The organism is Streptomyces sp. NPDC012888 (genome assembly GCF_042900645.1).
GTDB lineage: Bacteria > Actinomycetota > Actinomycetes > Streptomycetales > Streptomycetaceae > Streptomyces.
In genome coordinates this window covers 252,793-307,049 of the sequence record NZ_JBIBBM010000004.1, presented here as the reverse complement: position 1 = coordinate 307,049, position 54,257 = coordinate 252,793, and the positions used below count along the sequence as shown (strand labels likewise).

55 protein-coding genes, 2 tRNA genes and 1 riboswitch (2 of these 58 only partly in view) are annotated in these 54,257 nt (G+C 72.1%); of the genes, 29 read left to right on the top strand and 28 right to left on the bottom strand.

Annotated elements, in window-relative coordinates; translation table 11 throughout:
* A protein-coding gene (locus ACFY61_RS08820) for an AIM24 family protein (protein ID WP_389468840.1) crosses the window boundary here: on the top strand, nt 1-65 show its 3' portion. Its footprint begins 670 nt before the window's first position; the window shows 65 of its 735 coding nt (coding positions 671-735); its start codon lies beyond the left edge, outside the window; the stop codon is at nt 63-65.
* Nucleotides 66-165: 100 nt separating this feature from the next.
* On the opposite strand, the gene ACFY61_RS08815 is transcribed toward ACFY61_RS08820, so the two are convergent.
* On the bottom strand, nt 166-690 hold the full coding sequence (locus ACFY61_RS08815) for an NUDIX hydrolase (RefSeq protein WP_389468837.1): 525 nt from the start codon (nt 688-690) through the stop codon (nt 166-168).
* Nucleotides 687-2,075, bottom strand: coding sequence for a zinc-dependent metalloprotease (locus ACFY61_RS08810; protein ID WP_389468834.1), 1,389 nt, complete (start codon nt 2,073-2,075; stop codon nt 687-689). The genes ACFY61_RS08815 and ACFY61_RS08810 overlap by 4 nt, the downstream gene beginning before the upstream one ends.
* 193 nt (nt 2,076-2,268) lie before the next feature.
* Between ACFY61_RS08810 and ACFY61_RS08805 the strand changes: the two genes are divergently transcribed.
* From ACFY61_RS08805 to ACFY61_RS08790, 4 genes are all read left to right on the top strand, one after another.
* Nucleotides 2,269-3,432 carry an NAD-dependent epimerase/dehydratase family protein gene (locus ACFY61_RS08805; RefSeq protein ID WP_389468831.1) on the top strand — a complete coding sequence of 388 codons (1,164 nt, stop codon included), beginning with the start codon at nt 2,269-2,271 and terminating at the stop codon, nt 3,430-3,432.
* A gap of 214 nt (nt 3,433-3,646) precedes the next feature.
* Entirely contained in the window at nt 3,647-4,108 is a 462-nt protein-coding gene (locus ACFY61_RS08800) for a molybdenum cofactor biosynthesis protein MoaE (RefSeq protein WP_389468830.1), read from the top strand.
* Between the two features lie 115 nt (nt 4,109-4,223).
* The gene (locus tag ACFY61_RS08795; protein ID WP_389468828.1) at nt 4,224-4,418 is read left to right on the top strand and encodes a hypothetical protein; all 195 of its coding nucleotides are present in this window, start codon (nt 4,224-4,226) and stop codon (nt 4,416-4,418) included.
* Between the two features lie 22 nt (nt 4,419-4,440).
* Entirely contained in the window at nt 4,441-5,553 is a 1,113-nt protein-coding gene (locus ACFY61_RS08790) for a PDZ domain-containing protein (protein WP_389468825.1), read from the top strand.
* A 47-nt stretch (nt 5,554-5,600) separates the two neighbouring features.
* Here ACFY61_RS08790 and ACFY61_RS08785 read toward each other — a convergent pair whose 3' ends face one another.
* A complete protein-coding gene (locus ACFY61_RS08785; protein WP_389468822.1) occupies nt 5,601-6,170 on the bottom strand; it encodes a PPA1309 family protein in 570 nt (189 codons plus the stop codon).
* A 126-nt stretch (nt 6,171-6,296) separates the two neighbouring features.
* Here ACFY61_RS08785 and ACFY61_RS08780 point away from each other — a divergent pair, with 126 nt between their 5' ends.
* The 4 genes from ACFY61_RS08780 to ACFY61_RS08765 all read left to right on the top strand — a co-directional run bounded on the left by ACFY61_RS08780 (nt 6,297) and on the right by ACFY61_RS08765 (nt 11,478).
* Nucleotides 6,297-9,188 (top strand): UPF0182 family protein, encoded by a 2,892-nt coding sequence (locus tag ACFY61_RS08780; protein ID WP_389469302.1) that lies wholly within the window; start codon nt 6,297-6,299, stop codon nt 9,186-9,188.
* Nucleotides 9,189-9,248: 60 nt separating this feature from the next.
* A tRNA-Met gene (locus ACFY61_RS08775) sits at nt 9,249-9,322 on the top strand.
* A gap of 180 nt (nt 9,323-9,502) precedes the next feature.
* Nucleotides 9,503-11,299, top strand: a complete 1,797-nt coding sequence (locus ACFY61_RS08770; RefSeq protein WP_389468819.1) for a tetratricopeptide repeat protein — start codon at nt 9,503-9,505, stop codon at nt 11,297-11,299.
* 105 nt (nt 11,300-11,404) lie between these two features.
* Nucleotides 11,405-11,478: transfer RNA gene (locus ACFY61_RS08765), tRNA-Met, on the top strand.
* A gap of 235 nt (nt 11,479-11,713) precedes the next feature.
* Here the strand turns inward: ACFY61_RS08765 and ACFY61_RS08760 are convergent.
* Entirely contained in the window at nt 11,714-12,130 is a 417-nt protein-coding gene (locus ACFY61_RS08760; RefSeq protein WP_389468816.1) for a Fur family transcriptional regulator, read from the bottom strand.
* A gap of 161 nt (nt 12,131-12,291) precedes the next feature.
* Between ACFY61_RS08760 and ACFY61_RS08755 the strand changes: the two genes are divergently transcribed.
* Nucleotides 12,292-13,743: a catalase gene (locus ACFY61_RS08755; protein ID WP_389468814.1), complete on the top strand. Its 1,452-nt coding sequence runs from the start codon at nt 12,292-12,294 to the stop codon at nt 13,741-13,743.
* Between the two features lie 65 nt (nt 13,744-13,808).
* Here the strand turns inward: ACFY61_RS08755 and ACFY61_RS08750 are convergent, their stop codons facing one another.
* Nucleotides 13,809-14,201: a cyclic nucleotide-binding/CBS domain-containing protein gene (locus tag ACFY61_RS08750; RefSeq protein ID WP_389468812.1), complete on the bottom strand. Its 393-nt coding sequence runs from the start codon at nt 14,199-14,201 to the stop codon at nt 13,809-13,811.
* A gap of 124 nt (nt 14,202-14,325) precedes the next feature.
* Nucleotides 14,326-15,129 (bottom strand): histidinol-phosphatase, encoded by an 804-nt coding sequence (hisN, locus tag ACFY61_RS08745; RefSeq protein WP_389468809.1) that lies wholly within the window; start codon nt 15,127-15,129, stop codon nt 14,326-14,328.
* 81 nt (nt 15,130-15,210) lie between these two features.
* Here hisN and ACFY61_RS08740 point away from each other — a divergent pair, with 81 nt between their 5' ends.
* Nucleotides 15,211-15,813, top strand: a complete 603-nt coding sequence (locus ACFY61_RS08740; protein ID WP_389468806.1) for a TetR family transcriptional regulator — start codon at nt 15,211-15,213, stop codon at nt 15,811-15,813.
* Here the strand turns inward: ACFY61_RS08740 and ACFY61_RS08735 are convergent.
* From ACFY61_RS08735 to ACFY61_RS08720, 4 genes are all read right to left on the bottom strand, one after another.
* The gene (locus ACFY61_RS08735) at nt 15,705-16,028 is read right to left on the bottom strand and encodes a DMT family transporter (protein ID WP_389468803.1); all 324 of its coding nucleotides are present in this window, start codon (nt 16,026-16,028) and stop codon (nt 15,705-15,707) included. The genes ACFY61_RS08740 and ACFY61_RS08735 overlap by 109 nt on opposite strands.
* A gap of 102 nt (nt 16,029-16,130) precedes the next feature.
* Nucleotides 16,131-17,141 (bottom strand): ribosome small subunit-dependent GTPase A, encoded by a 1,011-nt coding sequence (gene rsgA / locus ACFY61_RS08730; RefSeq protein WP_389468801.1) that lies wholly within the window; start codon nt 17,139-17,141, stop codon nt 16,131-16,133.
* A 4-nt stretch (nt 17,142-17,145) separates the two neighbouring features.
* Nucleotides 17,146-18,492, bottom strand: coding sequence for a 3-phosphoshikimate 1-carboxyvinyltransferase (aroA, locus tag ACFY61_RS08725; RefSeq protein ID WP_389468799.1), 1,347 nt, complete (start codon nt 18,490-18,492; stop codon nt 17,146-17,148).
* A 54-nt stretch (nt 18,493-18,546) separates the two neighbouring features.
* On the bottom strand, nt 18,547-19,260 hold the full coding sequence (locus ACFY61_RS08720; protein ID WP_389468796.1) for a M50 family metallopeptidase: 714 nt from the start codon (nt 19,258-19,260) through the stop codon (nt 18,547-18,549).
* Between the two features lie 53 nt (nt 19,261-19,313).
* Between ACFY61_RS08720 and ACFY61_RS08715 the strand changes: the two genes are divergently transcribed.
* From ACFY61_RS08715 to def, 8 genes are all read left to right on the top strand, one after another.
* Nucleotides 19,314-20,132, top strand: a complete 819-nt coding sequence (locus tag ACFY61_RS08715; protein ID WP_389468795.1) for an SOS response-associated peptidase — start codon at nt 19,314-19,316, stop codon at nt 20,130-20,132.
* Entirely contained in the window at nt 20,133-20,813 is a 681-nt protein-coding gene (locus tag ACFY61_RS08710; RefSeq protein WP_389468793.1) for an alpha/beta family hydrolase, read from the top strand.
* A gap of 369 nt (nt 20,814-21,182) precedes the next feature.
* A complete protein-coding gene (locus tag ACFY61_RS08705) occupies nt 21,183-21,827 on the top strand; it encodes a sigma-70 family RNA polymerase sigma factor (protein ID WP_389468791.1) in 645 nt (214 codons plus the stop codon).
* Nucleotides 21,824-22,132: a mycothiol system anti-sigma-R factor gene (rsrA, locus tag ACFY61_RS08700; RefSeq protein ID WP_389468789.1), complete on the top strand. Its 309-nt coding sequence runs from the start codon at nt 21,824-21,826 to the stop codon at nt 22,130-22,132. Before ACFY61_RS08705 ends, rsrA begins: the two co-directional genes overlap by 4 nt.
* Before the next feature lie 211 nt (nt 22,133-22,343).
* Nucleotides 22,344-23,798, top strand: coding sequence for an HD-GYP domain-containing protein (locus ACFY61_RS08695; protein ID WP_389468787.1), 1,455 nt, complete (start codon nt 22,344-22,346; stop codon nt 23,796-23,798).
* Complete coding sequence (locus tag ACFY61_RS08690) at nt 23,795-25,084, top strand: HD-GYP domain-containing protein (protein WP_389468786.1); 1,290 nt, start codon at nt 23,795-23,797, stop codon at nt 25,082-25,084. The genes ACFY61_RS08695 and ACFY61_RS08690 overlap by 4 nt, the downstream gene beginning before the upstream one ends.
* Nucleotides 25,085-25,191: 107 nt before the next feature.
* Nucleotides 25,192-26,187 carry a tetratricopeptide repeat protein gene (locus ACFY61_RS08685; protein ID WP_389468784.1) on the top strand — a complete coding sequence of 332 codons (996 nt, stop codon included), beginning with the start codon at nt 25,192-25,194 and terminating at the stop codon, nt 26,185-26,187.
* Between the two features lie 58 nt (nt 26,188-26,245).
* Nucleotides 26,246-26,881 (top strand): peptide deformylase, encoded by a 636-nt coding sequence (gene def, locus ACFY61_RS08680; protein WP_389468782.1) that lies wholly within the window; start codon nt 26,246-26,248, stop codon nt 26,879-26,881.
* A 93-nt stretch (nt 26,882-26,974) separates the two neighbouring features.
* On the opposite strand, the gene ACFY61_RS08675 is transcribed toward def, so the two are convergent.
* The 3 genes from ACFY61_RS08675 to ACFY61_RS08665 all read right to left on the bottom strand — a co-directional run bounded on the left by ACFY61_RS08675 (nt 26,975) and on the right by ACFY61_RS08665 (nt 31,220).
* On the bottom strand, nt 26,975-27,988 hold the full coding sequence (locus ACFY61_RS08675) for a ribonucleotide-diphosphate reductase subunit beta (RefSeq protein ID WP_389468780.1): 1,014 nt from the start codon (nt 27,986-27,988) through the stop codon (nt 26,975-26,977).
* Nucleotides 27,988-30,387: a ribonucleoside-diphosphate reductase subunit alpha gene (locus tag ACFY61_RS08670; RefSeq protein WP_389468777.1), complete on the bottom strand. Its 2,400-nt coding sequence runs from the start codon at nt 30,385-30,387 to the stop codon at nt 27,988-27,990. Before ACFY61_RS08670 ends, ACFY61_RS08675 begins: the two co-directional genes overlap by 1 nt.
* Before the next feature lie 152 nt (nt 30,388-30,539).
* A riboswitch (cobalamin riboswitch) is annotated at nt 30,540-30,683 on the bottom strand.
* 21 nt (nt 30,684-30,704) lie between these two features.
* Nucleotides 30,705-31,220: a GNAT family N-acetyltransferase gene (locus tag ACFY61_RS08665; protein WP_389468774.1), complete on the bottom strand. Its 516-nt coding sequence runs from the start codon at nt 31,218-31,220 to the stop codon at nt 30,705-30,707.
* Nucleotides 31,221-31,298: 78 nt separating this feature from the next.
* Here ACFY61_RS08665 and ACFY61_RS08660 point away from each other — a divergent pair, with 78 nt between their 5' ends.
* Entirely contained in the window at nt 31,299-31,883 is a 585-nt protein-coding gene (locus ACFY61_RS08660) for a Uma2 family endonuclease (protein ID WP_389468771.1), read from the top strand.
* Nucleotides 31,884-31,940: 57 nt separating this feature from the next.
* Here ACFY61_RS08660 and ACFY61_RS08655 read toward each other — a convergent pair whose 3' ends face one another.
* The 3 genes from ACFY61_RS08655 to ACFY61_RS08645 all read right to left on the bottom strand — a co-directional run bounded on the left by ACFY61_RS08655 (nt 31,941) and on the right by ACFY61_RS08645 (nt 35,212).
* The gene (locus tag ACFY61_RS08655; RefSeq protein ID WP_389468768.1) at nt 31,941-32,138 is read right to left on the bottom strand and encodes a YbdD/YjiX family protein; all 198 of its coding nucleotides are present in this window, start codon (nt 32,136-32,138) and stop codon (nt 31,941-31,943) included.
* Entirely contained in the window at nt 32,135-34,288 is a 2,154-nt protein-coding gene (locus ACFY61_RS08650) for a carbon starvation CstA family protein (protein WP_389468766.1), read from the bottom strand. Before ACFY61_RS08650 ends, ACFY61_RS08655 begins: the two co-directional genes overlap by 4 nt.
* Before the next feature lie 159 nt (nt 34,289-34,447).
* Complete coding sequence (locus tag ACFY61_RS08645) at nt 34,448-35,212, bottom strand: GntR family transcriptional regulator (protein ID WP_389468763.1); 765 nt, start codon at nt 35,210-35,212, stop codon at nt 34,448-34,450.
* 304 nt (nt 35,213-35,516) lie between these two features.
* Between ACFY61_RS08645 and ACFY61_RS08640 the strand changes: the two genes are divergently transcribed.
* From ACFY61_RS08640 to ACFY61_RS08625, 4 genes are all read left to right on the top strand, one after another.
* On the top strand, nt 35,517-36,800 hold the full coding sequence (locus tag ACFY61_RS08640; RefSeq protein WP_389468761.1) for an extracellular solute-binding protein: 1,284 nt from the start codon (nt 35,517-35,519) through the stop codon (nt 36,798-36,800).
* A gap of 106 nt (nt 36,801-36,906) precedes the next feature.
* Nucleotides 36,907-37,926 carry a carbohydrate ABC transporter permease gene (locus ACFY61_RS08635; RefSeq protein ID WP_389468759.1) on the top strand — a complete coding sequence of 340 codons (1,020 nt, stop codon included), beginning with the start codon at nt 36,907-36,909 and terminating at the stop codon, nt 37,924-37,926.
* Nucleotides 37,927-37,973: 47 nt separating this feature from the next.
* Complete coding sequence (locus ACFY61_RS08630) at nt 37,974-38,792, top strand: carbohydrate ABC transporter permease (protein WP_389469300.1); 819 nt, start codon at nt 37,974-37,976, stop codon at nt 38,790-38,792.
* Nucleotides 38,793-38,798: 6 nt separating this feature from the next.
* Nucleotides 38,799-40,295, top strand: coding sequence for a glycoside hydrolase family 3 protein (locus ACFY61_RS08625; protein WP_389468756.1), 1,497 nt, complete (start codon nt 38,799-38,801; stop codon nt 40,293-40,295).
* A gap of 73 nt (nt 40,296-40,368) precedes the next feature.
* Here ACFY61_RS08625 and nagB read toward each other — a convergent pair whose 3' ends face one another.
* Entirely contained in the window at nt 40,369-41,154 is a 786-nt protein-coding gene (gene nagB / locus ACFY61_RS08620; protein WP_389468755.1) for a glucosamine-6-phosphate deaminase, read from the bottom strand.
* A 175-nt stretch (nt 41,155-41,329) separates the two neighbouring features.
* Between nagB and ACFY61_RS08615 the strand changes: the two genes are divergently transcribed.
* Complete coding sequence (locus ACFY61_RS08615) at nt 41,330-41,923, top strand: TetR/AcrR family transcriptional regulator (RefSeq protein ID WP_389468752.1); 594 nt, start codon at nt 41,330-41,332, stop codon at nt 41,921-41,923.
* Between the two features lie 377 nt (nt 41,924-42,300).
* Nucleotides 42,301-43,770: a sensor histidine kinase gene (locus ACFY61_RS08610; RefSeq protein WP_389469298.1), complete on the top strand. Its 1,470-nt coding sequence runs from the start codon at nt 42,301-42,303 to the stop codon at nt 43,768-43,770.
* Between the two features lie 151 nt (nt 43,771-43,921).
* On the opposite strand, the gene ACFY61_RS08605 is transcribed toward ACFY61_RS08610, so the two are convergent.
* Both ACFY61_RS08605 and ACFY61_RS08600 read right to left on the bottom strand, forming a co-directional pair.
* Nucleotides 43,922-44,179, bottom strand: coding sequence for a WhiB family transcriptional regulator (locus tag ACFY61_RS08605; protein ID WP_003953983.1), 258 nt, complete (start codon nt 44,177-44,179; stop codon nt 43,922-43,924).
* 320 nt (nt 44,180-44,499) lie between these two features.
* Nucleotides 44,500-45,468: a diacylglycerol/lipid kinase family protein gene (locus ACFY61_RS08600; RefSeq protein WP_389468750.1), complete on the bottom strand. Its 969-nt coding sequence runs from the start codon at nt 45,466-45,468 to the stop codon at nt 44,500-44,502.
* A 42-nt stretch (nt 45,469-45,510) separates the two neighbouring features.
* On the opposite strand from ACFY61_RS08600, the gene ACFY61_RS08595 reads away from it, so the two are divergent.
* Nucleotides 45,511-45,945 carry a hypothetical protein gene (locus tag ACFY61_RS08595; RefSeq protein ID WP_389468748.1) on the top strand — a complete coding sequence of 145 codons (435 nt, stop codon included), beginning with the start codon at nt 45,511-45,513 and terminating at the stop codon, nt 45,943-45,945.
* A gap of 54 nt (nt 45,946-45,999) precedes the next feature.
* Here ACFY61_RS08595 and ACFY61_RS08590 read toward each other — a convergent pair whose 3' ends face one another.
* The 3 genes from ACFY61_RS08590 to ACFY61_RS08580 all read right to left on the bottom strand — a co-directional run bounded on the left by ACFY61_RS08590 (nt 46,000) and on the right by ACFY61_RS08580 (nt 47,860).
* Nucleotides 46,000-46,974 (bottom strand): RNA polymerase sigma factor SigF, encoded by a 975-nt coding sequence (locus tag ACFY61_RS08590; RefSeq protein WP_389468745.1) that lies wholly within the window; start codon nt 46,972-46,974, stop codon nt 46,000-46,002.
* Nucleotides 46,971-47,384: an anti-sigma regulatory factor gene (locus ACFY61_RS08585; protein WP_389468743.1), complete on the bottom strand. Its 414-nt coding sequence runs from the start codon at nt 47,382-47,384 to the stop codon at nt 46,971-46,973. Before ACFY61_RS08585 ends, ACFY61_RS08590 begins: the two co-directional genes overlap by 4 nt.
* 215 nt (nt 47,385-47,599) lie before the next feature.
* Entirely contained in the window at nt 47,600-47,860 is a 261-nt protein-coding gene (locus tag ACFY61_RS08580) for a UBP-type zinc finger domain-containing protein (protein WP_389468740.1), read from the bottom strand.
* A gap of 64 nt (nt 47,861-47,924) precedes the next feature.
* Between ACFY61_RS08580 and ACFY61_RS08575 the strand changes: the two genes are divergently transcribed.
* The gene (locus ACFY61_RS08575) at nt 47,925-49,523 is read left to right on the top strand and encodes a Na+/H+ antiporter (protein WP_389468737.1); all 1,599 of its coding nucleotides are present in this window, start codon (nt 47,925-47,927) and stop codon (nt 49,521-49,523) included.
* Here ACFY61_RS08575 and ACFY61_RS08570 read toward each other — a convergent pair.
* Genes ACFY61_RS08570 through ACFY61_RS08560 form a run of 3 tightly spaced genes read right to left on the bottom strand, consistent with a single transcriptional unit; the run spans nt 49,502 to nt 50,882 of the window.
* Complete coding sequence (locus tag ACFY61_RS08570; protein WP_389468735.1) at nt 49,502-50,431, bottom strand: 1-aminocyclopropane-1-carboxylate deaminase/D-cysteine desulfhydrase; 930 nt, start codon at nt 50,429-50,431, stop codon at nt 49,502-49,504. The genes ACFY61_RS08575 and ACFY61_RS08570 overlap by 22 nt on opposite strands.
* Nucleotides 50,428-50,688, bottom strand: coding sequence for a hypothetical protein (locus ACFY61_RS08565; protein ID WP_389468732.1), 261 nt, complete (start codon nt 50,686-50,688; stop codon nt 50,428-50,430). The genes ACFY61_RS08570 and ACFY61_RS08565 overlap by 4 nt, the downstream gene beginning before the upstream one ends.
* Nucleotides 50,685-50,882: a hypothetical protein gene (locus ACFY61_RS08560; protein ID WP_389468730.1), complete on the bottom strand. Its 198-nt coding sequence runs from the start codon at nt 50,880-50,882 to the stop codon at nt 50,685-50,687. The genes ACFY61_RS08565 and ACFY61_RS08560 overlap by 4 nt, the downstream gene beginning before the upstream one ends.
* Before the next feature lie 308 nt (nt 50,883-51,190).
* Here ACFY61_RS08560 and ACFY61_RS08555 point away from each other — a divergent pair, with 308 nt between their 5' ends.
* On the top strand, nt 51,191-51,781 hold the full coding sequence (locus tag ACFY61_RS08555) for an XRE family transcriptional regulator (RefSeq protein WP_389469296.1): 591 nt from the start codon (nt 51,191-51,193) through the stop codon (nt 51,779-51,781).
* A gap of 120 nt (nt 51,782-51,901) precedes the next feature.
* Here the strand turns inward: ACFY61_RS08555 and ACFY61_RS08550 are convergent, their stop codons facing one another.
* The 3 genes from ACFY61_RS08550 to ACFY61_RS08540 all read right to left on the bottom strand — a co-directional run.
* Nucleotides 51,902-52,492: an N-acetylmuramoyl-L-alanine amidase gene (locus tag ACFY61_RS08550; RefSeq protein ID WP_389468727.1), complete on the bottom strand. Its 591-nt coding sequence runs from the start codon at nt 52,490-52,492 to the stop codon at nt 51,902-51,904.
* 146 nt (nt 52,493-52,638) lie between these two features.
* On the bottom strand, nt 52,639-53,826 hold the full coding sequence (locus ACFY61_RS08545) for a globin domain-containing protein (RefSeq protein WP_389468724.1): 1,188 nt from the start codon (nt 53,824-53,826) through the stop codon (nt 52,639-52,641).
* Nucleotides 53,827-53,968: 142 nt separating this feature from the next.
* A protein-coding gene (locus ACFY61_RS08540) for an RrF2 family transcriptional regulator (RefSeq protein ID WP_389468721.1) crosses the window boundary here: on the bottom strand, nt 53,969-54,257 show its 3' portion. 182 nt of this gene lie beyond the right edge of the window; 289 of the gene's 471 nt are visible here — the last part of the coding sequence; its start codon lies off the right edge, out of view — the gene reads right to left on this strand; its stop codon occupies nt 53,969-53,971.

Here is a 54,257-nt window from a genome sequence, read left to right as displayed (position 1 = left end):
ACCTGCGCGGCGGAGTGCTCGGCTTCGGCATGCGGGGCAACTCGCTCGGCAGCAGCCGGGCCTGAGCCCCCGCCCCGCCCGGGCATGCGAACGGGCCGGGGGCGGATGCGCAGGAACACTCCCGCGCATCCGCCCCCGGCCCGCCAGGCAGGCCCTCCCGTACGCCTAGAGCCGCGCGCGGACCGCCTCCACCAGGCGGACCACCGAGTCGTCGGCCACCGCCGCGACCTCGTCGTACCCGAACCAGCGCAGGTCCAGCGACTCGTCGCTGATCGCCGCGACCGCCTCGGGCGGTGCCACCGCCGCGTACTGCACGTCCAGGTGCCAGTTGCAGGGCGAGGGGATCGGGTGCCGGTCCAGCCGCACCGGCCCACCCGGCAGCAGTGACAGCCCCGACTCGATTCCCGACTCCTCCCGGGCCTCGCGCAGCGCCGCCTCCGTCAGCGTGGCGTCACCCGCCTCGCAGTGACCGCCCATCTGCAGCCACATGCCCAGCTTCCGGTGCAGGGTCAGCAGCACCCGGCCCCGGGACGGGTCCACCACCAGCGCACTGGCCGTGACGTGCCCGGCCGTGCACGGCTTGTACATCCCGTCCGGGTGGGCTTCCAGGTGCTCCAGGTAGACGTCGCGGAGCTCGGGCTGGTCCTGGTATGCCTTCAGTACCAGGACAGCGTCCTCGTGCAGGCTCACTTCTTGTCTTCGCCGTCCTCGTCGCGCTTGTCCCCGGCCGCGGCCTCGCCGAGCATCTTGTCGATCTCCGAGAAGTCGAGGTGCTCGCGGTGCACGAAGCCGTCCGGGTCGTCCAGGTCGGACGCGGTCGGCAGCATGTCCGGGTGCTCCCACAGGCCGTCCCGGCCGTCCACCCCGCGCGCGTCGGTGAGCAGGGCCCACAGGCGCGAGGCGTCCCGCAGCCGGCGCGGACGCAGCTCCAGGCCGATCAGCGTCGCGAAGGTCTGCTCCGCCGGGCCGCCCGAGGCACGCCGCCGGCGCAGGGTCTCCCGCAGGGCGTCCGCCGAGGTCAGCCGGGGCTTCGCGGCCTCGTGGACCACCGCGTCCACCCAGCCCTCGACCAGCGCGAGCGCCGTCTCCAGCCGGGCCAGCGCCGCCTTCTGCTCCGGGGTGTCCTGCGGCTGGAACATGCCGCCCTGGAGCGCCTCCTGCAGCTGCTCCGGGTTCGACGGGTCGATCTGGCCGACCACGTCCTCCAGCTTCGAGGTGTCCACCTTGATGCCGCGCGCATAGCCCTCGACCGCGCCGAACAGGTGCGAGCGCAGCCACGGCACGTGGGCGAAGAGCCGCTGGTGGGCGGCCTCGCGCAGGGCCAGGTACAGCCGCACCTCGTCGGAGGGCACGCCCAGGTCCTTGCCGAAGGTCTCGATGTTCAGCGGGAGCAGGGCGGCCTTCCCCGCCGGACCCAGCGGCAGCCCGATGTCGGTGGAACCGACGACCTCGCCCGCGAGCACGCCCACGGCCTGGCCGATCTGCTGCCCGAACATCGCCCCGCCCATGGAGCGCATCATGCCGAGCAGCGGGCCCGCCATGGCCTGCATCTCCTCCGGCAGCACCTGGCCCATGGCCGCGCCGACCCGCTCCGCGACCGGGTCGACGAGCTCCTTCCACACCGGCAGGGTCGCCTCGACCCACTCGGCGCGGCTCCACGCCACGGCCGTACCGGCGCCGGACGGCAGCGACGTCACCCCGTCCAGCCACAGGTCGGCCAGGCGGACGGCCTCCTCGACGGCGGCCTTCTCGGCCACGCCGACGCTCGTGTCCTTGACCCCGTCTGCGGTGCCCTGCGCCACGGTGCGGCGGGCGATGTCCTTGGCCATGTCCCAGTTCACGGGACCGCCCTCGTAGCTGAGCATCTGGCCGAGCTGCTGGAACGCCGCGCCCAGGTCACCGGGGTTCATGGCGCCGAACATCGCGGCGAACGGGTTGTCGGCGCCACCGGGCATGCCGCCGGGCAGCCCGGCCCCGCCGAACCCGAACGGATTGGGCTGACCCTTCTTCCTGCCCTCGTCGCCGTCCTCCGGCTCCTCCGGCGGAAGGCCGAATCCGAATGGGGTGTCACTCACGGGTTTCCTCGGCTCGTAGGGCCGCCGGCACGGGCCGGCGGGCAATGGTCCCGACAACACCACCCAGCGTAGACACCACGCCCGCTTCCGGGCTCGGTGCTCCGCACACTCCTGGGCTGCGGCAGGATGGACGTCACCTGGTAGGTACGCGTCAGGACGCGTCCCTACTGAAGACAACCGCTGGAGACGCCCGGTGAGTTCCCCAGATCCGCAGGTTCGAGCGCCGCATGACGGCGAAAACCGGCCCGGAGAGGCCGACGCGGCCGATGCGGCCGCCGCCGTTCGCCGCCCGCGAAACCCGGCCGTGCGCGGCCCGGTCGTGGCCGTCACCGGCGCGGCCGGCGGCGTCGGCGCCGCGCTGGTGGCCCGTCTCGCCGCCTCGGACGAGATCAAGCAGATCATCGCGATCGACGAGCGGCGCGGCGAGTGCGCGGACGCCCAGTGGCACGTGCTGGACGTCCGCGACCCGGCGATCGCCGACAAGCTGCGCGGTGCCGACGTGGTGGTGCACCTCGCGCTGGACCTGGACCTGGAGACCGACTCCGCGGCCCGTACGGCGTACAACGTCCGCGGCACCCAGACCGTGCTGACCGCCGCCGCGGCGGCCGGCGTACGGCGGGTCGTGCTGTGCACCTCGGCCATGGTGTACGGGGCGCTGCCCGACAACGACATCCCGCTCTCGGAGGACTCCGAGCTGCGCGCCACGGCCGAGGCGACGGGCGTCGGCGACCTGCTGGAGATCGAGCGGCTCGGGCGCCGGGCGCCGCGCGCGCACCCCGGCCTGAACGTGACGGTGGTCCGGCCGGCCGTGCTGGTGGGCGGTACGGACACGGCGCTGACCCGCTACTTCGAGTCCCCGCGGCTGCTGGTGGTGGCCGGCTCCCGCCCGACGTGGCAGTTCTGCCACGTCGAGGACCTGGTCACGGCCCTGGAGTACGCCGCCCTGGAGAAGGTCGAGGGCGAGCTCGCGGTGGGCTGCGAGGGGTGGCTGGAGCAGGAGGAGGTCGAGGAGCTCAGCGGGATCCGCCGCATGGAGCTCCCGTCGGCGGTGGCGCTGGGCGCGGCGGCCCGGCTGCACCGGATCGGGCTGACCCCGTCGCCCGCGGGGGACCTGGCGTACACGATGCACCCCTGGGTGGTCAGCGTCAGCCGGCTGCACGCGGCGGGCTGGCGGCCCCGCTGGACCAACGAGGAGGTCCTGGCGGAGCTGCTGCAGGAGGTCGCGGGACGCCATACGGTCGCCGGCCGCCGGCTGGGCCGCAAGGACGCGACGGCCGCGGGTGCGGCCGGTGCGACCGTGGCCCTGCTGGGTGCCGCCGCGGTGGTCCGCCGCGCCCGCCGCCGCCGAGGCCTCTAGCCCCGCCGCGCCCCGGCCGCCGGTACGGAGCGCCGCCCGCCGGGCGGCGCCTCCGGCCGGGCCCGCTCAAGCGTCGCTCGGGCTTGATGCGCGGCCCTGGTCCGGCCGGCCCGCAGGCCGGTCGGGCGGGGCTGTAGAAGGCTCCCAACGGTGGGGGCGCGGGACGGGTGATCCGGGTATTCCGCGGCGTCAGCCGCTAGGGCACGATGAAGGCATGGCACCGCACTTCGACCACCCCGGCGAGCAGGCCGCTCCGGACCCGATCCGGCTGCTTGAGATCCGTGACACCCCGCTCTCGCTCGACGAGGTCTTCCGGGCAGTCGGCGACGACTCCACCGGCGGCACGACCCTGTTCGTCGGCACGGTGCGCGACCACGACGGCGGCGCCGACGTCGACGCGCTCGGCTACTCCTGCCACCCCACGGCCGTCGCCGAGATGCGCCGCGTCGCCGAGCGGGTCGTCGCCAAGTACCCGGTCCGCGCCCTGGCAGCCGTCCACCGCGTCGGCGACCTGTCCGTCGGCGACCTGGCGGTCGTCGTGGCCGTCTCCTGCCCGCACCGCGGCGAGGCGTTCGAGGCCTGCCGGATGCTGATCGACGACCTCAAGCACGAGGTGCCGATCTGGAAGCACCAGACCTTCTCGGACGGCACCGAGGAGTGGGTCGGCGCCTGCTGACCGGGCGCCCGGCCACCCGTTCGGACGTGCAACACGCCCTCGATTTGCGTAACCCCGCACCGAGGGCGAGCGTTGTGGTCACCAACAGCTCTGACTCCGGGTAGGGAGGCACGGAATGGCGTCTCTGGCGTGGCTGCTGATTCCGCTTTTCGCCGCGATAGGCGCGGCCGTATGGGGAAGCTGGGCGGCACGCGACCGCACCTCCGGTGACATATCCGAGCTCGCCGGCTACGCACGCTTCCGCGAGGCCATGGACCGGCCCGCGGGCCCCGACCAGGCATCGGCGCGCTCCGGGGCGGACAGCGTCTGACGCCGTCCCGTACTGTCGTGACATGCCACGCCGCACCGCGACGATGCTCGCCTCCACGCTCCTGCTGTTCGCGCTGCTCTGCGCGGGGGTCTTCATCAAGGTCCCGTACTCGGAGATGAGCCCGGGGCCGACCGTGAACACGCTCGGCGAGGCCAACGGCGAGGCCGTCCTCCAGATCAACGGCCGCAAGACGTACCCGACCACCGGCCACCTGAACATGACCACGGTCCGCGTCACCGGCGCCGACTACGACATGAACCTGCTGGAAGCGGTCTACGGCTGGGTCTCCGACGACAACATCGTCGTGCCGCACGAGAACCTCTACCCCAACGGCAAGACCGAGGAGCAGTCCACGCAGGAGAACGCCGAGGAATTCAGCCAGTCGCAGGAGAGCGCCAAGGTCGCCGCCCTGAGGCAGCTGGGCATCCCGGTCACCGCCCGGGTGGCGGTGTTCTCCGTGGTCAAGGGAAGCCCCGCGGAGGGCAGGCTGCACGCCGGGGACGTGGTGAAGGCCGTGGACGGCACCCCGGTCAAGGCCCCGGCGGACGTCGCCAAGCTGGTGACCCGGCACAAGGCCGGCGAGAAGGTGGAATTCACCGTCGTCCCCGCCAAGGAGGCCGCGGCCGCCGAGAAGGCCGGCAAGGAGCCCGCGGGCAGCGAGAAGGTGGTGCTCACCACCGCGGCCGCCGAGGGTGACGGCCACGCGATCGTCGGGATCCGGGCCGAGACCGACCACACCTTCCCGTTCGGCATCGACATCAAGCTCGCCGACGTGGGCGGACCCAGCGCGGGCCTGATGTTCGCCCTGGGCATCGTCGACAAGCTCACCCCGCACGACCTGACCGGCGGCAAGTTCGTCGCCGGCACCGGCACCATCGACGACCAGGGCAAGGTCGGCCCCATCGGCGGCATCCAGATGAAGACCATCGGGGCCCGCGCGGCCGGCGCCCGCTACTTCCTGACCCCGGCCGACAACTGCGCCTCCGCCTCCCGGCAGACCCCGGAGGGGCTCACCCTGGTCAAGGTCGGCACCATCGACGACGCGGTGAAGTCACTGGAGAAGATCGGCAAGGGCGACACGGCCGCGCTGCCGCGGTGCGACGCGAAGCCGGACGCCAAACAGGACGCGAAGTAGGACGCGGAGCCGGACCGCCCCCCCCGGCGGCCACCCGCGCCGCCCCGCTACGCGAAGGTCGCCGCCAGTGCCTCCGCCAGGCCGGGCACCAGGCCGGCCCCGGTCAGCACCTCGCTCGCCGAGTCCTTCTCCCGCAGCCGTACCGCCGACTCCCGCGAGCCGTCCCGCAGCACCGCCACGGTCAGCCGGACCTCCTGCCGCTCCGGGTGCCCGGCCACCCACTTCGCCAGCTGCTTCTCGCTCAGCCCGGTCGGTACGGCGGCCTCCGCGGACGGCGGCAGCATGAGCCGCTCCACCGTCAGCGCGCAGCCGACCACCGCGTCGGGCCAGGCGATGGTGCCCAGGAACTTGTCCAGGGGCATCCCGGCCGGCAGCTCGTCCTGCTCGATCGGGGTGTACTGGGCCTTGCCCGCGTCGTCGCGGTCCAGCCCGAGCTGGCCGGCCAGCCGGGGTTCCTGCCTGCGCAGCCGGGCCGTGTCGACCAGGGCGAACAGCCGGGCCGGCCGGTCCCAGCCGAGGCCGGCGGCGTACTCGTCGATCTCAAGGCACGCACGCGTCAGCGGGCTGGCCGCCATGGGGGTGCCGGGGGAGGGGGAAACGTTGGACATGGACAACATCCTGCCTCGTTCCGACCCGATAACGGGAACTGACCAAAGCCTCAGTAAGTTGCATGAGTGGGCCCTACCATCGGGGGCCCCGCAATATCGACCAGCGACTTCGAGGTGCGCACCTTGGCTTTCCAGATGCCGGACCGCGGCGGAGGCCCATCCGGGCCACGGATCAGAGTCGGCCGCCCCTCCCGGCGCGCCCGCACTCTCCTGATGACCTTGGGAGTACTGGCCGTCCTGGCCATGCTCTTCATCATGTTCGCGGGTTTCTGGACCGACTGGCTGTGGTTCCGTTCGGTCAGGTACTCGACGGTCTTCACCACCACCCTGTGGACCAGGATCGGCCTGTTCGCCGTCTTCGGACTGCTGATGGCCGGTGCGGTCGGGTTCAACATCTGGCTGGCCCACCGGCTGCGGCCCCCGCTGGCCGCCATGTCGATGGAGCAGCAGAGCCTCGACCGCTACCGGATGAGCATCGCCCCGTACAAGCGGTGGCTGCTCCTCGGCATCAGCGTGCTGGTCGGCCTGATCGCCGGCGCCTCGGCGGCCGGCCAGTGGAAGACCTGGCTGATGTGGGTCAACGGGGTCCCCTTCGGGAAGAAGGACCCCCAGTTCGGCCTGGACGTGGCGTTCTACGCCTTCGACCTGCCCTGGTACCGCTTCCTCCTCGGCTTCGGCTTCGCCGCGGCCGTGCTGTCGCTGATCGCCGCCGCCGTCGTGCACTACCTGTACGGCGGGCTGCGCGTCTCCAGCCCGGGCGCCCGGGCCACCGCCGCCGCCACCGGCCACCTGTCGGTGCTGCTCGGCCTCTTCGTCTCCCTCAAGGCGGTCGCGTACTGGCTGGACCGGTACGGCCTGGCCGTGAAGTCCAGCGACTTCAAGGCCGCCGACAACTGGACCGGCCTGCGGTACGTCGACGCCAACGCCTACCTGCCGGCCAAGACCATCCTCTTCTGCATCGCCGCGATCTGCGCCGCGCTGTTCTTCGCGACGCTCTGGCGGCGCACCTGGCAGCTGCCGGTGATCGGCTTCGGGCTGATGGTGCTGTCGGCGATCCTGATCGGCGGGCTCTACCCGGCGATCGTCCAGAAGTTCCAGGTCCAGCCGAACGAGCAGGCCAAGGAATCGCCGTACGTCCAGAAGAACATCGCGGCCACCCGTGACGCCTACGGGATCGACAAGACGGAGGTCCAGCCCTACTCGGGCATCCCGAACCCGCAGGCCGACAAGAACAAGCTGCGGCAGGACGCCGACACCACGGCCAGCATCCGCCTGCTCGACCCGAACATCGTCTCCCCGGCCTTCCAGCAGCTCCAGCAGAACAAGGGCTACTACGGCTTCCCGTCCACCCTGGCGGTGGACCGGTACAAGGGCCAGGACACCGTCATCGGCCTGCGCGAGCTGAACCTCGCCGGCATCCCGAAGAGCAGCTGGATCAACGACCACTTCCGCTACACGCACGGCTACGGCGTCGTCGCCGCCAAGGGCACCGAGGTCACCTCGGACGGCACCCCGGTGTTCACCGAGTCCGGCCTGCCCTCCACCGGCGACCTCGGCAAGTACGAGCAGCGGATCTACTACGGCGAGCAGACCAAGCAGTACTCCATCGTCGGCGGCCCGCAGAAGGAGCTCGACTACGCGGACGACAGGGGCGAGAAGGAGACCACCTACCAGGGCGACAGCGGTGTGAGCCTGGCCAACCCGGTCAACCGTGCCGCCTACGCCCTGGCCTTCAGCGAGCCCCAGATCCTCTACTCGGGAGCCATCGGAGAAGGATCGAAGATCCTCTACAACCGGACCCCGAAGGAGCGGGTCGAGGCGGTCGCCCCCTGGCTGACCATCGACGGCGCCGCCTACCCCGCGGTGATCGACGGCCGGATCCAGTGGATCGTCGACGCGTACACCACCAGCAACGGCTACCCGTACGCCTCCCGCACCACCCTCGGCGACACCACGGCGGACTCGCTGACCGACTCCCAGCGCGCGGTCGTCGCGCAGGAGAACCAGGTCAACTACATCCGCAACTCGGTGAAGGCCACGGTCGACGCCTACGACGGAACGGTCCGGCTGTACCAGTGGGACACCCAGGACCCGGTGCTCAAGACGTGGATGAAGGCCTTCCCGGGCACGGTCAAGGGCAAGAAGGACATCCCCCAGGCCCTCAAGGACCACCTGCGCTACCCGCAGGACCTGTTCAAGGTGCAGCGCGAGCTCCTCACCCGCTACCACGTCACCGACCCGCAGACCTTCCTCAGCGGCAGCGAGGTCTGGTCCGTCCCGGACGACCCGACCAACAAGGAGGGCAACGCGGTCCCGCCGTACTACCTCTCCATGAAGATGCCGGGCCAGAAGGAGAAGGACCAGGTCTTCTCGCTGACCACCACGTTCACCCCGAACGGGCGCGACAACCTCAGCGCCTTCATGGCGGTCAACGCCGACCCGGGCACTCCGGACTACGGCAAGATCAGGGTGCTGAAGCTGCCCACCACGAACCCGGTGGACGGCCCCAAGCTGGTGCAGGCCAAGTTCAACTCCAAGCCGGAGATCGCCCAGGAGATCAACATCCTGAGCCGGGGCGACTCCCAGGTGGAGTACGGCAACCTGCTCACCGTGCCGCTCGACAAGGGCATGCTCTACGTCGAGCCGGTGTACGTGCGCGGTGGCGGCACCAAGTACCCGCTGCTGAAGAAGGTCCTCGTGACCTACGGGGAGCAGACCGCCTTCGAGGACACCCTGGAGAAGGCGCTCAACGTCGTCTTCGGCGCCGAGTCGCCGACCGCGCCCCCGCCGGCCCAGCCGCCGGGCGAGGGTACGAACCAGCCGCCGACCAGCCAGGACCCGACCGTCAAGGCGGCCCTCTCCGACGCCCAGAAGGCGATCGAGGCCGCGGAGAAGGCGCGGCAGGCCGGTGACTGGGCCGCGTTCGGCAAGGCCCAGGAGGACGTGAAGGCCGCGGTGCAGCGGGCGATCGAGGCCGAGGCCAAGCTCCAGCAGCCGGCCCAGCCCGCGCCACAGCCCGGCGGCTGACCGGCCAGCGGAAAAGGGGGACAGGAGCCGTTCCGCGTCGTGGTACTGTTGTTTCACCGACGCGGGGTGGAGCAGCTCGGTAGCTCGCTGGGCTCATAACCCAGAGGTCGCAGGTTCAAATCCTGTCCCCGCTACTGAAGATGAAGGCCCGGATCCATGGGATCCGGGCCTTCGTCGTGCCCGGGAGGGTGAGTTGGGGCCGGAGCGTGTTTGACTTATGGCTCTGTGGGCATGTCGACAAAACGCTGAAGTGACCTCACTGGCTGCGACATACCAGGTGTACGCGGGTAGCAGGTGATGCGACGATGGGATTTATGGGGGACAGGTCAACTCTGCTGGAGACAGGGCGGTTTGTGCGGCAGGACACCGAACAGGACGCGGTGGCTGTGGCCGGGGTGTTCGCCGAGGCCGAGACCGAGGCCGCGAGCGACGCCGAGCTCGAGGCACGGCACCGGGGCCCCGCCGACAAGGGCGACCCCGGAGCCATGAGCGTGCTCGGCGCCCTGTTGCTGCGCCGCGGAGACCTGGACGGGGCCGAACCCTACCTGCGCGGTGCCACCGCGGAGGGCGACCGCGCCGCGGCCAACAACCTCGGCGTCCTGTTGCACCAGCGCGGTTACCCCGAAGAGGCGGCGGGCTGGTGGCGGGTCGCCGCCGTCGCCGGCTCCGCCCCGGCCGCGCACGCCCTGGGCCGCCATTACCGCGAACGCGGTGACGAGCCCGCGGCCGAGTACTGGCTGCGCCAGGCGGCGGAATCCGGCCACGCCCTCGGCGCGTACGGCCTGGCCGACCTGCTGGAACACCGCGGTGACGCGGGCGCCGAACGCTGGTACCGGCAGGCCGCCGAACAGGGTCACCGGGAGGCCGCCTACCGCCTCGCCCGCGCCCTGCGCAAGCGCGAGCCCGCCGAAGCCGAACAGTGGTACCGCCAGGCCGCCGCCCGCGGCCACCGGCGCGCCGCCCTGCACCTGGGCATCCTGCTGGAGGCGCGCGGCGAACTGAAGGAGGCCGGGCGCTGGTACCTGACCTCCGCCAAGCAGGGCGAGGCCCGCGCCGCCTGCGCCCTGGGCTTCCTGCTGCGCGACGCCGGCGACGAGGACAACGCGGCCGCGTGGTGGCACCGGGCCGCCCAGGACGGCGACGGCAACGCCGCGAACGCCCTGGGCGCGCTGCACGCCGCCCGCGGCGAGACCGAGACCGCCGAGCGCTGGTACCGGGCGGCGATGGACGCGGGCGACCACAACGGGGCGTACAACCTCGCGCTGCTCTGCGCGGCCCAGGAGCGCACCGCCCAGGCCGAGCAGTTCTACCGGCGCGCCGCCTACGCCGGCCACCGCGAGGCCGCCAACGCGCTGGCCATCATGCTGCTCCAGGGCGGGGACGCGGCCGGCGCCGAGCCGTGGTTCTCCAAGGCGGCCGAGGCGGGCAGCGTGGACGCCGCGTTCAACCTCGGCATCCTCTTCGCCAGCCGGGACGACGACCGCACGGCGCTCAAGTGGTACGAGCGGGCCGCCGCGGCCGGGCACACCGACGCCGCCCTCCAGGTCGGCATCGCACTGGTCCGCGACGGCGAGGAGCGGGCCGCCGAGCGGCACCTGCGCTGCGCGGCCGGCGGCGGCAGCGCCGAGGCGGCCTTCCGCCTGGCCTCCCTGCTGGAGTCGCTGGCCCCGCCACCGGAGCCGCCCGCCCTGGGCGAACCGGTGGCCGCGGCGCGCACCGAGAGCGAGGAGTGGTACGAGCGGGCCGCCCAGCAGGGGCACCGCCGGGCCCAGGTCCGGGTCGGCATGCTGGCCGCGAGCCGCGGCGACCTCGGGGTGGCGGCGCGCTGGTACCGCGAGGCCGCCGAGGCGGGATCGCGCAACGGCGCGTTCAACCTCGGGCTGCTGCTGGCCCGCGAGGGGAACGAGCCCGAGGCGGCCCTGTGGTGGACCCGCGCCGCGGTCGCCGGTCACGGCCGGGCGGCCCTCCGGCTGGGGCTGCTCGCCGCCCGCCACGGCGACCTCGCCGAGGGCCAGAAGTGGTGTGCCCGGGCCATGGAGCTCGGCCCGGCGGAGGTCTCCGAGCGGGCGGCCCGGCTGCGCGACGCCCTGGCGGAGGAGTTGTCCGCTTAGGGTGCGGGCGGGTGAGCGGGGGTGGCGCGGAGCAGGTGTGCCGCGTGTCACCGCCGAAGCGATTTGCGCTGCTCGGCCGGCTTCACGTAACGTTGGGTTCACCGACGCGGGGTGGAGCAGCTCGGTAGCTCGCTGGGCTCATAACCCAGAGGTCGCAGGTTCAAATCCTGTCCCCGCTACTGAAGACGAAGGCCCGGATCCATCAGGATCCGGGCCTTCGTCGTGTTCGCCTGTTCACGCGTTCGCGCGCCTGGTCCCTCTCCTGGAGCGTTCACGCCCGTACCCGGTGTTTTTCGGACGTTCCCCCGCGCAAGGTGACACACCGCCCTACGGCGAGGCCCCCGGCGGGATCGCCGGGGGCCATGCTGGGCCGAAAAGAAGGAACGGGACGGCTGCGGGCCGGATCGCCGCAGGTCAGGCGGTGGCGCAGTTCGGGCAGACGCCGCGGTACGTGACCTCCACGTCCTCCACGGTGAAGCCGAAGCGCTCCGAGACCGGCAGGTCCGCGAGCGGGTTGCCGGCCGGGTGGACGTCGCGGATCGCGCCGCACCGGGCGCACACCAGGTGCTGGTGGGGCCGGTGGGCGTTGGGGTCGTACCGCTTGGCGCGGCGGTCCGTGGAGACCTCCAGGACCTCGCCGAGCGAGACGAGCTCGCCGAGCGTGTTGTAGACGGTCGCCCGCGAGATCTCGGGCAGCTTGGCCACGGCGCGGGCGTGCACCTCGTCGGCCGTCAGGTGCACGTGGTCACCGTCGAGCACCTCGGCCACGACGCGGCGCTGTGCGGTCATGCGCCAGCCGCGTCCGCGAAGTCGTTCCAGCAGGTCACTCATGAAAACCAGCCTAACAGTGAAGCGGTCCGGGTTGGATCAGGGTGCAGTTCCCGACTTGACTCACACTTGGATGCTTACTTGACTTAGACAAAGTCCATCGTAGGATCGAGTACGGCTTACGCCAAGGACAGGACGAGCAGCAGATGACGCAGGAGGCGCACGTGACGCAGGGACCGCTCACCACGGAGGCCGGAGCCCCGGTCGCCGACAACCAGAACAGTGAGACCGCTGGCGTCGGCGGGCCCGTTCTCGTCCAGGACCAGCTGCTGCTGGAGAAGCTCGCCCACTTCAACCGCGAGCGCATCCCGGAGCGGGTCGTCCACGCGCGCGGCGCCGGCGCCTACGGCACCTTCACCGTGACCGCGGACGTCACCCGGTACACCCGGGCCAAGTTCCTCTCCGAGGTCGGCAAGCAGACCGAGACCTTCCTGCGCTTCTCCACCGTGGCGGGCAACCTCGGCGCGGCCGACGCGGTCCGCGACCCGCGCGGCTGGGCGCTGAAGTTCTACACCGAAGAGGGCAACTACGACCTCGTCGGCAACAACACCCCCGTGTTCTTCATCAAGGACGCGATCAAGTTCCCCGACTTCATCCACACCCAGAAGCGCGACCCGTACACGGGCTCGACCGAGGCCGACAACGTCTGGGACTTCTGGAGCCTGTCGCCCGAGTCCACCCACCAGGTGACCTGGCTGTTCGGCGACCGCGGCATCCCGGCGTCCTACCGCCACATGGACGGCTTCGGCTCGCACACGTTCCAGTGGAACAACGAGGCCGGCGAGGTCTTCTGGGTCAAGTACCACTTCAAGACCGACCAGGGCATCAAGAACCTCACCCAGGCCGAGGCCAACAAGCTCGCCGGCGAGGACCCGGACTCGCACCAGCGCGACCTGCGTGAGGCGATCGAGCGCGGCGAGTTCCCGTCCTGGACCGTGTACGTCCAGATCATGCCCGCGGCCGAGGCGGCGAACTACCGCTTCAACCCCTTCGACCTCACCAAGGTGTGGCCGCACGCGGACTACCCGCGCATCGAGATCGGCAAGCTGGAGCTCAACCGCAACCCGGAGAACGTCTTCGCCGAGGTCGAGCAGTCGATCTTCAGCCCGGCGCACTTCGTGCCCGGCATCGGTCCGTCCCCGGACAAGATGCTCCAGGGCCGCCTCTTCGCCTACGGCGACGCCCACCGCTACCGCGTCGGCATCAACGCCGACCACCTGCCGGTGAACCGCCCGCACGCCACCGAGGCGCGCACCAACTCCCGTGACGGCTTCCTCTACGACGGCCGCCACAAGGGCGCGAAGAACTACGAGCCGAACAGCTTCGGCGGCCCGCACCAGATCGACCGCCCGCTGTGGCAGCCGATCCCGGTCGCCGGCGTCACCGGTGACCACGCGGCCCCGGTCCACGCCGAGGACGACGACTTCGTGCAGGCGGGCAACCTCTACCGCCTGATGTCCGAGGACGAGAAGGGCCGTCTGGTCGAGAACCTCTCCGGCTTCATCGCCAAGGTCTCCCGCGACGACATCGTCGAGCGCGCGATCGACAACTTCCGCAAGGCGGACGGCGACTTCGGCAAGCGGCTGGAGGCCGCGGTCCAGGCCCTGCGCGGCTGACGACCCGCTTGCCGTTGGGAAGGCGACGGGCCGGCACCCCCTCGGGGGTGCCGGCCCGTCGGCGTCTAGGCGGCCACCGCGCGCCGGGCGGGCACCCAGCAGCGGATGATGTCGCGGACCGAGACGATGCCGACCGGTCCTCCGCCCTCCAGGACGATCAGGTGCCGGAAGCCGCCGTGGGCCATGGCCTCGGCGGCTTCCTGCAGGGTGGCGTCCGGGGTGCAGAACACCACGTTGTTCGTGGTGTGCGCACCGACGGTCTCGCGGTCGGGGTCGTGCCCCGCGCCGACGGAGTTGAGTATGTCGCGCTCGGTCAGGATGCCGATCCCGCTGTGTTCGGGATCGAGGACGACGGCGGCGCCGACCCGGCGGCCGGCCATCAGGCAGGCCGCCTGCCGCAGGGTGTGGGCGGGTCCGAGGGTGAGGATCACGGTGCTCATGGCGTCACGGACGAGCATGAAGAGAGCCACCTCCTGGGGAGAGTCCCTCCGCGCGACGTGCGCCAGTGAAAGGCTTCACAAGCGCACAAGCGGAGGATTCTCAGATTCCCACTCCTCACCCCCGGTCATCAAGGGGGCGCACTCAGTCGCGCGGTCGCAGATGGGTCAGCAGCGGCTCGTGCAGGAGCCCGTTGGACGCCACCGCGTTCCCGCCGTGCACGCCGTCCACCCCGTCCAGGCTGGTGAACCGGCCGCCCGCCTCCTGGACCACGACCGCGATGGCCGCCATGTCCCACAGGTTCAGCTCCGGCTCCCCGCACAGGTCCAGGGAACCCTCGGCGACCATCATGTACGGCCAGAAGTCCCCGTAGGCGCGGGTCCGCCAGACCTTGCGGGCCAGGTCCAGGAACCCGTCCAGCCGCCCCCGCTCCTCCCAGCCGCTCAGCGAGGAGTACCCGAACGAGGCGTCCTCCAGCGCCGCCACCTTCGACACCCCGATGGGCGTGGTCTCGCCGAGCGCGCCGCCCGCGTACGCGCCGCCGCCCTCAGAGGCCCACCAGCGGCGGCCCAGCGCCGGGGCGGACACCACCCCGACCACGGGGCGGAACGTGCCGTCCGCGCTCTGGGCCATCAGGGAGATCAGCGTCGCCCAGACCGGGACCCCGCGCACGTAGTTCTTGGTGCCGTCGATCGGGTCGACCACCCAGCGGCGCGGCCCGCCGCCCTTCAGCCCGTACTCCTCGCCGAGGATCGCGTCGTCCGGACGTGCGGCCTCGATGCCGGCGCGGATCACGGCCTCCGCGGCCTTGTCGGCCTCGCTCACCGGCGTCATGTCGGGCTTGGTCTCGACCACGAGGTCGAGGGCACGGAACCGCTCCATCGTGGTGCGGTCGGCGGCGTCGGCGAGTTCCAGGGCGAGGCGCAGATCATCGTCATACTCGGGCATGGCCGAACAGTATCGAGCCGGTCCGGACCCGACCACACGGGCCGTCTTGACAGCACGGGCGCCCCCGCCGACCCTGGCGGGATGCCCACAGCACGGGAGGCCCTGCTGGAAGCGGCCGGAGCGGCGCTCGCCGCGCGCCCCTGGCCCGCCATACGGATGGTCGAGGTCGCGGCCGCCGCCGGAGTGTCCCGGCAGACCCTCTACAACGAGTTCGGGGGCAAGGAAGGACTGGGCCGGGCCCTGCTCCGCCGCGAGGCGGACGCCTTCCTGACCGGCCTGGAGGAAGCGCTGGCCCCGCCCGGCACCCCCACCGCGCGCCTGGCCGCGGCGGCCGGCCGCGCGGTGCGCACGGCCCGTGACCGGCCCCTCCTGCGGGCCCTGCTCACCGGCTCACGGCCGGCCGGACTGCCCGGCCCGGACGGTACGGAAGGCCCGGTCCCGCCCGACCCGGGCCGGCTCCTGGCGGAGGCGCGCGACCGCGTGGCCGCACGGCTGGCGCCGACCGGGGTCCCGCCGCAGGCCTGCGAGCTCGCCCTGCGGATCGCCCTGTCGTACGTGGTCGCCCCGCCGGACGGTCAGTGGCCCGAGCCCGACAGCTGGAGCCCGATCACCCCCACGATCACCAGCGTGATCGAGACGATCTTCAGCGTGGAGACCAGGTCGCCCAGGAACACCATCCCGTAGATCGCGGTGCCGGCCGCCCCGATCCCGGTCCACACCGCGTACGCCGGGCCCACGTCCAGCTTCCGCAGGGCGATCGTCAGCAGCCCGAAGCTGCCCAGCGCGAAGCAGGCGAAGGCGATGGTCGGCCACAGCCGGGTGAAGCCGTGGGACAGCTTGAGGCAGACCGCGAAACCGGTCTCCAGGAACCCCGCGACCACCACCAGCAGCCAGGCCATGCCGCATGCCTCCCCGCGTCACGTGACACGGCCTCGCTCGACATCGCGCCACTTGGTGCGAATATGCATTTACCAGACATGGGTCCGGTCAAACGTTCCCGCTCAGTCGCCCTCGCGGCGTTCGCGGGTCGCCAGCAGCCGCCGCAGCGAGAACAGCCGCGCCGGGTCGGCATGGCCCTCGGCCACCCACTCGTCCAGCGCGCAGTCCGGCTCGTCGTGGCTGCACGCCCGCGGGCAGCCCTCCGTACCGTCCACCAGGTCCGGGAAGGCGAGGATCACCCGGGACGGGTCCACGTGGTGCAGACCGAACGACCGCACGCCCGGGGTGTCGATCACCCAGCCCTCCACCCCGGGCAGCGGCAGCGCCAGCGCCGAGGTGGTGGTGTGCCGGCCCCGCCCGGTGACCGCGTTGACGTGGCCGGTCGCCCGCCGCCGGTCCGCCGCGACCAGGGAGTTCACCAGCGTGGTCTTGCCGACGCCCGAGTGCCCGACGAAAGCGGTGATCCGGCCCGCCAGGCGCGCCCGCACCCGGTCCGCCGCGTCGCCGGTCTCCAGCTCGTCGCGGTTGACCACCACGAAGTCCACGCCCAGCGTCGCGTACGTCTCCAGCAGCTTGTCCGCCGGCGCCAGATCCGACTTGGTCAGCACCAGCAGCGGCTCCAGCCCCGCGTCGTACGCCGCCACCAGGCAGCGGTCGATCATCCGGGGCCGGGGCTCCGGATCCGCCAGCGCCGTCACGATGGCCAGCTGGTCGGCGTTGGCCACCACCACCCGCTCGTACGGGTCGTCGTCGTCGGCGGTGCGCCGCAGCACCGACGAACGCTCCTCGATCCGCACGATCCGGGCCAGGGTGTCCTTCCTGCCGGACAGGTCGCCCACCAGCGACACCCGGTCGCCGACCACCGCCGCCTTGCGCCCGAGCTCCCTCGACTTCATGGCGACGACCTTGCGGTCCTCCACCAGACAGGTCAGCCTGCCCCGGTCGACGGTGAGGACGAACCCCTCGGCCGCGTCCTCGTGCTTCGGCCGGATGTTGGTCCGGGGCCGGTTGCCCTTGGGGTTCGGGCGGGACCGGATGTCGTCCTCGTCGGTGTTCTTGCCGTACCGGCGCATGGCGCTACTTCCCAGCTCCCGAGAGCATGTCCGTCCACATCTTGGGGAAGTCCGGCAGGGTCTTCGCGGTGGTCGCCACGTTCTCGATCTCCACACCGGCGGTGGCCAGGCCGATCACGGCGCCGGCGGTGGCCATCCGGTGGTCGTCGTAGGTGTGGAAGATGCCGCCGTGCAGCTTCCGCGGGCGGATGTGCAGGCCGTCGGCGGTCTCGGTGACGTCGCCGCCCAGCTCGTTGATCTCCTTGGTGAGGGCGGCCAGCCGGTCCGTCTCGTGCAGCCGCAGGTGCGCCACGCCGCGCAGGGTCGACGGGGAGTCGGCCAGCGCCGCCACCGCCGCGATGCCGGGGGTCAGCTCGCCCACCTCGCCGAGGTCCACGTCGATGCCGTGGATCCGGCCGGTGCCGGAGAACACCAGGCCGGCGTCGGTCAGCTCGCAGGAACCGCCCATCTCGGTGAAGATCTCCCGCAGCGCGTCACCGGGCTGAGTGGTCCGGCGCGGCCAGTCCGGGATCGTCACCGTACCGCCGGTGATCATCGCGGCCGCCAGGAACGGCTGGGCGTTGGACAGGTCCGGCTCCACCACCAGGTCACGGCCGAGCAGCGCGCACGGCGCCACCCGCCACACGTCCTTCTCGCCGCCCGCCTCCGGGGTGTCCACCTGGGCGCCGGCCGCCCGCAGCATCTCCACCGTCATCCGGATGTGCGGCATCGACGGCAGGTTGCCGCCCACGTGCCGCACCTCCACGCCCTGGTTGAACCGGGGTGCCGACAGCAGGAGCGCCGAGACGAACTGGGAGGAGTTGGAGGCGTCGATCTCGACCGTGCCGCCCTCCAGCGCACCGCCCCCGTGGACGGTCATGGGCAGCGCGCCCCGGCCGTCGTCGTCGATCCGGGCGCCCAGGGCGCGCAGCGCGGAGATCACCTGGCCCAGCGGCCGCTCGTACGAACGGGGGTCGCCGTCGAACCGGACCGGGCCGTCGGCGAGGGTGGCGACCGGCGGCAGGAACCGCATCACGGTGCCCGCGTTGCCCACGTCCACCGTGGCCGGGCCGTGCAGCCGGCCCGGGATGACCCGCCAGGCCTCGCCGCTCTGCCCGGTGCCGGACCCGGCCGAGCTGGAGGACACCGTCTCCTCGATGCCCACGCCCATCGCGCGCAGCGCGTCCGACATCAGCTGGGAGTCGCGGGACCGCAGCGGGCGGCGCACCCAGCCCGGCTCGGAGGCGAGTGCGGCCAGGACCAGCGCGCGGTTGGTCACGGACTTCGACCCGGGCACGGTGACGGTGGCACGGACGGCCCCGTCCGCGAGCGGGGCGGGCCAGAGGGCGGAAGTCGCGGGGGTCTCGGTCATGGCCCTCACTTTAGTTGCAGCGGGGGCACCCCCTCGCCCCGCGGGCCAGGAGTTTCAGAGGTCGAGAAGCCAGCGCCCGCCGCCGGTCAGCGAGCACAGCGACACCGCGTGGAACAGGAACAGCCACAGGGCGGGCGGCACCCGGGTGAGCCGGGCCAGCTGGTCGGCGTCCGAGTCGGGCGCCCCCGCGTGCCTCCGCTTCGCCTGCAGCTCGAACACCGGCCGGACCCCGCCCAGCAGCAGGAACCACACCACCGTGTAGGCGAACGCCGCCTGCACCCCGGCCGGCGCCAGCCAGGACACCAGCAGGAAGGTGCCGCCGGACAGCACCACGGTCAGCGCCCCGTACGCGTTCCGGATCATCACCAGCATGGCCAGCAGCAGCGCGGTCGCCACCCACAGCAGCAGGGTGATCCGGTGCCCGGACAGCAGCGCCGCCCCGCCGAGCCCGAGCAGCGGGGGCGCCGTGTAACCGGCGGCGGCCGTCAGGACCATCCCCAGGCCCGCCGGGCGGCCCCGGCTCACCGTCAGGCCGCTGGTGTCCGAGTGGAGCCGGATCCCCTCCAGGCGTCGTCCGGTCAGTACGGCGATCAGCCCGTGCCCGCCCTCGTGCGCGATGGTGATCGCGTTGCGGGACACCCGCCACGGCCCGCGCGGGACCACGACGGCCAGCGCGGCCGCCGCGGCGGCCAGGACCAGCCACTGGGGAGGCAGCGGCTGGGTGCCCGTGAGCCGGTCCCAGAAGCCGACCGTGCTGGATATGTCCATGAGGTGGCGGACTCCTTGCCGTGGGGGTCGAGTGCCATGGCAGTGTGGCAGGCATGTGCGGACGGTATGCGGCGAGTCGTGGGCCCGAGGACCTGGTGGAACTCTTCGGGATCGAGAAGTGGGAGCCGGAGGACACCCTGGCCCCCGACTGGAACGTGGCACCCACCAAGGAGGTGCTCGTCGTACTCGACCGCCCCCTCAAGGACGCCTCCGACCCGCGTCCGGTTCGCCAGCTGCGGAAACTGAAGTGGGGACTGGTCCCGTCCTGGGCCCCGAACCCGGACGGCGCCGCCCGGATGATCAACGCCCGGGCCGAGACCCTGCACGAGAAGCCCTCCTTCCGCCGGCCCTTCGCGCAGCGCCGGTGCATCATTCCCGCCGACGGCTACTACGAGTGGGTCACCGGCACCGACGAGCGGCAGCTGGAGGTCGAGGGCAAGCGGAAACGGCCCCGCAAGCAGCCCTACTTCGTGCTCCCGGCCGACGGCTCGGTCTTCGCGATGGCCGGCGTCTACGAGTTCTGGCGCGACCGCACCCTGCCCGACGCCCACCCCCTCGCCTGGTGGGTGACCTGCTCGGTGATCACCACGGAGGCCGAGACCGCCCCGCTGGGCGTGGCCCCCGCCGAAGGCCCGCGCTCCCTCGCCGACATCCACCCCCGGATGCCGCTGATGCTCACCCCCGACCGCTGGGACGCCTGGCTGGACCCGGCGAACACCGACGCCGGCGGAGGGCTGCGCGAGCTGCTGGCGGCGCCGCCCGGCGGGCTGATGCGCGCCTACCCGGTGTCCACCGCCGTCAGCAACGTCCGCAACAACGGACCGGAGCTGCTGACCGAGCTGGAGGCACCCGAAGAGGGCACCCTGTTCTGAATGAGCACTCGCCCGACGACCACACCCCCGGCGGCCCCCCGCACCGAGACCGCCGAAACCCCCGCCGGAACGGCCCGGATCACCTGGTACCCCGCCCGGCCCGCCCGCTCCGCCCGCCTCGTCCTCGCCGTCGGTCACGGCGCCGGCGGCGGCATCGAGGCCCGTGACCTGGTGGCGCTCGCCGCCGCCCTGCCGGCCCGCGGCGTCACCGTCGCCCTGGTCGAGCAGCCCTGGCGGGTGGCCGGCAAGAAGGTCGCCGCCGCCCCCAAGGTGCTGGACGAGGGCTGGCGCGGCCTGTGGCCGGCCCTCGCCCGGCCCGGCCTGCCGGTGGTCGCCGGCGGCCGCAGCGCCGGCGCACGGGTGGCCTGCCGCACCGCCGCCGAGCTCGGCGCTGCCGGCGTGCTGGCCCTGGCGTTCCCGCTGCACCCGCCGGGCAAGCCTGAGAACTCCCGGGCCGGGGAGCTCACCGGGGCGGGGGTCCCCACGCTCGTGCTCCAGGGCGGCCGGGACCCGTTCGGCCGCCCCGAGGAGTTCCCCGAGGGCGGCCACGAGCTCGTCGAGGTGCCCGGCGCCGACCACGGCCTGGCCGTACCCAGGAAGGCCGACCCCGGCCAGGAGGCGGTCCTGGAGCTGGTCACCGCGTCCGTCGCCGACTGGCTGGACCGCCTGGTCCCGGCCTGACGGACCGGCCCGGCGTCCCCCCGGCCGCCGGCCGACCTGACGGATTCCGGCCAGGCCGGTTTCGCTCCGGGCTGACGGGCGGCCCGGGCGGTGCGGGAGGCCCGCCACACCCCCGCGGGCCGGGAATGCGCCGCCCGGACCCGTGGTTGTCAGGGGTGTCCGTGCATACGGCACGCGAAGCAGGCCAGGAGGAGAGGGAGCCGCATGACCCAGGTCATCAGCCGTAACCGCACACAGGCCGCTGACCTGGAATGGGCGGTGCTGCCGGCGGCCAAGTACGCCCCCGTTCGGGCGGCGGATGGCCGGGAAGGTCGACTATTCTCCGATTCGAGCGGGTCCGCTTTCGGGTCCGCCACGCTGTCGGAGGAGGTGGGTCCTGTTACCGGGACCGACGAAGGCCAGGCGGAGGAGACGACCGCGGAGCGCAACGCGCGCTTCGAACGCGACGCCCTCGGCTACCTCGACCAGATGTACTCCGCCGCGCTGCGCATGACGCGCAACCCGGCCGACGCCGAGGACCTGGTCCAGGAGACGTTCGCCAAGGCGTACGCGTCCTTCCACCAGTTCCGCGAGGGCACCAACCTGAAGGCGTGGCTGTACCGCATCCTCACCAACACCTTCATCAACTCCTACCGCAAGAAGCAGCGCGAGCCGCAGCGCAGCGCCGCGGAGGAGATCGAGGACTGGCAGCTGGCGCGCGCCGAGTCGCACATGTCGACCGGTCTGCGCTCCGCGGAATCCCAGGCGCTCGACCACCTGCCCGATTCCGACGTGAAGGAAGCCCTCCAGGCCATTCCGGAGGAGTTCCGCATCGCCGTGTACCTCGCCGACGTGGAGGGGTTTGCGTACAAGGAGATCGCGGACATCATGGGTACACCCATCGGTACGGTCATGTCGCGACTGCACCGTGGCCGCCGTCAACTCCGCGGGATGCTGGAGGACTACGCCCGTGAGCGCGGGCTGGTCCCGGCGGGCGCGGGAGAGTCGAACGACCGGAAAGGCTCGGGCTCATGAGCTGCGGAGAGCCGCACGAGACGGAGTGCTCTGAGGTCCTGGACCACCTTTATGAGTTCCTCGACCACGAGATGCCGGACAGTGACTGCACCAAGTTCGAGACGCATTTCGGCGAGTGCAATCCCTGCCTGGAGAAGTACGGCCTGGAACAGGCCGTGAAGAAGCTGGTCAAGCGGTGCTGCGGTTCGGACGACGTGCCGTCCGACCTGCGCTCCAAGGTGATGGGCCGGATCGAGATGATCCGCGCCGGACAGGCCGTCCCGGACGACGACATCACGGCCGGCCCCACCCCGGCGACCGGCTGACCCCGGGCCGGCGTCCACCGCCGGACATCCGCAGCAGAACCACCCCCGGAATGCCCTTTCGTTCACCCGAAGGTGCTAATCCGGGGGTTGCCGTATGGCGTGGTACGAAAATGTGGCCCACCTTTCACGGGGGCCCACTCGATCTCCCCCTCGGGTGCCGTTCGATCCGGTACCCGCGCCGCCGTAAGGGAACCGGGGGAGGAGGACGCCGATGCGGACACTTCCCCCGGCCGCGCGCGTCTACGTCCTCTGCGCCGTCGCGGGAGCCCTCGCCTGCCTCGCCCCCGCCCTCACCGCGCCGGCCGCCGTCCCCTGGACGAGCACGGTCCTCCTCGCCGGGCTCTACCTGGCCTGCGAACTGGTGCGGGTCTGCCCGCCCCTGGGCCGCCGGGTCCCCGACGGCATCGGTTCCTTCTTCCCCGTCCTGCTCGCCGCCGTCTTCCTGCTGCCGCCCGCAGCCGCCGCGCTCGTCGCGGTGCCCGGGGCGCTCGCCGGCCGGGTCGAACAGCGGCCGGCCCGGGTGCGCCGCGTCTGGCACGCCGCCCAGCAGGCAGTGGCCGCCTGGGCGGCCGGACATACGTTCGACCTGCTCCGGGGCCCGGCCGCGTCCGGCGGCGGGGCCGGGCCGGCCGGCCCCGACCCGACCGCCTGGGTGGCCGACTTCCCGTACGTGATGCTCCCGGCGGCCGCCGCGGCCCTGGTCTTCTGCCTGGTGCTCACCGCCCTCGACGGGGGCGTCCTCGCCACCGCCGAACGCCGGCCCGCCGCGACCGCCTGGCACGGACTGCTGACCCTCTCGCCGGCGCCGCACCTGGTGCACGGCCTCGCCGGCCTGATGATGGCCGTCATGTGGCGCAGCCCCTACGGCCCGCCCGCCGCCCTCGCCGTCCTGCTGCCCGTGTACATCTCCTGCTGGGTCTTCGCCCAGTACCACCGCGAACGCGCCGCCCACCAGGCCACCATCCGCGCCCTCGTCCAGGCCGTGGACATCAAGGACCGCTACACCCGCGGCCACAGCGAACGCGTCGGGCAGGCCTCCGCGATGATCGCCCGCGAGCTGGGCATGTCCGAGGACCGCCTCGAAGTAGTCCGGATCGCCGGGATCCTGCACGACGTCGGCAAACTCGGCGTCCCCACCCGGCTGTTGCGCAAGGACGGCCCCCTGACCCCCGAGGAACGCCGCATCATCGAACTCCACCCCGAGTACGGGCACGAGATGGTCCGCGGCATCGGCTTCCTCGGCGAGGCCCGGGCCGCGATCCTGCACCACCACGAACGGGTCGACGGCTCCGGCTACCCCTACGGCCTGGCGGGGGAACAGATCCCGGTCCTGGCCCGGGTGGTGGCCGTCGCCGACGCCTTCGACGCCATGACCTCCACCCGCTCCTACAGCCGGGCCCGCCCCGTCCCGGTCGCCCTCGCCGAGCTGGAACGCTGCGCGGGCGCCCAGTTCGACCCGGCGATGGTCGCCGCCCTGGTCGCCGCCATCGGCCGGCTGGGCTGGCGCCCCGCCGTCACCGCGGACGCCCCGCGGGCCGTCCCCGGCCAGGCCACGGGCCCGGCCGCGGCCGGGCACCCCGGGCGAGGGGACGGGGGCCGGTCGCACTCCGGGTCCGTACGCGGGCCCGCCGGCCCCGGCCGCACCACCTCGGGGGGCACCCCGTGAGGGCGGCGGCCGTGTGGGCGGTCCGCGGCGCGGCCGCCGCGCTGACCGCGGCCGCCCTCGGCCACACCCTGTGGAACGGCATCAGCGAACCCGGCACGGCCTTCGCCTTCGGCGTACTGATCACCATCGGCGAGCTCGCCCGCCGGGACACCCGCGACCCGGCCGGCCCCGTCCCCGCCGAAGACCGCCAGCCCGCCCCGCTCGGCTCCGCCGGCGCCCTCGCGTACGCCCTGCTCGGCCAGAACGCCGGCCACCCCACCCAGCACGGGGTGTTCCAGACCGTCGCCGTCGCCGTGGCGGCCGCCCTGGTCGGCGTCGTCCCGCACGTCGCCCGCGGCCACGGACCGGCCCTCGACCACGTCGCCCGCCGGGTGCTCACGGTCGGCTTCGCCGCGGTCTGCTTCCAGCCGCTCCACAACTCCGGACGCCTGGAGGAACGGGTCGGCCAGGGGCCCTGCCTGGTGCTGTACCTGCTCTGCCTGCTCGGGCTGACCGCACTGTGCGACGCCGTGCTCGCCGCCGCCCTGGCCCGGGCCCGCACGGGCTGGCCGTACGGGCCACTGCTCCGGGACGAGCTGCGGGCGCTCGCCGGGATCGGCTCGGCGATCTGCGCGACCGGCGTGGTGATGGCCCTGGGCGTCGCCGTGGCCGGGCTGTGGGCGCTGCCGGTGTTCAGCGTGCCGCTGCTGCTGACCCAGCTGTCGTTCCGCCGGATCTCCGCCGTCCGCACCACCTACCGGCAGACGATCACCTCCCTGGCCCGGGCCACCGAGATCGCCGGGTACACCCCTCCCGGGCACGCCCGCCGGGTCGCCGCCCTCAGCCGCGCCGTCGGCCGCGAGCTGGGGCTGTCCGAGCGCGAGCTGACCGTACTGGAGTACGCGGCCCTCATGCACGACATCGGGCAGCTGTCGCTGGTCGACCCGGTACCCGACGGAGCCACCGCGCCGCTGCCCGCCGCCGAGGCCCGCCGGATCGCCGAGCTGGGCGGGGAGGTGGCCCGGCAGACGGGGGTGCCCGCCGAGGTCGCCGTGGTCGTCGAGCGGCAGGCCGACCCGTACCGGGAGCAGCCGCTCGCCGCCCGGATCGTCCGGGTGGCCAACGCCTACGACGACCTGGCCGGCGGGGCGCGGCAGCCGGGGGGTTCACTGGCCGCCCTGGAGGAGCTGCGGCTGGGCACCGCCCGGGACTACCACCCGGCGGTCGTCGAAGGCCTGGCGCGGGTCCTGCGACGTGACGGAAGCGCCCTCGGACGTGATGGAATCAGCGCTGTTCGGGCGGGGTAACCGATGGGTAATGAGCGGCCGTCCGAGTGGGCATGGTTGGATGCGAAGTGGAGAGTGTCCGCAAGGCTGCACCGATGAGAGCACCGTGGGACCGGCAGGCGGGAATCGTGAGGATCTTCGGGAAGGTACGGCACAGGCCCTCCGCCTCTTGGCGGCAGGCCACCGACCGCGCGTTCACGCTGATCGGCGACGGTCGGTACGAGGACGCGGGTGCGCTGCTGACCAGAGCCGCGGACCTGGAGCCCTGGCTGTCGGAGTCCTGGTTCAACCTGGCGCTGCTGCACAAGTTCCGCCACGACTGGGAGCAGGCGCGGGCCGCCGGGCTGCGCGCCGTGGCCCTGCTGGACCGGGAGACCGGTGCCCCCGACTGGTGGAACGTGGGCATCGCGGCGACCGCCCTGCAGGACTGGCCGCTGGCCCGCCGGGCGTGGCAGGCGTACGGGCTGAAGGTGCCCGGGGACGTGCACGGCTCCGGAGGTTCGGCCGAGCCGACCGGGATGGAGCTGGGCAGCGCCGCCGTGCGGCTGTCGCCGGAGGGCGAGGCCGAGGTGGTGTGGGGCCGGCGGCTGGACCCGGCCCGGATGGAGGTCCTGTCGATCCCGCTGCCGTCGTCCGGGCGGCGCTGGGGCGAGGTCGTCCTGCACGACGGGGTGCCGCACGGCGAGCGGGTGACCGCGGCCGGGCCCGCCTACCCGGTGTTCGACGAGATCGAGCTGTGGGCGCCGTCACCGGTGCCGACGTGGGTCGTGCTGCTGGAGGCGGCCACCGAGGCGGACCGCGACGCGCTGGAGCAGCTGGCCTCGGACGCCGGTTTCGCCGCGGAGGACTGGTCGTCCTCGGTGCGGCTGCTGTGCCGGACGTGTTCCGAGAGCTCCATGCCGAGCGGCGAGGGCGAGGGCGAGCACCTGGACCCGCACGACCACAGCGAGCCCGGCCACCCGGGCCCGCTGGGCCACCGGACGGCCGGATCGGGCCCGCTGTGGGTGCCGGAGCGGGAATGCGGCATCGCGGCGCCCCCCGGACTCGTGCGCGGGCTGCTGGACGGCTGGGTCGCCGACAGTCCGGACACCCGTGAGTGGCGGGATCTCGAAGAAGTCTGCTGAGCGCTGGACGTAGGCTGTACCGGCACACCGGAGACTTTCAGGAAGGCGTACGCGGGACATGGCGCAGCAGGAGAACCAGGTCGTCCAGGTCGACGACGACGGGTACGTCGTGGACACCGAGGACTGTGAGGCGCGCGAACTCGCCTACCGGGAGCGCGGTACGGCCCGGCCCATCACCGTCGTCGGCAACCCGGTGCTGCACCGCGAGTGCAAGGACGTCACCGAGTTCGGCGAGGAACTCGCCCGGCTGATCGACGACATGTTCGCGAGCCAGAAGGCGGCCGAGGGCGTGGGCCTGGCGGCCAACCAGATCGGCGTGGACCAGAAGGTGTTCGTCTACGACTGCCCGGACGACGAGGGCGTGCGGCACACCGGCGTCGTGGTCAACCCGAAGCTCGTGGACCTGCCGGCCGACCGCCGGGTGCTGGACGACTCCAACGAGGGCTGCCTGTCGGTGCCGACCGCGTACGCCTCGCTGGCCCGCCCCGACTACGCCGAGGTGACCGGCCAGGACGCCCAGGGCAACCCGATCAAGGTCCGTGGCACCGGCTACTTCGCGCGCTGCCTCCAGCACGAGACCGACCACCTGCACGGCTACCTGTACATCGACCGTCTCTCCAAGCGCGACCGCAAGGACGCCCTGCGCCAGATGGCCGAGGGCACCCCGCGCTACGAGACCGTCCCGAACGACTAGCGGGGCTCGCCCGGGAACGCCGGATCGACCGGCAGCCGCGCGGTGCGCGGCCGGCCGGCCGATCCGGGAAGTACGGGGGTCGGGGCCGAGGGCTCAGAAGTCCTCGTCGAGGTCCACCGTTCCCTCGACCGCGACCTGGTAGGCCGACGGGCGGCGCTCGAAGAAGTTCGTCAGCTCCTGGACGCCCTGGAGCTCCATGAAGGAGAACGGGTTCTCCGAGCCGTACACCGGGGCGAAGCCCAGGCGGACCAGCCGCTGGTCGGCGACGCACTGGAGGTACTCGCGCATCGACTCGGTGTTCATGCCGGGCAGGCCGTCACCGCACAGGTCGCGGCCGAACTGGAGCTCCGCCTCGACGGCTTCCGCGAGCATGTCGGTCACCTGCTGCCGGAGCAGGTCGTCGAACAGCTCCGGCTCCTCCTTGCGGACCGTGTCCACGACCTCGAAGGCGAAGTTCATGTGCATGGTCTCGTCGCGGAAGACCCAGTTGGTGCCGGTGGCCAGGCCGTGCAGCAGGCCGCGCGAGCGGAACCAGTACACGTACGCGAAGGCGCCGTAGAAGAACAGGCCCTCGATGCACGCGGCGAAGCAGATCAGGTTCAGCAGGAAGCGGCGCCGGTCGGCGGCCGTCTCCAGCCGGTCGATGGTCTCCACCGAGTCCATCCACTTGAAGCAGAACTGAGCCTTCTCGCGGATCGACGGGATGTTCTCCACCGCCGCGAACGCCGCCGCCCGGTCGTCCGGGTCGGGCAGGTAGGTGTCCAGCAGGGTCAGGTAGAACTGGACGTGCACGGCCTCCTCGAACAGCTGGCGCGACAGGTACAGGCGCGCCTCCGGGGAGTTGATGTGCTTGTAGAGCGTCAGGACCAGGTTGTTCGCCACGATCGAGTCGCCCGTCGCGAAGAACGCGACCAAGCGGCCGATCATGTGCTGCTCGGCCGGGGTGAGCTTGGCCAGGTCCGCCACGTCGGAGTGGAGGTCGACCTCCTCCACCGTCCAGGTGTTCTTGATCGCGTCCCGGTAGCGCTCGTAGAAGTCCGGGTAGCGCATCGGGCGGAGCGTGAGCTCGAAGCCCGGGTCCAGGAGGTTCTTCGTCTCTTTGGTCATCACTGGCAGGCCTCGCAGGACTCGGGGTTCTCAAGGGAGCAGGCCAGCGCCTCGGCGTCGACGGCCTGCGGAAGGGGGGTCGCGGCGGCCGGGACGGCCGTGCCGGACGCCGCGCGGGCGATCTTCGTCGCCGGGCGCGAGCGCAGGTAGTACGTGGTCTTCAGGCCCTGCTTCCAGGCGTACGCGTACATCGAGCTGAGCTTGCCGATGGTCGGCGTCTCCATGAACAGGTTCAGCGACTGGCTCTGGTCCAGGTACGGGGTGCGGGCCGCCGCCATGTCGATCAGGCCGCGCTGCGGGATCTCCCACGCCGTGCGGTACAGCGCGCGGACCTCCTCGGGGATCCAGCCGAAGCCCTGCACGGAGCCGGAGGAGTCGCGCAGCGCCTCGCGGGTCTGCGCGTCCCACACGCCGAGCTTCTTCAGGTCCTCCACCAGGTAGGCGTTGACCTGGAGGAACTCGCCGGACAGGGTCTCGCGCTTGAACAGGTTGGAGACCTGCGGCTCGATGCACTCGTAGACGCCGGCGATGGAGGCGATGGTCGCGGTCGGGGCGATCGCGAGGAGCAGCGAGTTGCGCAGGCCGGTCGCGGCCATCCGGGTGCGGAGCGCCGCCCAGCGCTCCGGCCAGTGGTGCGTGACGCCGTAGTGGTCGGGGTGCAGTACGCCCTGCGCGGTACGGGTCTGCTCCCAGGCCGGCAGCGGGCCGTGCCGCTCGGCAAGGTCGGTGGACGCCTCGTACGCGGCGAGCATGATCCGCTCGGCGATGCGCGTGGACAGCTCCCTGGCCGCGGCGGAGTCGAAGGGCAGGCGCAGCTTGAAGAAGACGTCCTGCAGGCCCATGGCGCCCAGGCCCACCGGCCGCCACCGGGCGTTGGACCGGCCGGCCTGCTCGGTCGGGTAGAAGTTGATGTCGACCACGCGGTCGAGGAAGGTGACGGCGGTACGGACGGTCTCGTCCAGCCGCTCCCAGTCCATCCCGCCGGCCGCCGCGTCCACGAACGCGCCGAGGTTGACCGAGCCGAGGTTGCAGACGGCCGTCTCGCCGTCGTCGGTGACCTCGATGATCTCGGTGCAGAGGTTGGAGGAGTGGACCACGGCGCCGGGCAGCGCGGTCTGGTTGGCGGTCCGGTTGGAGGCGTCCTTGAAGGTCATCCAGCCCTGGCCGGTCTGCGCGAGCGTGCGCATCATCCGGCCGTACAGCTCGCGGGCGGGCATGGTCTTCCGGGCCAGGCCGGCCTGCTCGGCCTTGACGTACGCGGCGTCGAACTCCGCGCCGTACAGGTCGACCAGCTCGGGCACGTCGGCCGGGGAGAACAGCGACCACTCGGCGTCGGCGTTGACGCGCCGCATGAACTCGTCGGGGATCCAGTGCGCCAGGTTGAGGTTGTGGGTGCGGCGGGCGTCCTCGCCGGTGTTGTCGCGGAGCTCCAGGAACTCCTCGATGTCGGCGTGCCAGGTCTCCAGGTAGACGGCGGCGGCGCCCTTGCGGCGGCCGCCCTGGTTCACCGCGGCGACGGAGGCGTCGAGGGTCTTCAGGAACGGGACGATGCCGTTGGAGTGGCCGTTGGTGCCGCGGATCAGCGAGCCGCGGGCGCGGATCCGGGAGTACGACAGGCCGATGCCGCCCGCGTGCTTCGACAGCCGGGCCACCTGGTGGTAGCGGTCGTAGATCGAGTCGAGCTCGTCCAGCGGGGAGTCCAGCAGGTAGCAGGAGGACATCTGCGGGTGCCGGGTGCCGGAGTTGAAGAGGGTGGGGGAGGAGGGCAGGTAGTCCAGCCGGCTCATCAGCCCGTAGAGGGAGGTGACTTCCTCGACCGCGCGGACGCCGTCGTCCTCCGCGAGGCCGCAGGCGACGCGCAGCATGAAGTGCTGCGGGGTCTCGATGACCTGCCGGGTGATCGGGTGGCGCAGCAGGTAGCGGCTGTGCAGGGTGCGCAGGCCGAAGAAGCCGAAGCGGTCGTCCGCGCCGGCGGCGAGGGAGGCGTCGACCAGTGCGTCGAGGCGGGCGGCGTGGGCGCTGACGAACCCGGCGGTGCGGTCGGCGATCAGGCCCTCGCGGTGGCCGACGGCCACGGAGGCGGAGAACGAGGTCGCGCCCTGGCCGGCGGCCTCCTCGGCGATGGCGAGCGTCAGCAGGCGCGCGGCCAGCCGGGAGTAGGCAGGGTCCTCGGAGATCAGCCCGGCGGCCGCCTCGGTGGCGAGGCCGCGCAGTTCCGCCTCGTCCGCGTCGGCGCTGCGGCCGCGCAGCGCGGCGGCGGCCACCCGGCCGGGGTCGGTGTCGGGCAGGTCGGCCGTCAGCTCGGTGAGAGTCCGCAGCAGTGCGGCCCCCGGTCCCTCGGTCCCGTGGGAAGACGGGTCGGCGGACTCGGCGCGCGGTGCGGCAGGCGCGGTGGTCACAGGGGGAGCTCTCCCTCGCTCGGCTCCGGAAGTCCCTGCGGGTCGGGCGCGAGGCAGCGCGCGTGCGGGCGTGGCTGACAGGAAGCGAGCGCACCGCACGGCGTCCACCGGCCCAACCGCGAGGCCCGGACGTGTCGGCACCCGGGACGGTCGTACCCGGGCGCACCGTCGGCAGGTAGTCGGACTTCTCATACCGTTGCGGGACAGTTCCGGATTCTCACCGGATTCCCCTGCGTCGACAGCGAGGATGAGCATACATGTGGGGGCGGCCCCGTGCTGCCACCCCCACATGTTGTGTCGCGCGGTCGGCGGTCCGGCTACTGATCGGGTCCGTACAGCTCCAGCGAGTAGGTGATCAGCGGCACGCCGGGGACGGGTGACCAGTCCCGCCCGGGGGTCCGCACGAAGCCCAGCCGGCCGTAGATCCGGTGTGCGGCGCGCATGGCCGGCTGGGTGGAGAGCACCAGGGCCCGGACGCCGTCGACGGCCCTGGCCCGCTCGACGCAGGCCCGTACGAGCGCCTCGCCGACGCCCTGCCCGCGGCCCTCGCGGGCCACGGCCAGCATCCGGAACTCGGCCTCGTCCGGGCCGGCGATGTCGCAGTAGCGGCTGCCGGGCGGGGCGAAGGCCACCCCGCCGAGCAGGGTCCCGTCCTCGCGCACGGCGACGAGCACCTCGGAGTCCTCGGCCCGCGCGGCCACGTCCCGCAGCACCCCGAGGTAGTACCCGTCGGGGTTGGCGTCGAGCAGCCCGTCGCCGACGTAGGCCTGCGCGGTGATCTCCCCGAGGGCTTCGTACTCCTCGGGCCTTGCCTCCCTGATCGCGATGTCCATGTGGACGAGTGTCACGCACCGGTGCCGATGGGCGGCGCTATCGTCGAAGACAGCACCGTCGAGGAAGGCGAGCGAGGCATGAGCGTCATGACCGACCGTCCCCACATGCTGACCGAGGAGTTCGAGTCCGTCGCGCGGACAGTCGCTCGGGAGGTGGAGGGGCTGCGACTGGAGTTCATCGACGGGAAGCTGGGGGTCAAGGCGGTGCCGGACGGGGATCACGACCGGATCATGGTGTGGCTCGCCCGCATCTGCATCCAGCACCGGCCCGAGTTGTGGCTGCACGTCGAGCGCGGAATCAAGGTGGAGCAATACGGCTCGGGCAGGGCGCGGCCGGACGGATCCCTGGCTCCGGACGATGCCTTTGAGGGCCAGGGGGAGTGGGCCGACCCCGCTCCGGTCCGGATGGTCGTCGAGGTCACCTCGTACGACTCGGACACCGATCGGCGCGACCGCAAGGAGAAACCCCGCGCGTACGCGGAGACGGGGATCCCCGTCTACCTGCTGATCGACCGCGACAAGTGCCTGGTGAGCGTCCACAGCGAGCCCGACGGACAGCGGTACGAGACGGTTCGTACCGTTCCCTTCGGCAAGGACGTGGAACTGCCGGCCCCGGTCGGCTTCACCTTTCCGTCCGAGCCCCTCAAGGAGTGGGTGCGCTGACGCCCCGCAGGCAATAGGGCCCCGCCGGATCGGCGGGGCCCTTCACGTGTACGCCGCTCAGCAGCAGCGGAAGCCCTCGCGGGGGTCCGCCTCGCGGGCGTCGACCCGGGCGCGCTCGAAGGCGCGCCGGGTCATGACCTCGGCGTCCGGGTCGTGGGCGCGGGCGTGGGCGACGTAACGGTCGTAGGCCGCCTCGCCGGAGAACTCCCGGACGTAGTACCGGACCTTGGCCAGCCGCTCCCGCAGGGTGGTCATCCCACCGGCTCCTTGACGTGGCCGCCGTCCGAGTCGCGTCCGGCCGCGGCGAGTTCCGCCTTCTCCTCGGCCGTCGGGAACAGTCCGGCCGGGGCGACGATCTTCGACTCGCTCCACGGCACCTCGGCGAGGCGCACCGACTCCGGCTTCCTGACGGCCTTGACGCAGGTGCGGGCCGCGTCGGCGAGCACCACGATGATCAGCAGTGCGAAGAGGGCGCACAGGACGCCGTCGACGGTGGCGTTGGTGACCACCGTGTGCATGTCGTCCATCGACTTCGCGGGCGGCAGCACCTTGTCCGCGTCGATGCCGGCCTGGTACTTGTCGCGCTGCGCGAAGAAGCCGACCTTCACGTCCTCCGAGAAGATCTTCTGGTAGCTCGCGGTCAGGGTCACGACGGCGTCCCACACCAGCGGGACTCCGGTCACCCAGGCCCACTTGAGCCGCCCGGACTTCACCAGCAGGGTGGTGCAGACGGCCAGGGCGACGGCCGCGAGCAGCTGGTTCGCGATCCCGAACAGCGGGAACAGCTGGTTGATGCCGCCCAGCGGGTCCTTCACGCCGACCCACAGGAAGTAGCCCCAGCCACCGACCACCACGGCGCTGGCCAGCCATACGCCCGGCTTCCAGCTGACGTCCTTGAAGGACTTGTGCACGTTGCCCAGGGTGTCCTGGAGCATGAAGCGGCCGACCCGGGTGCCCGCGTCCACCGTGGTGAGGATGAACAGCGCCTCGAACATGATCGCGAAGTGGTACCAGAACGCCTTCATCGAGGCGCCGCCGACGACCGAGGCGAAGATCTCCGACATTCCCAGTGCGAAGGTCGGCGCGCCACCCGTGCGGGAGAGGAGGCTCGATTCCTCGACGTCCTTGGCCGCCTGGGCCAGCGCCTCCGGGGAGATGGCGAAGCCGAAGTTCGTCACCGCCTGCGAGGCGGACTCGACCGTGGTGCCGATCACGCCGGCGGGGGAGTTGATGGCGAAGTAGAGGCCCGGCTCCAGGATGCAGGCCGTGATCACGGCCATGACGGCGACGAAGGACTCGGTCAGCATCGCGCCGTAGCCGATCATCCGGACCTGGGTCTCCTTCTGGATCATCTTCGGGGTGGTGCCCGAGGAGACCAGGGAGTGGAAGCCCGACAGGGCGCCACAGGCGATCGTGATGAACACGAACGGGAACATCGAGCCGGCGAAGACCGGACCGTCGCCGCGCGAGGCGAAGTCGGTGATCGCGGGCATCTTCAGGGTGGGCATCGCGACGAAGACGCCCACGGCCAGCAGGGCGATCGTGCCGACCTTCATGAAGGTGGACAGGTAGTCGCGGGGGGCGAGGAGCATCCAGACCGGCAGCACCGAGGCCAGGAAGCCGTACACCACCATCCAGATGACCAGCGTCTCCTTCTCCAGGGTGAAGGTGTCCGCCAGCGAGGACTCGGCGACCCAGCCGCCCGCGACGATGGCGAGCAGCAGCAGCGCGACGCCGATCACGGAGACCTCGGTGACCCGGCCCGGCCGCAGGACGCGCAGGTAGAAGCCCATGAACAGGGCGATCGGGATGGTCATGCCGATGGAGAAGACGCCCCAGGGGGAGTGCGCCAGCGCGTTGACGATCACCAGGGCGAGCACCGCCAGCAGGATGATCATGATGGCGAAGACGGCGACCAGGGCGGCGGCGCCGCCGACCGGGCCGATCTCGTCCCGGGCCATCTGGCCGAGCGAGCGGCCGTTGCGCCGGGTGGAGAAGAACAGGGTGACCATGTCCTGGACGGCGCCGGCGAAGATCACGCCGGCGACGATCCAGATGGTCCCGGGCAGGTAGCCCATCTGCGCCGCGAGCACCGGGCCGACCAGCGGGCCGGCGCCGGCCACGGCGGCGAAGTGGTGGCCGAACAGCACGCGGCGGTCGGTCGGGTGGAAGTCGACACCGTTGTCAAGGCGTTCGGCCGGGGTGGCCCGCGTCTTGTCGACCCGCAGGACCCGGTTCGCGATGAACTTCGAGTAGAAGCGGTAGCCGATCGCGTACGAGCCGAGGGCCGCCGCGAGCAGCCAGGCGGCGGAGATCTCCTCGCCGCGGGACAGTGCGAGAACGCCCCAGCCGACCGCCCCGACGAGTGCCACGAGCACCCACACGGCGATTGATCGGGGCGTCATGCGCCGTTGTGTCTGCGTTGATCCCGGTTCCGGCATGGCCCTCGTCCCCTCGTTGATCACTGGCTCAAGCGCAGGGAATCTACGGGGAGGCGACCGCTGAAGGTAAGCCCCCGTCCGCAATCCGGTATGAGATTGTCAGCTGGGGGCGCGGCCGGAGCCTCAGTTGGCGGGGCGCTTCAGGCGGGCCACGAACTTGTAGCGGTCGCCCCGGTACACCGAGCGCACCCACTCCACGGGTTCGCCTTCCGCGTCGTAGGAGTGCCGGGAGAGCATCAGCATCGGCAGGCCCACGTCCGTGCCGAGCAGGCCGGCCTCGCGCGGGGTGGCCAGGGAGGTCTCGATGGTCTCCTCGGCCTCGGCGAGGTGGACGTCGTACACCTCCGCGAGGGCCGTGTAGAGGGAGGTGTACTTGACCAGCGAGCGGCGCAGGGCGGGGAAGCGCTTGGCCGACAGGTGGGTGGTCTCGATGGCCATCGGCTCCCCGCTGGCCAGGCGGAGCCGTTCGATGCGGAGCACCCGGCCGCCGGTGGAGATCTTCAGCAGCCCCGCGAGGGTGTCGTCGGCGGTCACGTAGCCGATGTCCAGCAGCTGGGAGGTCGGCTCCAGGCCCTGGGCCCGCATGTCCTCGGTGTAGGAGGTGAGTTGCAGGGCCTGGGAGACCTTCGGCTTCGCCACGAACGTCCCCTTCCCCTGGATCCGTTCCAGGCGGCCCTCGACCACCAGCTCCTGGAGGGCCTGGCGGACGGTGGTCCGCGAGGTGTCGAACTCGGCCGCGAGCGTCCGCTCCGGCGGCACCGGGGTGCCCGGCGGCAGCGTCTCGGTCATTTCGAGCAAGTGCCGCTTGAGTCGGTAGTACTTGGGCACACGTGCGGTGCGAGTGGCTGCTCCGCCGTCCGGCTCCGTGAGCGCCCCTTCGGTGGCCATTGCCGCCCGCCTTCCCGACTCCAGATTCGTTGCCGTCACCGGCTCCTCCGATATGTGCGGTCACATGGTGACACGTGCCGGAGGGCGGACCTCGCCCCTCCCTCAGGTGTCGGTCCGGTAACGGACCGAGCACCCGTTCATTAGACCCTTGACACCCCTAAAGGTCTAGGCCAAGCTCCGAGTACTGGTCTAAACCAATCAATGGAACCAGATCCCGGCCCCACGAGCACCACTTGGCGTATGTCGGCCTATGTCATCGCGGCGGGCGAGGGAAGTGCAATGAGGCATCCCTGAGGAGGGTGGCGTGAAGCGCAAGCTCATCGCGGCGGTCGGTGTCGCGGGCATGATGGTCGGCGTCGCGGCCTGCGGCAACGGCGGCGACGACAAGGGCGGGACCGACGCGAACGGCAACAAGGAGCTCACCGTCTGGGTCATGGACGGCTCCGCCCCCCAGCCGTGGATCGACGCCGTGAACAAGGAGTTCGAGGCCAAGCACCCCGGGACCAAGGTCAAGGTCGAGGTCCAGCAGTGGAAGGGCATCCAGGAGAAGGTCACCACGGCCCTCTCCGAGAACACCCCGCCGGACGTCCTCGAGCTCGGCAACACCCAGACCGCCGGCTACGCCGTCACCGGCGGCCTCGCCGACCTCACCGGTGACAAGTCCAAGCTCGGCGCCGACGCCTGGAGCAAGGGCATGCTGCCCTCCGCCGAGGTCGACGGCAAGCTCTACTCCGCTCCCTGGTACGCCGCCAACCGCGTCGTGGTCTACGACAAGAAGGCCTACGCCAAGGCCGGGATCACCCCGCCCAAGACCCGTGACGAGTGGATCGCCGGCCTGGAGAAGCTGAAGGCCTCCGACCCCGCCGCCCAGCCGATCTACCTCCCCGGCCAGAGCTGGTACGTCCTCGCCGGCTTCATCTGGGACGAGGGCGGCGACCTCGCCGTCAAGGACGGCGACAAGTGGAAGGGCCAGCTCTCCACCCCCGCCGCCAAGAACGGCATGGAGTTCTACAAGAAGCTCCAGTCCTTCTCCACCGCCCCCAAGGACAAGGACGAGGCCACCCCGCAGCAGTCCACCGACATCGTCCCCAAGGGCGGCGTCGCCTCCTGGATCGGTCTCGGCTGGGAGGCCGCCGGCGCCGAGAAGGCCCTGAAGGACGCGGGCAAGGAGGCCGACTTCGGCTACTTCCCGATCCCGGGCAAGACCGCCGACAAGCCGGGCGCCACCTTCCTGGGCGGCTCCAACCTCGCCGTCGCCGAGCGCTCCAAGAACAAGGAGCTCGCCAAGGAGTGGCTGGCCCTCGCCACCGGCAAGGACCAGATGACCAAGTACGCCGCCGAGCTCAAGGGCGCGCTGCTGCCCAACCAGGAAGCCGCGAACTTCCAGGCGCCGGCCGGCTCCTTCGCCGAGGCCATGGCCCAGGGCGCCGTCTCCGGCAAGATCACCCCGATCACCCCGGGCTGGGCCAACGTCGAGACCGAGCCGAACCCCATCAAGGAGTTCATGACCAAGGTCCTCAAGGGTGAGGACGCCGCCAAGGCGGGCGAGGCCGCGGACAAGGAAATCGCGAGCCGCATCAGCAAGTAGCACCAGCAGCACCACCACGCACCGGGGGTGCGGCAGGCGCGCCCGAGCGCTCGCCGTGCCCCCGGTCGCGCATTGACGGCACAGTCAACCGCGAGGAAACAACGACATGACCGTGCACTCCCAGGGAGCGGTGACGCGCGCTCCACAGGACGCACCACAGAAGTCCGCCGGAAGGCCGCCGGCACCGCCGACCACGACCGGCCCCGACCGGCCGTCTCCTCGCGGGGGCAGGAAGTCGCTCCCGTCCGGCTGGCTGCCGTACGCGCTGATCGCCCCGGCCGTCATCAGCCTCGCCGGGCTGCTGCTCTACCCGCTGCTCAAGAACGTCCTGCTGTCCTTCCAGCAGGTCAACAAGATCGAGCTGATCCAGCGCAAGGCGCCCTTCACCGGGCTGGACAACTACACCCAGCTCCTCGGCGACTCGCAGTTCTGGACGGTGGTCGTCCGCAGCTTCGTCTTCACCGCCGCCAACGTCGCCCTGATCATGATCCTGGGCAGCCTCATCGGCATCCTGCTGGAGCGCCTCGGCAAGTGGATGCGCCTGGTCCTCTCGCTCGCCCTGGTGATGGCCTGGGCCATGCCCATCGTCGCCTCGGTCACCGTCTTCCAGTGGCTCTTCGACGAGCAGTTCGGCGTCGTCAACTGGCTGATGCGCGTCCTCGGCTTCACCGGCTACGAGCAGCACAACTGGTTCGAGACCGGCTTCTCCACCCTGGTGATCATCGCCATCCTGCTGATCTGGGGCTCCATCCCCTTCGTCGCCCTCAACATGTACGCCGCCCTGACCACCGTCGGCAGCGAGCTGTACGAGGCCGCCAAGATGGACGGCGCCAACGGCTGGCAGACCTTCTGGAAGGTCGTCTTCCCGAACCTGCGCGGTTTCTTCCTGGTCACCACGTTCCTCGAGGTGATCTGGATCTTCAAGGCCTTCACCCAGGTCTACGCGATGCGCGCCGGCGGCCCCGACCGCGCCTCCGAGACCCTCCCGGTCTTCGCCTACATCGAGGGCCAGTCCCAGCAGCACTACGGCCTCGCCGCCGCCATCTCCATCCTGACGATCCTGATGCTCGTGGTCGTCATGTCCTTCTACTTCCGCCTGATCCTGAAGCAGGAGGAGGAGCAGTGAGCAGCACCGCCCCCAAGCCCGCGCAGACCCTCCGCACGCGCAAGGCGCTGCGCCCCGCCGCCGTCGCCAAGAACCTCGGCGCCCTCCTCCTCGCGGTGGTGTTCGTCTTCCCGGTCTACTGGATGATCGCCTCGGCGCTGAAGCCGTCGAGCGAGATCCTCACCAAGGACCCGGTCTTCGTCTTCACCCCCACCCTGGACAACTTCGGCACCGCCACCGAGGTCGACCTGTTCTGGACCTACGTCCAGAACAGCCTGGTCGTCACCGTCACGGCCGTCCTGCTCGCCCTGTTCGTCGCCCTCGCCGCGAGCTTCGCGATCGCCCGGATGAGGTTCAGGGGCCGCAAGGGCCTGATCCTCGCCGTGATGATGGCGCAGATGGCCCCCTGGGAGGTCATGGTCATCGCGATGTACATGATCGCCCGCGACGCCGAGATGCTGAACAGCCTCCCGCTGCTCACCGCGATCTACTTCGTGATGGTCCTCCCCTTCACCATCTGGACCCTGCGCGGCTTCATCGCGGCCGTCCCCGTCACCCTCGAGGAAGCCGCCCAGATCGACGGCTGCACCCGCGGCCAGGCCTTCCGCAAGGTGATCTTCCCGCTGCTCGCGCCCGGCCTGATGTCCACCTCGCTCTTCGGCTTCATCACCGCCTGGAACGAGTTCGCGATGGTCCTGATCCTCAACAAGGACAAGACCGCCCAGACGCTGCCGCTGTGGCTCACCCAGTTCCAGACCGCCTTCGGCAACGACTGGGGCGCCACCATGGCCGCCTCCACCCTGTTCGCCCTGCCGGTCCTGCTGATCTTCGTCTTCCTCCAGCGCAAGGCCGTCGGCGGCATGACCGCCGGCGCAGTGAAGGGATAACGGCACATGACTGTCCTTGCGCACCGGGCGGACACCCTCACCCAGGACGCCCTCGCGGTCCTCCAGCCCGGCTTCGAGGGCACCACCGCCCCCGCCTGGCTGCTGCGCCAGGTCTCCCAGGGCCTCACCGCCGTCGGTCTGTTCGGCCGCAACATCACCTCGCCCGCCCAGCTCGCCGCGCTCACCGCACAGCTGCGCGCCGAGCGGGACGACGTCCTCGTCGCCATCGACGAGGAGGGTGGCGACGTCACCCGCCTGGAGGTCCGCGAAGGATCCTCCTTCCCCGGCAACCTCGCACTCGGCGCGGTGGACGACACCGCCCTGACCCGGGACGTGGCCCACGAGCTGGGCCGCCGCCTCGCCGAGTGCGGGGTCAACCTCAACTGGGCGCCGTCCGCGGACGTCAACTCCAACCCGGACAACCCGGTCATCGGCGTACGGTCCTTCGGCGCCGACACCCTTCTCGCGGCCCGGCACACCGCCGCCTACGTGGACGGCCTGCAGGCCGCCGGAGTCGCCGCCTGCACCAAGCACTTCCCCGGCCACGGCGACACCAACGTCGACTCCCACCACGCGCTGCCGCGCATCGACGCGGACCTCGACACCCTGTACGCCCGCGAACTCGTGCCCTTCCGGGCCGCCATCGCCGCCGGCACCAAGGCCGTGATGAGCGCGCACATCCTCGTGCCCTCCCTGGACCCCACGCGGCCGGCCACCCTGAGCCCGCGGATCCTGACCGGCCTGCTCCGCAAGGAGCTCGGCTTCGAGGGGCTGGTCGTCACCGACGGCATGGAGATGAACGCCATCGCCGGCACGTACGGCATCGAGCGCGGCTCGGTCCTCGCGATCGCGGCGGGCGCGGACGCCATCTGCGTGGGCGGCGGCCTCGCCGACGAGGCGACCGTCCTCCGCCTGCGCGACGCCCTGGTGGACGCCGTGCGCGAGGGAACCCTGCCTGAGGAGCGGCTCGCCGACGCCGCCGCCCGGGTACGGGCGCTCGCCGACTGGACCCGGCGCTCCCGGGCCGCCGGCCTGCCGGGCGCGCCGCAGGAGGGGAGCGCGCCCGGCACCGGCATCGGCCTGACCGCGGCCCGCCGCGCGCTGTCCGTCACCGGTGGCCCGGTCACGGTGACCCGCCCGTACGTGGCGACGCTCTCCCCGGTCGCGAACATCGCGGTCGGCGACGAGACCCCGTGGGGCGTGGCCGGCGAACTCGCCGCGCTGGTCCCGGACACCGAGGCGGCGACCTACGCCGAGGGCGTGGACCCCGCGGAGATCCTGGCGGCGGCGGGCGACCGCACGGTCGTGGCGGTGGTCCGCGACGCGCACCGGCACGCCTGGATGACGGCGGCCGTCGCCGCGCTCGTGGCGGCCCGGCCCGACACGGTGGTCGTGGAGATGGGCCTGCCGCGCGCGGAGCCGGCCGGCGCGGTGTACGTCGCCACTTACGGCGCCTCCCGTGCCTGCGGCCGGGCCGCGGCGGAGGCCCTGGCCGGCCGGTAGGCGGACCGGCGGACAGACCGGAGGCCGGGCCCCGTGGAGGGGGCCCGGCCTTCCGCGTGCGTCCGGCGGGCGTCTAGAGGCCCTGCCAGGCCGGCTTGTTCGCGTAGGTGTGCCGGAAGTAGTCCGCCAGCTTCAGCTTCGACGCGGCCGCCTCGTCCACCACGACCGTCGCGTGCCGGTGCAGCTGCAGCGCCGAGGCCGGGACGAGAGCGGACAGCGGCCCCTCGACGGTCTGGGCGACCGCCTCGGCCTTGCCCTCGCCGGTGGCCAGGAGGACCAGGTGCCGGGCGTCCAGGATCGTGCCGATGCCCTGGGTGATGACGTGGTGCGGCACCTGCTCCAGGTCGCCCTCGAAGAACCGCGCGTTGTCCACGCGGGTCTGCTCGGTGAGCGTCTTGATGCGGGTGCGGGAGGCCAGGGAGGAGCAGGGCTCGTTGAAGCCGATGTGGCCGTCGGTGCCGATGCCCAGCAGCTGGAGGTCCACGCCGCCGGCCCCGGCCAGCGCCCGGTCGTACTCCTCGCAGGCGGCCACGAGGTCCTCGGCGGAGCCGTCCGGGCCCATGAAGGAGGCCTCGGACAGGCCGAGCGGCTCGACGACCTCCCGGAGGACGACGGCCCGGTAGGACTCCGGGTGGCCGGCCGGCAGCCCCACGTACTCGTCGAGCTGGCATATCCGGGTGCGGGAGACGTCGACCTCGCCGCGCCGGACCTTGCCGCTCAGCGCCTCGTAGACGGGCAGGGGGGTCGAGCCGGTCGCGACACCGAGCAGGGCGTCGGGCTTGCGGCGTACCAGGGCGGCCATGGCCTCCGCGATGAGCTCGCCGCCTGCCTTGGCGTCCGGGACGATGACAACTTCCACGCTGGGCCTGCCGATCTGGAGAGAGGGAGCATTGTGGTATAGACCAATCTAGCAGAGCCGCGCCCCTCGCGGCGGGACTTCCCGCCCTCTCCCATGGTGGTCCCGGCCCACCCGCGCCCGCCCCCCGGCAACCGGCCGGGCGGGTTTGATTAGCGGCCGCTATAGAATTTCGTCCATGGTGACCGGAAAGCGGGGCAGGCCCCGTTCCTTCGACCGCGAGGCCGCCCTGGAGAAGGCCGTCCTGGCCTTCTGGGAGCGCGGCTACGAGGCGACCTCCATCTCCGAGCTGACCGCCGTGATGGGCATCGGCGCGCCCAGCCTGTACGCGGCCTTCGGGGACAAGCGCAAGCTCTTCGACGAGGCGGTGGCGGCCTACGCGGCCCGCTACGGCGCCTTCGGCGGCGCGGCACTCGCCGAGGAGCCCACCGCGCGCGATGCCGTCGCCCGGATCCTGCGCGAGGCGGCCGAGACGTACGCCGACCCCTCGCACCCGGCGGGATGCATGGTCGTCTGTGCGGCCGTGAACACCACCGACGACGAGGTCGCCGAGGGCCTGCGGCAGCGGCGGAACGCCAACATGGAGGCCTTCGCGGCCCGGATCCGCGCCGACGTGGCGGCCGGGCTGCTGCCCGCCGGTACGGACGCGGCCGGGCTGGCCCGCTACTTCGGGGCCGTGATCCAGGGGATGTCCCAGCAGTCCCGCGACGGCGCGACCCGGGAGGATCTGCTGGCGCTGGCCGGGACCGCGATGCGCGCCTGGCCGGAGTGAGCCGCGAGTCGGGGAAGAGTGAGCTGCGAGTCGCGGAGGAGTCCTCTGGGCCACGGTGCCGGGACGGGACCCTCAACCCGTCCGGCACCGTAGCCCGGAGTTACATCGGCCGGCGGGTGTGCGGTCCCGGCGGCCGGCGGGAGGTGCCTGCGCGGTCAGGGCAGAACGCGCGGCTTCCTCGATCCGTCCTCCTGTGCGGGGAGGACGGAGGCTTTGAATCGATTGTGGACTAGACCAATCTGTTCTGTCCATCCACCTACGGGAGCCGATCGCATCCCGTGACTTCCTCCAACAGTACGCGGCCAAAGGTACTCGTGGGTATTCCCACGAGGAAAGTCTTCACCCGAACCCGGGGTACGCTCGCACACGTGCCCTCCATGAACGACCTCGTACGCCAGCACACCGCTCTGAGTGAGACCGACCTGGAGTGGCTCCACCTGCTGGTCTCGGAGTGGCAGCTGCTCTCCGACCTGTCCTTCGCGGACCTCGTGCTGTGGGTGCCCACCCTCGACGGGACCCGCTACGTCTCGGTGGCCCAGATGCGGCCGAACACCGGCCCCACCTCCTACCAGGACGACATGGTCGGCCACCTGGTGCCGCGCGGCCGCCGCCCGCTGCTGGACGCCGCGCTCGACGAGGGCCGGATCGTGCGCGAGGGCGACCCGGAGTGGCGCGAGGAGGTCCCCGTCCGGGTCGAGTCCATCCCGGTCCGGCGCGAGGGCCGGGTCCTCGGGGTGATCGCCCGCAACACCAACCTGCTCACCGTGCGCACGCCGAGCCGGCTGGAGCTGACCTACCTCCAGTCCGCCTCGGACCTGGCGCAGATGATCGCGGCCGGAGCCTTCCCGTTCCCCGGCCAGCAGGTCGACATGGACGCCTCCCCCCGCGTCGGCGACGGCCTGATGCGGCTGGACGCGGACGGCGTGGTGACGTACGCCTCCCCGAACGCCCTCTCCGCCTACCACCGGCTCGGCCTCGCGTCCGACCTGGTCGGCCAGCACCTGGGCACCACCACGGCCGAACTCGCCCCTTCCCGCGGGCCGGTGGACGAGGCCCTGGTCAAGCTGGCCAGCGGCTGGGCCCCCCGGGAGACCGAGGTCGAGGGCAACGGCGGGGTCATCCAGCTCCGGGCGATCCCGCTCAAGCCCAAGGGGACCCGCATCGGTTCCCTGGTGCTGTGCCGGGACGTCACCGAACTCCGGCGTCGCGAACGTGAACTGATCACCAAGGACGCGACCATCCGCGAGATCCACCACCGGGTGAAGAACAACCTCCAGACGGTGGCGGCCCTGCTGCGGCTCCAGGCCCGCCGGATGGACTCGACGCAGGGGCGCGAAGCGCTGAACGAGGCGGTGCGCCGGGTCGGCTCGATCGCCATCGTGCACGAGACCCTCTCGCAGAACCTGGACGAACGGGTCGAATTCGACGAGATCGCCGACCGTGTGATCGCGATGGTCGCCGAGATCTCCCCCGGCAAGGTGGACTGCCGGCGCATCGGACGGTTCGGGATCCTGGACGCGGAGGTGGCCACCCCGCTGTCCATGGTGCTGACCGAGATCCTGCAGAACGCTCTGGAGCACGCCTTCGCGCCGGGGGAGCGGGGCGCCGTGGAGGTCACCGCCGCCCGCAGCGGCACCGGGCGTGACGATTCGCGACTGCTGATCACGGTGCAGGACGACGGCTGCGGTCTGCCGGAGGGCTTCGACCCGCAGCGGGCCGGCAACCTCGGACTGCAGATCGTGCGGACCCTGGTGGAGGGCGAGCTCGGCGGCGCCTTCGACATGGTGCCGGGCGAGGCGGGCGGCACGCGGGTCGTCCTGGACATCCCGGCGAGTCCCCAGAAGTAGCCCGGCCGCGGGCGGACAGCACTGAGCCCCCGTTCCGGAGGCCCTCCCGGCTCGTGGCTGGGGGGGCTCCCGGAACGGGGGCTCAAGAGCTAACGTCGCCGACGCTGAGGGGTACTACGCGCTGCGGCTATCGAGGTGGAGCAAGTAGATGTCAGGCGCTGGCGTTGCGCGCCCGGTTGCGGGCGGCGCGGCGCTTCATGGCGCGGCGCTCGTCCTCGCTGAGGCCGCCCCAGACACCGGAGTCCTGGCCGGACTCGAGCGCCCACTGCAGGCACTGCTCCATCACGGGGCAGCGGCGGCAGACGGCCTTGGCTTCCTCGATCTGCAGCAGCGCAGGACCGGTGTTGCCGATGGGGAAGAAGAGCTCGGGGTCTTCCTCGCGGCAAACGGCGTTGTGACGCCAGTCCATGGCTGCTCCATCTCCTTGTATTGCGGGCAGGTTGCTTGTGAATGTGAACGCTTTCACGAATCCCCCCGCAAGGGAAGGTCCAACGCCCAGTTGCCCGGGGCGGTCCGTCGGTTCGTGGAGGGGTTCTGGCGGTCTTCGTGGGTGCCGGGTCCTGCGGGCTGTCCCGATCGCCATGTAGAGATTCGCAAACCTCGGACGGGGATACAACCCCTTCCGGAAAGTTTTTTTTGATTCGTCGGTGTCGACTAGGTCACAGCCGTACTTCCTGTGGGTGGAGCAGCGCCTAAACGTTCGAGTGAAAGGACTTTAGGCTCTTCTACTCACACAATCACACGCAGTGCACGGCGAACGCCTGTGAACCGAACGCTGGTGCGCAGACCGAGGTGGTCGCCGTCCATCTGGAAGGGAAGCGGCACCTTCGAATGCAAGGTGAAGTCGGTCAGATCGTGCAGAGACACCGCATGCTTGCCCTGCGGGCCGCGCTCAGGAGTCGAGGTCAGGAGCTGTGTCGCGTAGCGCGCGACGGCCGAAGTTGACAAACGGCTCAGGGCCAGTACGTCAAGTGCGGTATCGAACGAGGCCGCCGGGGAGGCGTACAGCGGACGGTTCCCCAGGTACGTCCAGGGTGACGTGTTGCACACTATCGACATCACCAGGTCCGTCACCGGCTCCGCGCCGGGACGCTCCAGCGTCACCGTGCCGTGGCGGCGGTGCGGGTCCTCCATGAACTGCCGCAGCATCTGCCGCACGTACAGACCATGGGTCGAACGCTTGCCCCGCTCCCGCTGCTGCTCGACCCGGCCCACCACGCCCGCGTCGAAGCCGAGGCCCGCGCAGAACGTGAACCAGCGGGACGGGACCGCCTCGTCCTCGGTGCCGGGGGCGCCGGCCGCCAGTCCCAGGCCCACCGTGCGCTCGCGCCGCTCCCGAAGCGCGTCGAGCAGGGCGCCGGTGGCCTCCACCGCGTCGTTGGGCAGGCCCAGTGCCCGGGCGAAGACATTGGTGGAACCCCCCGGCACCACCGCGAGCCCCGGCAGCCGGTCCGGGTCGGGACCGGCGTGCAGCAGACCGTTGACGACCTCGTTCACGGTGCCGTCGCCGCCCAGCGCCACGACCAGCTCGACGTCCCGGCTCTCCGCCGCCTTCCGCCCCAGGTCCCGGGCGTGACCCCGGTACTCGGTGGTCACCGCCTCCAGCTTCATCTCGCTGGCCAGGGCGTGGGTGAGCACGTCACGCGTGCGCGCACTGGTGGTCGTCGCTGCTGGGTTGGCCACGAGAAGTGCACGCATGAGCGTCAGAGTACCCACCGGCGGCGCGGCTACCCTGCTGGGGTGAGTACCAAGCAGACCCCCGCGACCCCGCCCGCCGCCGCCCCGCTGCCCGGCCGGCTGACCGCCGCCGCGGTCCTCACCGCCCTGGAGGGGCTGGCGTTGGCCTGCCTCGGCGTCTACATGCTGTACGTCGGCGTCGCCGGCGACCCCGACTCGCCGCAGCAGGCCGAGACGGGCGGTGTGACCCTGCTCGCACTCGCCGCGCTGCCGGTGGTCGCGGCGAACGGTCTGCGGCTGGGCCGCCGCTGGAGCCGCGGCCCCGCGCTGATCACCCAGCTGATGGCGATGCCGGTCGCCTGGACGCTGTGGACCACCGGCGGCGCGATGACCGCGGCAGCGGTGGCCCTGGGCCTGACCGCGCTGGCCGTGGTGGTCCTCCTGGTGAACCCCACGGCGACCGAGGCCCTGGGGATCGCACCCAGGGACCCGTCGTAACGGAGGGTCACCGGCGCGGTCGGTGGGGTCCGAGACCTCCCCGGCCGCCCGCGCTCACTCCTCCACGAGGAGCTTCTCCCGCAGCTGGGCCAGGGTCCGGGCCAGCAGCCGGGAGACGTGCATCTGCGAGATGCCCACTTCCTGCGCGATCTGCGACTGCGTCATGTTCCCGAAGAACCGCAGCAGCAGGATCCGCTTCTCCCGCGGCGGCAGCCCCTCCAGCAGCGGCTTGAGGGACTCGCGGTACTCGACCCCCTCCAGCGCCTCGTCCTCGGCGCCGAGCGTGTCCGCCACCGCCGGGGACTCGTCGTCCGTGTCCGGCACGTCCAGCGAGAGCGTGCTGTAGGCATTGGCCGATTCCAGCCCCTCCAGCACCTCCTCCTCGGAGATGCCGAGCCGTTCCGCCAGCTCGTGCACGGTGGGGGAGCGGCCGTGCTGCTGGGACAGCTCGGCCGTGGCCGTGGTCAGCGACAGCCGCAGCTCCTGGAGGCGCCGCGGCACCCGGACCGCCCAGCCCTTGTCACGGAAGTGACGCTTGATCTCGCCGACCACCGTGGGGGTCGCGTACGTCGAGAACTCGACGCCCCGGTCGGGGTCGAACCGGTCCACCGACTTGATCAGGCCGATGGTGGCCACCTGCGTCAGGTCGTCCAGCGGCTCGCCCCGGTTGCGGAACCGCCGCGCCAGGTGCTCGACCAGCGGCAGGTGCATCCGGACCAGCCGGTTGCGGAGCTCGGCGCGCTGCGGGGAGCCCTCGGGCAGTTCCCGCAGCTCCAGGAACAGCATCCGCGCCCCGGTCCGGTCGCGCGGATCCTCCGCGGACCGGTGCTCCTGCTGGTCTTCGTGCTGGTTCTCGCTCATAGGGCCCGCCCGTCGCTCCGCCGAGTCCAAAAAGCCGGCCGCCGCCGATGCGCCGGCCGCGCCGTCCACCGCACCGCCCGCCGCGCCGTCCACCACCGGGTGGGGCCGGGCGTGCTGCTCCGGGACGCCTGGGGCGGCCTCCCGTACCGGGCTCTCCCCGCCGCTCACGCCGGGCCTGGTCCCGCGCCGCGCTGTTTGTGGAGGCTGATGCTCACCGTCCGGTCCTCCTCGACGTGCGACTCGACCTTGCCGGCCAGCGCCGACAGCACCGTCCAGGCGAACGTGTCGCGCTCGGGGGCCCGCCCGTCGGTCGTGGGGGCCGAGACGGTCACCTCCAGCGAGTCGTCCACCAGCCGGAAGACGCAGCTGAGGACGGAGCCGGGCAGCGCCTGCTGCAGCAGGATCGCGCAGGCCTCGTCCACCGCGATGCGGAGGTCCTCGATCTCGTCGAGGGTGAAGTCCAACCGCGCGGCCAGACCGGCCGTGGCGGTCCGCAGCACTGACAGATAGGCACCCGCAGCCGGCAGCCGGACTTCGACGAAGTCCTGGGTCCCGGGCTCGCCTGCGATCTGGGACACCCTCACCTCCAAGGTGGTACGAGCTGAAGTTCGCCGGTGACGCTATCGCGATCCGCGCGATCGTGTCGCGGCACCCCCGGTGGCACCAGCCCCAGACCAGCGGCGGTCAGTGACTGATGGTAAGCCCACAAGCACGCTCAGTGGCTAGGGGTCTGCGGGCCCAAATCGAGGGAACCGGCGGAGGGTTGAACTACCCCGCCGCACGCGATCGAACCTCAGACGATGGCGGCGTCCACGAAACACCAGCGCCAGGTCTCGCCCGGCTCGAAGCTCCGCATGACGGGATGCCCCGTTTCGTTGTAGTGCGCGGTGGCGTGCCGGTGCGGGGATGAATCGCAGCACGCCACGTACCCGCACCACAGGCAGAGCCGCAGCTGCACCGGATGGCTTCCCATGGCCTCGCATTCCGGACAGGTCAGGGCACGGGGGACGGGTTCGGGGCGCGGCAGTTCGGGAACATGCGTGCACTCGCTCATGATGGCCAGACTACTGAGGCCCGTGAGGTGCGGGCGCGCGCCGGGGAGGGAGGGCGGGACCCCGATGGAGGTACTGCCGCTGGTGGCACTGGTGGCGGGCAGCGCCGCCGTGGCGGGCCTGGCCCGGCGGACGCCCGTGCCGGCGCCGCTGCTGCTGGTCGTGGCCGGGCTGGTCGCCTCGTACGTGCCGGGGGTGCCCCCGTACGTACTGGACCCGCACGTGGTGCTGCCGCTGATCCTGCCGCCGCTGCTGTACACCGCGGCGGTGGACAGCTCGTACCTGGACCTGCGGGCCAACGTCCGGCCGGTGGCCCTGCTGTCGGTCGGCTACGTGCTCTTCGCGACGCTGGCCGTGGGCTACGCCGCGTACCTGGTGATCCCGGGCCTGCCGCTGACCGCCGCGCTCGTGCTCGGCGCGGTGGTCGCCCCGCCGGACGCGGTCGCCGCCACCGCCATCGCCCGCCGGCTCGGGCTGCCGCCACGGATCACGACCATCCTCCAGGGGGAGTCGCTGGTCAACGACGCGACCGCGATCACCGCGTACAAGGTGGCCCTGGCGGCGGTGGTCGGGGAGGGCGCCGGCTGGACCGGCGGCCTCGCCGACTTCCTGCTCGCCTCGGTCGGCGGCGTCGGCGTCGGCCTGCTGCTGATGGTCCCGATCCACCACCTGCGGACCCGGATGCGGGAACCGCTGCTGCAGAACACCCTCTCCCTGCTCATCCCCTTCGTGGCGTACGCGGCGGCGGAGCGGGTGCACGCCTCCGGGGTGCTCGCGGTGGTGGTCGTCGCCCTGTACCTGGGGCACCGCAACTGGCAGGTGGACTTCGCGACCCGGCTCCAGGAGGAGGCCGTCTGGAAGATGGTCTCCTTCGTCCTGGAGTCCGTGGTCTTCGCCCTCATCGGCCTCCAGCTGCAGGTGGTGCTGCGCGGCCTCGGGGAGTACGAGGGGGTCTCCGCGGCCTGGTACGCGCTGGCGGTGTTCCTGGCGGTGGTCGTCTCCCGCTTCGTGTGGGTGTTCCCGGCGACCTTCCTGCCGCGGCGGCTGTCGGCGCGGATCCGGGAGCGGGAGCCGGACACCAGCTGGAAGTCGCCGGTGATCGTCGGCTGGGCGGGGATGCGGGGCGTGGTCTCGCTGGCCATCGCCTTCTCGATCCCGATGACGGTGGACGGCGGTGGGCCCTTCCCGCACCGCAACCTGCTGCTCTTCCTCACCTTCACGACGGTGATCGGCACGCTGGTGGTGCAGGGCCTGACCCTGCCGCCGCTGATCCGCGCGCTGCGGCTGCCGCCGCGCGACGTCCGGGCCGAGACGCTGGCCGAGGCGCAGGCGCAGAGCGAGGCCTCCAGGGCGGCGGAGGAGCGCCTGGACGAACTGCTCCGGGAGCCCTCGAACGCGCTTCCGCCGCCGTTGGCCGACCGGCTCCGCACGGTCCTGGAGCGGCGCCGCAACGCGGTGTGGGAGCGGCTGGGCGAGGCGAATCCGGTGACGGGGGAGTCGGCGGACGACACGTACCGGCGGCTGGCGAGGGAGATGATCGAGGCGGAGCGCGAGGTCTTCGTCTCCCTGCGGGACGGGCGCCGCATCGACGACGAGATGCTCCGCACGCTGCTGCGCCGACTGGACCTGGAGGAGGCGGCGGCCTACCGCGAGGAGGCGCCGTAGTCCTCCCGCCCGGTCAGGACGGCGGCCAGGGTCGTCCCCCGGGGGAAGGCGCCGTCCTCGGTCAGCCGCAGCAGGGCCCACAGCAGCTTGGCGACGTAGATCCGCTCCACGGGCACGGCGTGCCGGTGCTCGAAGTCCGCGGCGAACGCTTCGAGTTCCGCGGGGACGCGGGCGTAGCCGCCGTGGTGGAAGCCGTCGGCGAGGCTCCAGTTCGCCGAGGCCGCGCCGTACGCCGCCTCCTGGAGGGAACGTATCTCCGCCGCCAGGAAACCGCCCTTGAGCACGGGCACCCCGATCGCCCGCTGGCCCGGGCCGAGCCCGGCGGCCAGCCCGGCCAGCGTCCCGCCCGTCCCGCAGGCGACCGCCACCGCGTCGGCCGTTCCGCGCAGCTCGCGGCCCAGCTCGGCGCAGCCGCCGAGGGCGAGCGGGTTGCTGCCGCCCTCCGGGACGACGTACGCGCCGTCCGCCCCCGCGGCGTCGAGCAGGGCGGGCAGCGAGGCGGGGTCGGCCTTGGTCCGGTACGCCGACCGGGTGACGAAGTGCAGCCGCATCCCTTCGGCCGCGCACCGGGCCAGCGACGGGTTGAGCGGCATCCCGGCCAGCTCGTGCCCGCGCACCACGCCGACCGTCTCCAGCCCGAGCAGCCGCCCGGCGGCGGCGGTGGCCCGCAGGTGGTTGGAGTACGCCCCGCCGAAGGTCACCAGCCGGCGGTGCCCGTCGCGCAGGGCGACCCGCAGGTTGGGCGCGAGCTTGCGCCACTTGTTCCCCGGTATCAGCGGGTGTACGAGATCGTCCCGCTTGACCACGAGCCGCACCCCGCACCGCTCGAACCGCTCGTCGCGCAGCTCCTGCAACGGGGACGGCGGCCGGGGCTCCAGGAGCGCTTCGGGACGGGCGGGGCGGTTCACCCGCCCATTGTCCGTCCTCCCGTCGCGGACGGTACCGCGCGACTGACCCGGGCATGATCCGTCACCACCCGCCGGAACAACCCGTGCCCGGTCAGCCCCGCATGCCGCAGCGCCCAGTCCTGCGGCCCCGCCTGCTCGTCGTGCGCACCGGACGGGACCCCGCATCCGACGGCGACGCAGAACGCCTCGTAGGTCACCCCGCCCTCCGGGGCGTGCCGGATGGCGTGGGGCACGTACCGGAACACGGCGCGGGTCATCGGCGCACCCCCGTGTGCGGGTGCCGACGGATCTCGACGTTGCGGTCCACGACCCCCGACAGGTCCCGGAGCCGGTAGCACTCCGCCCGCTGCGCGACCAGGGCCGCGCACACGTCGCACGCCGGGTCCACGGGGTCGGGATCGGTCACCGGGAACGGGTCCCGTTGCCCGATCCGCTGCCAGACGTCCACCACGTCGCTCTCCTTCGTCTCACTGCCGGACGACGGAATGGTGGGTCACCGTCCGGGACGTATTCGCCGCGTTCGCCGGACGGTTGAGAAGTCCACCAGTACGCTCCGAGAAAGCCCAGACGTCCTTGGGGGAGGTCTTGAACACGGCCCTGCGCGACGCTATGGCGCAAGCGAGAGTGAACCCGCGGCAGCTGGCGGCCCGGGTGGGCGTCACGACGAAGAGCGTGGAGCGCTGGATCGCCGACGCGGCGCTCATGCCGCACGCGCGGAACCGGCACGACACGTGCCGGGTGTTGGGAGTGGACGAACACATGATCTGGCCGGAGGCAGTCACCACCCGCGTGAAGGTCGGCAGTGACCGCGAACTGGTCCACGCGTACCCCTACCGGTCGGCCTGCCCGTCCACCGTGTGGGCGGCCCTGGCCCACGACGCCACCGCGGACGTGTTCCTCGCGGGATACACGAACTACTTCCTCTGGACGCAGGTCCCGGACTTCGCCGGCATCGTGCGCCGCAAGGCGGAGAGCGGCTGCCGGGTGCGGTTCCTGCTGGGGGACCCGGCGGGTGAGACCACCCGCCAGCGGGAAGAGGTCGAGGCCGCCGCCCTCACCGTGTCCACGCGGATCCGGATCACCCTGGAGCACCTGGCCCGCCTCGGCCCGCTCGACGGGCTGGAAGCCCGGTTCAGCGCGGCGCCCGACGCCGTGAACCACGTCGGGCTGAGCGTCTTCCGGTTCGACCGGGACGTCCTGGTGACCCCGCACCTGGCACGCGTCATCGGCCATGACTCCCCTATGTTCCACCTCCGCCGACAGGGCGCCGGGGGCATGGCCGACCGCTTCGCCGAGCACGCCGAGGGGCTCTGGGGACGCGCGACCCCGGTCCCGGACGCGATGGCGTGACGCCCCGGACCGCCCCTGCGTGCGAGTGGCTGTGCCCTGTGGTGGATGGATCCGGCCGGCTCCTCCCGGGCGGGGCCCGGAGGCTGAGGAGGAGACCGGCATCTCGGCGGCGCGTGAAGGCTACTTGAGGTGGGCGGTGACGCGGTCGCGGAAGGAGGACATGGTGAAGCCCCTGGGGTCGATCTTGCCCGGTTGCCATTCCAGGTGGCCGATGACCGAGCGGGCCGTCCAGCCGTGGACGCGGCAGACGGCGGCCGCCGCGCGGGCCATCGCGTCGAGCTGGACCGCCGGCCAGGGGTCCTCGCCGTCGCCGAGGTTCTCGCACTCGAAGCCGTAGAAGTGGCGGTTGCCGTCCGTGGTGGCCTCGTTGTCCGGGGGGAGGCGCTTCTCGGCGACGACCGCGCGGAGGACGTCGGGGTCGCCGCCGCCCGCGTGGTTGGCGCGGCCGTAGCCGACGAGGTGGACCCGGCCGTCCTTGGTGATCACGCCGTGGCAGAGCGGGCCGGGGAGGCGGGAGTGGCCTTCGCGGCACAGCGAGACGGTGCCGGCCGTGCCGTTGGTGACGGTGTGGTGGATCATCACCCCGTGGACCGGGCCCCACGGGCCCTTGTGGTTGCGGTTGTGCGTGCGCCACGCGCCGACCTCCACCACGGTGAGGCCGGCGCTGCGCAGGGCGTCGAGGAACCGTTGCGCGGACATGGGTGCGGCCATGGCCGCCTCCTTCCTTGCGGAGGCGAGGCGGCCGCACGGCGCGTCCGCCACCCCCGTGACCCGGTGTAGCGGAGGAAGGGCTTCCGCGACTAGTGGTTTCGCACGGTGAGCGATCGGATCCGGACAGTGAGTGGCCGGGGGCCCGGTCAGGTGGTGGCGAGCCACAGGTCGGGGCCGAAGACCTCGTAGTGGATGTCGGCGGCCGCGACCCCGCGGGACAGGAGCTGTTCGCGCACCGCGCGCATGAAGGGGAGCGGGCCGCACAGGTAGGCGTGGGTGCCCGGGGCGAGGGGGACCGCGTCGAGGTCGACCAGGCCGGTGTGGTCGCCGGGCGCGGCGCCGGACTCGTACCAGAAGTGGGCGCGGGCGTCGGCGAGCTTGTGGGTCAGGGCCCGGTGGTCGGAGGCCAGGGCGTGGTCCGCGGGGGAGCGGTCGGCGTGCACGACCTCCACCGGGGCGGAGTGCCCCGTCTCCGCCAGGTGCTCCAGCATCGACAGCATGGGCGTGCAGCCGATGCCGGCCGAGGCGAGGAGCAGGGGCGACGTGGTGTCGGTCAGGGTCAGGTCGCCGAAGGGGGCCGAGACGCGCAGGACGTCGCCCACGGCGGTGTGCGCGTGCAGGTGGCCGGAGACCTCGCCGTCCGGGCCGCCGCCGTGGACCCGCTTGACGGTGATCGTGCGGTCCGGGTCCCCGGGCGCGCAGGAGAGGCTGTACTGGCGGATCTGCCGTGCGCCATCGGCCAGTTCGACCTGTACGGAGACGTACTGGCCCGGCGCGAAGGAGGGGGCCGGGCCGCCGTCCGCCGGGGCCAGCCGGAAGGTCGTGCAGTCGGCGGTCTCGTCGGTGCGGCCGGTGACCGTCCACTCGCGCCACACGTCGCCGGCGGCGACCCGCCGGGCCGCGTACAGGCGCTCCTCGGCGGCGATGAGGGCGTTCGCCATCAGCCAGTAGACCTCGTCCCAGGCCTCGGCGACCTCGGGGGTGACGGCGTCGTCGAGGACCTCGGCGATCGCCGCGAAGAGGTGGCGGTGCACCACCGGGTACTGCTCCCGGGTGACGCCGAGCGAGGCGTGCTTGTGGGCTATGCGGCCCAGCATCACGTCGGGGCGGGTGTCCGGGTGCTCCACGAGGTACGTGGCGAACGCCGCGATGGAGCCGGCGAGGGCCTGCTTCTGCAGGCCGGTGGCCTGGTTGCCGCGGTTGAACAGGTCGCGCAGCAGTTCCGGGTGGGTGGTGAACAGCTTGTCGTAGAAGAGCTCCGTGATGTCCCCGATCGCCGCGCCGACGGCGGGCAGGGTGGCTCGTACGGTGGCGGTCGACTTCTCGGAGAGCATCTGGGCTCCGTTCTCGGTTCGATTAATTGGTATGTCAGATGCGGGTTCAGCGGCAGGGGCGGTCGTCGCGGCAGGTCGCCGTGCGGACTTCTGTTCGACTTATCCCGGGAGGGTGATGGCGGACCGGCCAGGGCCGGCCGGCCTACGGGTCGGGGCGGGCGCTCCCCGTGGCCGGTCCCGGCCCGCCGCCCGTGATGCCGATCAGCAGGGGCCCCGTCGGCGAGGCGACGAGGTCGCCGACCGTCAGCGGATCGAGGGTCGCGAAGAAGGCCTCCTGGGCCCGGCGCAGGGCCCCGCGCAGCACGCACGCCGCGCTCAGCGGGCAGGCGTTGTCGCCCTCGCAGTCGACCACGTCCCCGGCGCCCTCCAGCTCCCGCACCACCCCGCCGACCGAGGCGGCCCGGCCGGCCCCGGTCAGGGCGAGTCCGCCG

Excerpts from the sequence above, each read along its gene's own strand:
- ACFY61_RS08800 (WP_389468830.1), top strand. The coding sequence starts at position 3,647 with ATGGCACCGCACTTCGACCACCCCGGCGAGCAGGCCGCTCCGGACCCG.
- ACFY61_RS08795 (WP_389468828.1), top strand. The coding sequence starts at position 4,224 with ATGGCGTCTCTGGCGTGGCTGCTGATTCCGCTTTTCGCCGCGATAGGC.
- ACFY61_RS08790 (WP_389468825.1), top strand. The coding sequence starts at position 4,441 with ATGCCACGCCGCACCGCGACGATGCTCGCCTCCACGCTCCTGCTGTTC.
- ACFY61_RS08785 (WP_389468822.1), bottom strand. The coding sequence starts at position 6,170 with ATGTTGTCCATGTCCAACGTTTCCCCCTCCCCCGGCACCCCCATGGCG.
- ACFY61_RS08780 (WP_389469302.1), top strand. The coding sequence starts at position 6,297 with ATGCCGGACCGCGGCGGAGGCCCATCCGGGCCACGGATCAGAGTCGGC.
- ACFY61_RS08770 (WP_389468819.1), top strand. The coding sequence starts at position 9,503 with ATGGGGGACAGGTCAACTCTGCTGGAGACAGGGCGGTTTGTGCGGCAG.
- ACFY61_RS08760 (WP_389468816.1), bottom strand. The coding sequence starts at position 12,130 with ATGAGTGACCTGCTGGAACGACTTCGCGGACGCGGCTGGCGCATGACC.
- ACFY61_RS08750 (WP_389468812.1), bottom strand. The coding sequence starts at position 14,201 with ATGCTCGTCCGTGACGCCATGAGCACCGTGATCCTCACCCTCGGACCC.
- hisN (WP_389468809.1), bottom strand. The coding sequence starts at position 15,129 with ATGCCCGAGTATGACGATGATCTGCGCCTCGCCCTGGAACTCGCCGAC.
- ACFY61_RS08740 (WP_389468806.1), top strand. The coding sequence starts at position 15,211 with ATGCCCACAGCACGGGAGGCCCTGCTGGAAGCGGCCGGAGCGGCGCTC.
- ACFY61_RS08735 (WP_389468803.1), bottom strand. The coding sequence starts at position 16,028 with ATGGCCTGGCTGCTGGTGGTGGTCGCGGGGTTCCTGGAGACCGGTTTC.
- rsgA (WP_389468801.1), bottom strand. The coding sequence starts at position 17,141 with ATGCGCCGGTACGGCAAGAACACCGACGAGGACGACATCCGGTCCCGC.
- aroA (WP_389468799.1), bottom strand. The coding sequence starts at position 18,492 with ATGACCGAGACCCCCGCGACTTCCGCCCTCTGGCCCGCCCCGCTCGCG.
- ACFY61_RS08720 (WP_389468796.1), bottom strand. The coding sequence starts at position 19,260 with ATGGACATATCCAGCACGGTCGGCTTCTGGGACCGGCTCACGGGCACC.
- ACFY61_RS08715 (WP_389468795.1), top strand. The coding sequence starts at position 19,314 with ATGTGCGGACGGTATGCGGCGAGTCGTGGGCCCGAGGACCTGGTGGAA.
- ACFY61_RS08710 (WP_389468793.1), top strand. The coding sequence starts at position 20,133 with ATGAGCACTCGCCCGACGACCACACCCCCGGCGGCCCCCCGCACCGAG.
- rsrA (WP_389468789.1), top strand. The coding sequence starts at position 21,824 with ATGAGCTGCGGAGAGCCGCACGAGACGGAGTGCTCTGAGGTCCTGGAC.
- ACFY61_RS08695 (WP_389468787.1), top strand. The coding sequence starts at position 22,344 with ATGCGGACACTTCCCCCGGCCGCGCGCGTCTACGTCCTCTGCGCCGTC.
- def (WP_389468782.1), top strand. The coding sequence starts at position 26,246 with ATGGCGCAGCAGGAGAACCAGGTCGTCCAGGTCGACGACGACGGGTAC.
- ACFY61_RS08675 (WP_389468780.1), bottom strand. The coding sequence starts at position 27,988 with ATGACCAAAGAGACGAAGAACCTCCTGGACCCGGGCTTCGAGCTCACG.
- ACFY61_RS08665 (WP_389468774.1), bottom strand. The coding sequence starts at position 31,220 with ATGGACATCGCGATCAGGGAGGCAAGGCCCGAGGAGTACGAAGCCCTC.
- ACFY61_RS08660 (WP_389468771.1), top strand. The coding sequence starts at position 31,299 with ATGAGCGTCATGACCGACCGTCCCCACATGCTGACCGAGGAGTTCGAG.
- ACFY61_RS08655 (WP_389468768.1), bottom strand. The coding sequence starts at position 32,138 with ATGACCACCCTGCGGGAGCGGCTGGCCAAGGTCCGGTACTACGTCCGG.
- ACFY61_RS08650 (WP_389468766.1), bottom strand. The coding sequence starts at position 34,288 with ATGACGCCCCGATCAATCGCCGTGTGGGTGCTCGTGGCACTCGTCGGG.
- ACFY61_RS08645 (WP_389468763.1), bottom strand. The coding sequence starts at position 35,212 with ATGGCCACCGAAGGGGCGCTCACGGAGCCGGACGGCGGAGCAGCCACT.
- ACFY61_RS08635 (WP_389468759.1), top strand. The coding sequence starts at position 36,907 with ATGACCGTGCACTCCCAGGGAGCGGTGACGCGCGCTCCACAGGACGCA.
- ACFY61_RS08625 (WP_389468756.1), top strand. The coding sequence starts at position 38,799 with ATGACTGTCCTTGCGCACCGGGCGGACACCCTCACCCAGGACGCCCTC.
- ACFY61_RS08615 (WP_389468752.1), top strand. The coding sequence starts at position 41,330 with ATGGTGACCGGAAAGCGGGGCAGGCCCCGTTCCTTCGACCGCGAGGCC.
- ACFY61_RS08610 (WP_389469298.1), top strand. The coding sequence starts at position 42,301 with ATGAACGACCTCGTACGCCAGCACACCGCTCTGAGTGAGACCGACCTG.
- ACFY61_RS08605 (WP_003953983.1), bottom strand. The coding sequence starts at position 44,179 with ATGGACTGGCGTCACAACGCCGTTTGCCGCGAGGAAGACCCCGAGCTC.
- ACFY61_RS08600 (WP_389468750.1), bottom strand. The coding sequence starts at position 45,468 with ATGCGTGCACTTCTCGTGGCCAACCCAGCAGCGACGACCACCAGTGCG.
- ACFY61_RS08580 (WP_389468740.1), bottom strand. The coding sequence starts at position 47,860 with ATGAGCGAGTGCACGCATGTTCCCGAACTGCCGCGCCCCGAACCCGTC.
- ACFY61_RS08575 (WP_389468737.1), top strand. The coding sequence starts at position 47,925 with ATGGAGGTACTGCCGCTGGTGGCACTGGTGGCGGGCAGCGCCGCCGTG.
- ACFY61_RS08565 (WP_389468732.1), bottom strand. The coding sequence starts at position 50,688 with ATGACCCGCGCCGTGTTCCGGTACGTGCCCCACGCCATCCGGCACGCC.
- ACFY61_RS08555 (WP_389469296.1), top strand. The coding sequence starts at position 51,191 with ATGATCTGGCCGGAGGCAGTCACCACCCGCGTGAAGGTCGGCAGTGAC.
- ACFY61_RS08550 (WP_389468727.1), bottom strand. The coding sequence starts at position 52,492 with ATGGCCGCACCCATGTCCGCGCAACGGTTCCTCGACGCCCTGCGCAGC.
- ACFY61_RS08545 (WP_389468724.1), bottom strand. The coding sequence starts at position 53,826 with ATGCTCTCCGAGAAGTCGACCGCCACCGTACGAGCCACCCTGCCCGCC.